The organism is Amantichitinum ursilacus (genome assembly GCF_001294205.1).
Taxonomy (GTDB): Bacteria; Pseudomonadota; Gammaproteobacteria; order Burkholderiales; family Chitinibacteraceae; genus Amantichitinum; species Amantichitinum ursilacus.
Genome location: NZ_LAQT01000002.1, coordinates 1 through 57,671 on the forward strand (window position 1 = coordinate 1; position 57,671 = coordinate 57,671).

Here is a 57,671-nt window from a genome sequence, read left to right on the forward strand (position 1 = left end):
TGGTGCTGCCGCTGGCGCTCTGGCGTTGGCCCACGGTGGTTTCGGCCACGGCCATCAACAGGCCACGGGTGCGGTTGAAAACAAGACGATACAGGCGCTGGTTCATTGTTTTTGTGCTCGGGCAATGCGAATCGGGTCAGATCAAATCAATCGGTACAACGCTTCAGAACGACCAGTTCAGGCTGAAGCCTGCGGTGGTCGGGTCGGTCTCAAAGCCGGTGGGTTTGCTGATGGGCTGGCCGACAAACACGTCGTAGCCAAAGCCGCGATAGCCGCCGCGCAGGCCCAGCACATAACCGGCCAGGCGTTGGCCTAACAGTTGTTGCGCGCTGGGGCCGCTGACCTTGCCCATATCCGCGCCCACATACAGTTCTTGTCCGCTGCCGCCCAGCGCCCAAGCCAGATCGTTGCGCCACAACCAGCCACGCTCGGCCGACAGCGAGTTCTCGCCATCAAAGCCACGCACGGTGTAGCGGCCGGCAATCGAAAAGCGGTCTTGCGGCACCAGCGGCGTGCGGTTCCATTGCGCGCGCCAGCTGGTGTTAAAGCGCAGGTTCTGGCCCAGCCACTGGAACGGCGCATTCAGTTGCGCATCGGCGTTCAGGATGGTGGGGCGCGCGGTGCCTTCGCCAAATGCTTCTTCCGGCGCTTGCAGCGAGCCATGCGCGCCGGTGCCGCGTTTGTAGCTGCCGTTAAAGTCCAGGCTGGCGTTGCCCAGCAGTTCGCGATGGCTGAAGCCAGCCTCCCACCCCGCCATCACGCGGCGTTGCACGCCCACTTCGGTGTCGTCGATATAGTTGTTGGAAGAACGCGTCCAGCCACGCGCATACAGGCTGGTTTTGCGGCTGGCGTCGCGGTACACCAGCCGGCTGAGTTTGATTTCGTTGTTCAGGCTGGTGCCGCTGTAGATGTAGGTCTGGTTGGCGCCGGCCACCGACTGGAAATAGTCGTAGCTGCTGTTGGTGAGCCCCAGCATCCAGTAGCCGTAGGGAATCTCGTAATGCACGGTGTAGCCGTGCGTGCCACGGCCACCCGCACCCACGCCCAGGTCGTGGTTGTAGGTGACGTAAAACAGATCGTTTAGCGTCCACCAGTCGTCGTACGACACGGTGATGCTGCCCTGATATTTGCCGGTGCTTTTGCTACCGGAATCATCGGCCGACAGGTTGACCCGAAACGGAAACGCCTGCTGCCAGCTGATCACCAGATCGCTCTGGCCCGGCTGCGCGTCGGCGCCATCGGCCGGGGTAATCTGAATATCGGCCTCGGCGGTGGGCACGCGTTTGAAGTTCTCCAGCGCTTGTTCGATATCGCGCAGGTTCAGCAGGTCGCCGGGCCGGGCGGGCACGGCGTTGAATTGCGTGGCGCGTGGGTTGCTACCTGCGGCAAAGCGGATGGCGCGGATGCGGCCTGGCATCAAGGTCAGCACCAGCTCGCCGGATTTAAGTTCTTGCGGGCCCGCCAGCACGCGGGTGGTGACATAACCGCGCGCCACAATGGCGTTCTGGATGCGCGTCATCGCCACATTGACGCCCTGGCTGCCCAGGCAACGGCCGTCAAGATCATCCACCGCATGCAAGGCCCACTGAAACTGCTCGGCCGCATCACCGACCAGGCGCACGTGCTGAATGGCAAAGCACGGCGTTTCGTGTTCGGGCCAGGCGTCGGGCGTGGCGGTGGGGGCAGGGCGCGGCAGGCGCACGTCGGGTTGGGTTTCCAGCTGGTCGCGCAGGGCGCGTTCGCGCTCTTGCTGGCGGATCAGCTCATCGGCGGCGGTGTCGGCGCGCACGGGCGCGATCAAACCCACACTCAATGCAGCGGCGAGCAAGCTTGCGCTCGCGCGTAAGGGCAACCCGGAAATACGACAACGCATGCGGCGTCCAGATGTAAGGCAATGGAAGAGCGCGCAGGCTACCGGGCCGTTGAACGGCGCGACAGATGGTTAAATTCACGTTCTGATCAACGTTTGCCAGAACGTTCAGCTTAAAACTTACGGCTTTGAAATGTAGGGTTGGTCGTGGATAAGGATCGCAAAATGACGGTGGTGTCAGATTGGCGGGCCACCCGCGCCAGTCGTCGCGCTATTTAAGAATTTGCTTACATTGTGGCCACGGCCGATGGCGCGCCAGCACGCGATTGCCCTCCGCCAATGCGCTGATCTTGAAAGGTTTTGTCCTACATCTGCGGCGGAATCCGCCGACAAACGGTAAATGGTTTGTATCGCAATGTGGACAGGTGTATCTGCCGCAAGCGCAGCGCAGCAGGCCTCAACGCCCCGGCCAGCGCCGCCACGGCCAGGCGCGTGGCAGATAGGCGGCGCGGGCGGGCAGCGTCACCACAATGCGGGTGCCGCGCGTGGGCATGCTGTCGATCTGCAGCGTGCCGCCGATCTTGTTGGCGCGTTCGGTCATGCCCGGTATGCCCCAGTGCCGGTCTTTGTGGCCGCGTTGCAGGATTTCGGCGTCCAGGCCCCGGCCGTCGTCGCACACGCTCAGCACAAATTCGCGCCGCTTGTAATCCAGGCGCAGTTGAATATGCCGCGCCTGGGCGTGCTGATAGGCGTTGATCATGGCTTCGCGGCCCAACTGAAACAGATTGTCGATCACGCCGGGCGACAACGCGCGGATGCTGCCGCAGCGGCGCGCTTCAAACGGCACGCCGTGTTGCAACATCAGATCGGTGCCCACCTGGCGCAGTGCTTCAAACAGGCCTTGCTGCATCCGGCCTTCGCTGCGCAGGTTCATCACCTGATCGCGGCCTTCTTCCAGCAGTGCTTCGGCGCGTTCCATGGCGTCGTCCATTTGCGGATGCAAGGGGTGGCCGGGCGGCAAGGACAATTGCACAGTCTGAAAACGCAGCGTCAGCGCGTACACCGCTTGCAAAAACGTGTCGTGCAGGGTGCGCGCGATATCCTGGCGTTCTTGCAGCCGCGTGTTCATCTGCGCGTAGATTTGCCGCGTCAGATAGCGCACGCGCCACCGGTACAGCGCCACCAACGCGCCGCCCAGCAGCAACAAGCCCAGCAAGGCAAACCAGCCGGTCTGATCAAATCGCGGCGTAATCCGGATATGCAATTCAGCGGCGTCTTCGGGCCAGGCGCTACCCGGCGTGATGGCTTGCAGGCGAAAGCGATATTCGCCCGGACCCAGGTTGGTGTAGTTGGCATCGCGCCGCGTGCCGACGCTTTTCCAGTCGGGGTCGACGCCTTCCAGTTGATAGCGAAAGCGCACCTGTTCGGGCACGCGGCTGCCCAGCGCGGTATAGGCAATCTGCAACTCGCGCGTGCCGGCGGGCAGCGTAACAGGCTGGTCGGTGGACCAGCGTTGGTCGTTGACTGCCACCTGCAAAAAATCGGCGTGCGTGGGCGCGACGGGCGCCAGTTGCGCGGGGTCGAGCTGCAACAGGCCATCGGACGAGGCAAACCACAGCAAACCATCGGGGCTAAGCGCGGCGCTGGGCAGCGGGAACGGCGCGGTGGCCTCGCCGCGGTACCCTTCGTGCGCGCCCAGCAGGCGGTAATGCAGCGGCGTTGCCGGGTTATCCAGAGCGGCTTGCCACTGGGTCGCGCTGATGCGCAATACGCCGCGGCGGCCGTTAAGCCACACGCTGCCATCGGGCGTCCGCAGCAGTGCGGTAATGCCGTTCAGCACGCCGGGCTCATCGGCGTACAAGGTTTTAAACCGATTGCCCTGCAGCACCTGCAGGCCTTTTTCGCCCGCAATGACCAGCTCGCGCCCGGCGGAAACGAAATTGATATTGAGCACATCAATGCCGTCGGCCGCGCCCCATTGCGTGATCTGGCCGTGGTCATAGCGCAGCAGCCGGTTGTGCGAATAGCCCAGCCAGACGCGTTGCTGCGCGTCGAGCGCCAGCGCCACCGGGCCCGCGCCATCGGGCAGGCCCAGACTGCTGGCGCGCAGCCATGTGCCTTGGGCGGACGGCATGCCCAGCAGCGCCGAATCGCCCGGCCGCCGCCACAATCCGCCATAGGAAAAGCGCGCCCAGATACCGCTGCCATCGTCGAGCAAGGCGCGTGCGCGGCTGGCGCTGTTGGCGGTCTGGATTTCGGGCGGCATGGGCGCGGCGCGGACGCCGCTGGCGTCATAGCGTTGCAGCACTGTGCGTCCGCCCGCCAGCAGCGCACCGTCATGCGCCACTGCGAGCGCATGCACCAGCGGATCAACCCCGGGCACCGCCTGCACGCCCTGGTCGACGCGCCACAAGTGGCCTTCGGGTGAGCTGAGCGTGCTGGCCCAGACCTTGCCGTCGGGCTGCGCGGCGATGCCGATATAGCTGCTGAAGTCGGGCAAGGGCACGCGCACAAAGGCGTTGGGCCGATAGCGATCGAGGCCGAGCCGCGTGGTCACCCACAGATTGGACTGGCGGTCTTCCAGCATCACCAACGGCTCGGCGCTGGCGGGCGCTTGCTGGCCCGCGGTGACGGCCGCCTGGCGCGTGGCGGCATCAATGCGCGTGCGCCCGCGCCAAACGGCCGGGGTAAAGCGGCACACGCCAGGCGGACACAGTGCTTGCCACAAATTGCCTTGGTGGTCGAACAAGGCGCCGTCCGAATTATTGATCGGCGGCCGCGCGGGCACCGGGCCCTCAGCGTGGCCCAACGGGCCGGGTAGCGCGCTGGTGCCGCCCGGGCCCCACAGCCAGATCTGGCCATCGGGCGCTTGCATGACGGTGTGCTGATTGCTGTGCGGCCCGGCGTCGATAAAGCGTTGCTGGGCGCGCTGATACAGATAGACGCGCTGGGCTGTCGTCACCCACAGGCGGCCCTGGCGGTCCAGATTAAGCCCCTCCGGCAGCCCGCTGCCGAAGCCTTGCGCGGGGCCCAGGCGCGTCCAGCGACCCGCGCTAAAGCGCATCAATCCATCCGAGCCCGCCACCCACAGGTTGTTGTCCAGATCGCCGGTGATCCCCAGCGCGCATGCGCCGCCGTGGTAGCCGTTCTGTTCGGTGTAATGCAGCAGATGTCCATTGCGCAGCAGCGACAATGCGTGCCCTTGCGCATAACAAATCCACAGATCGCCATTGGGCAGCGCCGACAGCGCGCCGATTTTTTCACTGAGCAAGGCTTCGCCCGGCGCGGGCTGAAACGGCTGCACGTGGATACCATCAAAGCGATACAAGCCGGCCATGCTGGCAATCCACAACCAGCCCTGATTGTCCTCGGCCAGACTCCAGATATCGGCGGGCATGCCGTCGTTGGCGGTCCACATATCGTGCTGATAATCACGCAACGTGGGCGTATAGGCAGCCGCGTGGCCGGGCGCCGCGCACAGTAGCCACAACAGCGCGATGCCGCGCATGAACCCTCGCACCGCTGCGCTCATTGCAAGGCCAGCGTGGGTGGTTCGTTGCCGCGTTCGCGCAGCAGGCAGGCTTCGATGGCGTGGCCGACGGAATACTGGATCTGATCCAGCATCGCGGCGGCGGCGGCATCGGGCGGATCAATAAACGCCAGCTCCAGCACGCCGGTGGGGCCGCTGGTGCCGCGCAAGGGCAGCGCGATAATGGACGCGGGCGTGTCTTCGCCCAGCATGGCCGCCAGCGGCACATATTCTTGCGTGTCATCGCACAACCAGTTGGGCCGCGCAGCCGTGCGCGCGGCATAACCGGTGGGATAGCTGGAGGTGGCCACCGCGCCTGCTTGCGTGCCAAAGGTGGCCACGCGGCGATAACGCGCATGCTCGGTAGCCACATACAGCGCCCCGGCCAGAGCGCCAGTCCATTGCGCCACCAGATCCAGCAAGGGGTGGGCCACGCCTTTAAAGTTGTCCGAATCGGCAAACAGATGGGCGATGCGGCCCTGCGCCTCGGCGATGCGGTCTTGCAGCGTCAGTTCGCCCGATTGCGCCGCCCGGGTTTCGTCGGCCTGCGCTTTCACCCGCGCCAGATAGCTAATCTGCTGGCGACCACGCAACACAAACAGCACGGCCAGTCCGGCAAAGCCCAGCGTCAGGCTGCCCAGCAAAGCGGCAATGGTGATGCCCATGCGCGAATAGTTATCCGCACGTTGCTCGCGCGCCCGGCTGGCGATGGCGGCCAGATCGCTGGCCAGCGCCACCACCGAGGTCGGGCCACCGCCGCGCTGTAGCATCGGCACCACATCAAAGCCGTTGCGGCGCTGCGCCAGTAGCGGGTCCATCTCGCTGCGCCAGTGCGTCCAGGCGTTCAATACGTTGTTGGCGCGCGCCACCTGATCGGCATCGGCGCGCACCAGATCGCGCAATGCACGCAGCTTGCCGGCGGTGCGCTGTATCTCGCTGGCGTCCTGCAGCGGCGCGGGGCCGCCGGTAATCAGGTAATCGCGTTCAATATTGTCGAGGTGGTACACGTGCACCGAGATATTGGTGGACAGCCGCGCCACCTCGGTGGCCTGGCCCACCACCACCAACGAAAAATACAGATAACCCGCCACCGCCATCACGCAGCACAGCGCCACACTGGCCACCAGCAGCGGCAGCACGATCAGATTGCGAAACGTGGTGTTAACAAAGGTGTAGGCGGCTTTAGTCATCAGTGGCGCAGTAGCGCCGCGCCTGGCTCAGGCTGCGGACGGTGTTGTACGGAAATGTGGCCTAAGTCTACAGCCCGGATATGCCAATGGGTTGCGGGCAATGTAACCGTTTTGAGAAAAGCCTCTGCCAAAAGACCGACACCCCGGAGCGGTCCTGGCTGTGTCCGATGCTTGTCGCTGGCAACATCACGCGGTCAAAGTGGCCTTGTTGCGTAACGCGGGCCACACATCCGGTGCGCATCGCGTGCGATCGCACCGGGCTGGTAAAGAGGAAACGCACGGTGCTGGATCGAATCCGCCGGCTATGGGCCGGGCTGCGCGATGGTGAACGCAGCAATGAAGAAATTATCCTGTTGAGCCTGTGCGCCATCAGCATTCCCAGCATCCTGCCGTTTGGCATCGTGCGCCTGCTCACCGCCAGCTACGCCGCCGCCGTGGTCGATATCGGCATCGTGCTGAGCATGATTGCGGTGATGTCGCATGTGTGGCGCACCGGCCGCACGCGCCTGGCCAGCCTGGCGATTTCGGGCATCTATTCCACCGGCATGGTGGTCATCGTTTATCTGCACGGCATCAGCCTGGTGTACTGGGCTTATCCGACCATGGTGGCGTCGTTTTTTACGCTGCCACCCAAACGCGCACTCACCATCAATCTGACCGCGCTGGCCTGTATGGTGGGTTTGCTCAGCCACGCCCATGCCACGCCGACACTGACGCTGGCCACCTTTAGCGTTACCGTCGCGCTGATCAATCTGTTTTCGTACATCGTGTTTTACCGCACGCACCTGCAAGTCAAAGAACTCAACCTGCGCGCCGAGCGCGATTTTCTCACCGGCGCAGGCAACCGCCGCGCACTGCAACGCACGCTGATGGAATGCGCCAGCAGCAGCGCGCCGTGCAGCTTGCTGCTGCTGGATATCGATCACTTCAAACGCATCAACGACCAGTACGGCCATTCGGTGGGCGATGCGGTGCTGGTCTCGGTCAGCGCGCTCATCCATGCCCGCATCCGCGCCAACGACCGGCTATTCCGCTACGGTGGCGAAGAGTTTCTGATCGTCGCCAAAGGCACGCCCGCCGGCGCCGCCAGTTGCCTGGCCGAAGACCTGCGCGCGCTGGTCGAACGCGCCGCGATGATCCAGCAACAAACGGTGACGGTATCAATCGGCATCGCCACCCTGCGCCCCGGCGAACCCATCAGCGAATGGGTGGCCCGCGCGGATGAACGCCTGTACGCGGCCAAGGCGGCGGGGCGCAATTGTATTCAGACGGGGTAAGGCGCGGCTGGCTGCGTAGCGCGTTGCGACGCAACCTGGCACTTGGCGCGGGCATGCCATATAAACAAAGCCCATCCTGCCCTGGCGGTTGTCATGCATCGCGCTCCTGTTTTTTCGTCCTCCAATCCGCCCACGCCGCACGATCATTGGGGAGAACACGCTGCGCAGTGGCAGCGTATTGGCGCGCCGTTGCGGCCGGGGCCGGAGGATGTGGCGTTGATGCGTGCGGCGCTGGAGCCGCAGGGCAATCGCGGTTTGTTGTTGGGGATGACGCAGGAATTGTGGGGTCTGGGCGATATGACGGGCGTCGATCGCGATCCGGCCATGGTGCAGCGTCGGCGTGCGCAGGCGGGCAGCAATGGCCAGGAAGTGCAGGCTGACTGGCGCGATCTGCCGTTTACCTCGGCGCGTTTTGATTTTGCGGTGGGCGATGGCTCGCTCAACAACGTTGATTACGTTGATGAATATCGCATGGTGTTTGATCAGCTCGACCGCGTGTTGCGCCCGCGCGCGCGCGTGGCGCTGCGTATTTTTGTGCGGCCCGAAGTGGCCGAAACCCCGCGCGCGGTGGTCGATGCGGCGTTGGCGGGCGAAATCGGTTCGTTCCACGCGTTTAAATGGCGGCTGGCCATGGCTTTGTGCAGCGCGCAAAACAACGCCAATATCGCGGTCGCCGATATCCATCATCACTTTGAACAGCTGATCCACCATCGCGATGAACTGGCGCAGCGTGCTGTGTGGCCGCGCTCCGTCATCGAGACCATCGATGTGTATGCGCAATCCACGCTGGTCTACAGCTTTCCCACGCTGGCCGAAGTGCGCGCCAGTCTGAGCGACAGCTGGCAAGAAATCAGCGTGGCATATGGCACGTACGAACTGGCCGGGCGCTGCCCGGTGCTCACTTTGCAAAAGCGCCGCTGAGCATGCAGATGCGTGCGCAACTGGCGGCGCAGATGCAGACGCTGGCGCAGTCCGAACGCTTTGGCGCCGAGGATTTGCAGGCGCTGCAATCGATGCGGCTGCGCGCGTTGCTGCAGCATGCCTTGGCGCAAACCGATGAGTTGCGCGAGCGTCTGCACAGCGCGGGGCTGGCGCTGGCTGATATCGATACGGCGGCCACGCTGGCGCGCTTGCCGCTGCTGCCGCGTCGCACTTTGCAGCAACAATCCGCGCGCTTGACCAGCCACGCGCTGCCACCCGGCCACGGCCCGACCGGCGAGGTTAAAACCTCGGGTTCCACCGGCGAGCCCGTTACCGTAACGCGCACGGCCATCAACCAGTTGATGTGGATGGCGTTTACGCTACGCGAGCATCTTTGGCACCAGCGTGATTTTAGCGGCCGGCTGGCGGCCATCCGCGCCAATCTGGCGGGCAGCGCGCCCATCCAGGCAGCGGATTGGGGGCCGCCGGTCAATCTGTTGTATGCGTCCGGGCCGGGTTTTGCCATGCCCATCAATACCGCCATCAGCACGCAAAAAACATGGCTGGCGCAGGTTAAACCGCACTATCTGCTGACTTATCCCAACAATCTGGCGGCTTTGCTGGACGGGCCGGACGACGGCGGGTTCAGCGCCGTACGCCAGATCCGCACGGTGGGCGAAACCTTGAGCCCGGCATTGCGCCAGCGCGTGCACGACCAGTTGGGCATCGGCGTGGCCGATACCTACAGCTCGCAAGAACTGGGCGTGCTGGCCATACAGTGCCCCGTCAGCGGGCTTTATCACGTGATGGAAGAAGGCTATATCGTCGAGATTCTGCGGCCCGATGGCGCGCCGTGTGCGCAAGGCGAAACCGGTCGCGTGGTGGTGACGGATCTGCATAACTACGCCATACCGTTGTTACGCTACGACATTGGCGATTACGCCAGCGTCGGCCCGGCCTGTCCGTGCGGTCGCGCGCATAAAACGCTGAGCGCCATTGCCGGGCGCGAACGCAATTTATTACGCATCGGCAAGCAACGGTATTGGCCGCTGGTGGGGTTTCATTCGTTTCGCGATATTGCGCCGATTATTCAGTACCAATTGCTGCAGCATAGCGAGCAATTGATCGAAGTCCGGCTGGTTTGCGCCACGCCGTTAAGCCCCGCACAACAGCAGGCATTAACTGCGGTCATCCAGTCCGCTTTGGGCCATCCATTCCAGTTGCAATTCGTGCAATTTGCAGATCGTTTGCCTTTATCAAGTAATGGCAAATTTGAAGAATTTGTCTGTTTGATGCGTCAGCCAGACTAGCGGTAGGCGGCGACTTGGCGAACTTGAAATTTGTCGCTAATACTCCGGTACACAGCCGTACATAAGAAAAAGCCGTTACTGCATTTCCTTGCATTCTGGGCGTCGGAAATCCCTTGTTTTCTACGTAGAGAGAAGCCATGAGAACCCGCACGTCCGCGTTTCGGCTATCGCCGATCAATTCCGTTTTGTCCGCCGCTTTTGTCGGCCTGGTTTCCACCGCCGCCTATGGCGCGCCTTGCCCGGCTCCAGCTTCCAACGATCTGTCGTTAAATAATGTGACCACCGATGCCGGTTGTACGGTTGCGCCCACGGATGTCACTTCGGTTGAAATCACCAATGGCAGCGTGGTGCAGGGTGATCTTAACAACGGGGGCGAAATCTCCAGCGTGGGCCCCGATCTGGCGTTGATTGTCGATTCGTCGCAGATTCAGGGCAGCGTGATCAATAACGGCAATATCACCGAGCGCAGCGGATCTTCCAGTTCGGGCGGTGGGGCGCGCATTACCAATAGCCAGATTGGCGGCAATATCATCAATGGCGGCAGCATCCACACCACATTTCAGGCCATTAACATCAATGACGATCCGGCTGGCCTGCTGATCGACAATTCGGCAGTTACCGGTGATTTTTCCAATAGCGGCTCAATGACGCAGGCCAATAACGCCGATACGCTGCATATTGCCAACGGCAGCACCATCGGCGCAGTGCGCAATGAAAGCGGTGGCGTGATCGATAACGCGTATATCGCCGTGCATGTTGATTCCAATTCCACCGTGCAAAACGGCTTTTATAACAACGGCTCGATACACGGGCAGGAAGCGGTTTATTTTGATAACGCCACCATCAGCGGCGGCGGCTTGATTAATGACCTTAATGGCCAGATCAACGGCGATTCGCACGGGTTTTATCTACTCGGCAGCACGATCACCGGCGACGTGATCAACCACGGCAGCATCGATGGCTCGGAAGGCGCCATCGTGTTGAACAACAACACGGCCTTGCACGGCGGCATTACCAATACCGGATCGCTGCATTCGGACTGGCCAGGTTCGGCGGCGGTGCAGGTGGATAGCTCCACTGTGGATGGCAATATCGCCAACTCGGGCACGATTACGGCGCTGGATGGCGCGGGCATTGCCGTTACCGGCCAGAGCACCACCGGGGTGATCAGCAATGCGGCCAACAGCGCCATCAATGGCAACAGCAACGGCATTTACGTCAACAACAGCACCACCGGCAATATCGATAACAGCGGCAGCGTCGTCTCGGGCAATGGCGCGGGCGTGTATTTGCAAAACAACGGGAACGCCAGCCAGATCCTTAACCGCACGGGCGGCAGCATCACCGGCTCGGATTACGGCATTCAACTGGCGCAAAGCCAGACCGGCTCCATCGAAAACAGCGGCACCATTTCCGGTGGCAATGCCGCCATTCTGTTGAGCGACAATTCCACCGTGGCGGGCGGCATCCTCAACAACGGCACGATCAACGGCGCCGGGCGCGGCATCATGGTGGACACCTCCGCCACCGGGGCCATCGACAACCTGTCCGGCGGCACCATCGCCGTCACCGACTACGGCATTCTGGTGACCGGTACCGGCGCAACGGTCACCGGCAATATCAGCAACGAAGGCCATATCAGCGGCAGCAGCGGCATCTGGCTGGCCGACGGCGCCACCCAGACCGGCGATATCAACAACAGCGGCACCATTGCCATCACCCATACCGGCAATAACAACAACGGTTTCTCGGCCACCGCCATTGAAATCGGCGGGGTCAGCAATCAGGCCGTCACCCTGGACGGCAGCATCAACAACAGCGGCCAGATCACCTCGGACCAGGCCGGCATCTTTGCGGTGGGTGCGGCCACGGTCACCGGTTCGATCACCAATAGCGGCAACATCAACGCCGCCATCGCCGGCATGGGCGCCACCAGCAGCGTGGTGAACAGCGTGGCCAACACCGCCTTGATTCAGGGCGATGTGGTCAACACCAGCACCGGCACCATCCAGGGCACCGGCTACGGCATTGCGCTGGTGCAGGCGGGCGTGGATGGCAACGTGCTGAATCAGGGCACCATCAGCGTCGGCCAGGGCGGCATGTGGCTGGGCGGGCATGTGGGCGGTACGGCGTCCAATAGCGGCAGCATCACTTCCACCAACGGCCCGGGCTTGCTGATCAGCAATAACGCGGTGCTGGACCATAGCTTTAGCAATACCGGTTCCATTACCGGGGCGGAGGGCGCGGAGGTGGGGCCATCCACGCTCAATGGCGATCTGGTGAATAGCGGCAGCATTACCGGCACCGCGGTGGGCCTGGATATCAACGGCGCCACCATCAACGGCCATGTGATCAACAGCGGCACCATTACCGGTACGCAAGCGTTGGTGATCGCCAGCAGCAACACGCCGCTGACGGTGGACAACACCGGCACGCTGGCGGGCGCGGTGGAGCTGGGCAATGCCACGCTGAACCTGAACGCCGGCGCGGTGACGGGGGCGATCACCGGCGTCGGTTCCACGGTCAATATCAATACCGGCTACGCCGCGCAAAACACCATCAGCACCGGCACGCTGAATGTCGCCAGCGGCCAGTCGCTGACCACGGGCTTTGCGCTGGCCGCTACCAATGGCGTCAACAACAACGGCACGCTAAGCAGCAGCGCGCTGATCGATGCGGCGGTCACCAACGCCAGCGGCAGCGCGCTTAATCTGAATGGCGGCAGTGCGCGCGTGACCGGGGCCATCAATGGCGGGCTGGTTAACGTCAACGGCAACTTCAGCACCGAAAACATCATTAACGCCGACGACATCACCGTCGCCAGCGGCGCAACGCTAACGCAAGCCAATGCGATCGCCACACCGACCTTGCATAACAGCGGCAGCGTAACCAGCACCGCCTTGATTGATGGCGCAGTCGCCAACGCGGATGGAGCGAGCCTGAACCTCGGTACCGGCTCTCGCGTAACGGGCGCGGTAACGGGCAGCGGCGCGACGGTAAATGTGCTGGGCGATTTCGCCAGCGAAAACACCCTCGCCGCCAACGCCGTCAATGTAAACAGCGGCGCTACGCTGACGCTGGCCAATGACCTGACCGCAACCAGCGTGAACAACAGCGGTACCATCGCCAACGCCGCCACCATCAATGGCGCGCTGGTGGGGGCGGATGGCAGCACGCTGACGCTGGAAGGGGCCAACAGCCGGGTGACTGGCGCGATTACCGGCGCGGGTTCCAGCGTGCTGGTCAACGGCACGTTCGCCAACGAAAACACCATTAATGTGGGCAACCTGAATGTGGCCGCGGGCGGCGTGTTTAACGCCAACCAGAGCGTGACCACCGCCAATGGCATCAACAACGCGGGCACGCTGAACAATAATTCGGTGCTGAACAGCGCGGTGGCGCTCAATGGCGGCACGCTGAATCTGGCCAGCAACGGCGCGCGCGTAACCGGCGCGGTAACGGGCACGGCGGGTTCGGTCATCAACGTGAACGGCGACTACACCACCGAAAACGCGTTTGGCGCGGACACGCTCAATATCGCCAACGGCGTGTTGTTTAAAGCACGGCACGCCTTGGGCGCAACCACGGCGTTAAACAACAACGGCACGCTGGATGTGCGCGCCGCCACGCCCATCACGCTGACCGGCAACTATGTGCAAAGCGCCACCGGCGTTTACAGCATGGAAGCGCAATCCAACAGCCAGTACGGCAAGCTCAACGTCACCGGCACGGCGGCGCTGCCTGCCAATGCCAATATCTTTGTCGATGTGACCTCCGGCGCAAGCCTGACCGATGGCGTGTTGCCGGGCGTGATTACCTCGAACGGACTGACCGCATCCACGTTCAATGTCACCGATAACAGCGTGCTGTTCGACTTTACCGGCGTGATCAACGGCAACAATGTCGATCTGGATGTGAAGCGTGGCTTGTCGGTGACGCAGGTGGCGCAAAACACCAGCAATAATCCGGCGCTGGGTGCCGCCGGTGCGCTGGACGCCATCATCACGCAAGGCGGCGCCACCGGCGATATGGCGCATGTGATCAACCAGTTGGGCACGCTGACCAGCATGGACCAGATCAGCAAAGCGGTGACGCAAATGCTGCCGCTGGTGGCGGGCGGCACCACCTCGGCCACGGCCATGACGCTTAATCTGACCGACCGCGTGGTGCAGGCGCGCATCGAAAGCCAACGTGGTTTGTCGGCAGGCGATGGCTATGTCACCGAGCGCGAAATGTGGGTCAAGCCGTTTGGATCATGGGCGGACCAGAAAGGTGATTACGACATTGCCGGCTACAACGCCGACAGCGCCGGTTTGATCATCGGGGTGGATGGCGGTGTGAGCGACAAGGACCGCGCGGGCGTGGCGTTTACCTATGCCCACACTCACGTCAGCGGCGACAGCACCGACGCGCCGCAATCGGCCAGCATCAACAATTATCAGTTGATGGGCTACGGCAGCCACAGCATCAAACCGGGCACCGATCTGAGCTGGCAAGTGGACTACGGTCGCAACCATACCAGCGGTAATCGTGGCATTTATTTTGGCGATATCAACCGCACCGCCGACAGCAGCTATGACGGCTGGAACGCCCACGTCGGCGCCGGTATCGGCCAGAACATGCCGTTGAACGCCAACACCAACATCACCCCGTCCGTGCGGCTGGATTACCGCACCGTGCATAACGAGGGTTACACCGAAACCGGGGCCGATGCGCTGAACCTGCATGTGGATGACCAGAGCACCAACGAGCTGCTGCTGTCCACCGACGCCAAGCTGTATCAAACCATCAACGACGAACTGTCGTGGACGGCCAATATTGGCGTGGGCTACGACTTGCTGTCGAAACAAGCGCAGATAACGTCAACGTTTGTGGGCGGCGGCCCGGCGTTTGTCACCTACGGCCTGAACCCGTCGCCATGGCTGTTCCGCGGCGGCGCAGGGCTGGTGCTGCATCGCTCCAACGGGCTGGAAATCACCGCGCGGTATGACGGCGAAGGGCATAAGGACTTCTACAACCAGACGGTATCGCTGAAGCTGCGCAAGGACTTTTAAGCGCAGGGCAGGGCGGTTGCTGCGCCCCGCAGTCAAGGCAGGAAACGGCCCCCGCGGCTCCGGATGATTGGAGCGCGGGGGCCGTGTTTTTGTGGCGTGTTGCGGCGCAGTTGGCTGCGAGGGCGCTGGTTGCGAGGGCGCTGGCTGCGAAGAGGCTGGCTGTTGCATGCTTGCGCGCCACTTTGGTGGGTGGGTCCAGACCCACCTTGGCAGAGCGCAGACATAGGGTGGGTCTAGACCCACCAGCCAAAGTCCTGGGCCCGAACGCATCGGTATCGTCGGCGCAAGCGATCAAGGGTCGTCGCGTAATGCGCTTGCGTACCACAAGCCTGTGAAACTGCGACGGTTTTTTATTGATCCGGCCCGCTGCCCTACTTCTCGTAAATCGGCCATCACGACGAGGACAAAAGTTGCGCCCGGATATTTCTGAACACATCCTGATTCGATGCATCTGACCGCTCTCACGGTGGATCGCACATTGAAAAGCGCGCCCGATCTGCGTGTACAAATCAACGCAACGGAATATATAAAATCTTGTATATTGGCACTCAGCCGCCACTCAGGCGCATCGCATTTGTAGGCAGCGCATTGAAAGACCTGCGCGATTTTCCACAAACGGCACGGCGTGACGCTGGCCAACAACTAGACCAGTTGCAACGCGGGCTGGAGCCGGACGACTGGAAGCCGATCAGTACCGTCGGTAAAGGCGCACGTGAAATCCGTTTACACGACGAGACCGGCGCGTACCGCGTCATCTACGTCGCGCGACTGGCGCATGCCATTTATGTGCTGCATTGCTTTCAGAAAAAGAGCCAGAAGACTAGCCGGCCCGATCTGGAACTCGCTGAAAAACGCTACCGGGAACTTATGAAGGAGCAGGAAAAATGACTGTTCAGCAATTCGACAGCATCTGGGATGCCATTGAAGATTCGCCTGCCGAGGCCGCAAACATGAAGCTGCGTTCCGAGCTGATGATTGCGCTTAAGGCGCACTTGTCCAAGGCCGAATTGAGCCAGAGTGAAGCGGCCAGGTTGCTGGGCGTTACTCAGCCGCGAATTTCCGATTTGATGCGCGGCAAGATCAACCTGTTTGCGCTTGATGCGCTGGTCAATATGGCGGTGGCTGCCGGTTTACGCGTCGAACTCAAGGTAACGTCGGCGGGCTGATTTCCTTCTCGTTTGATATTTTTGAACGCTATGCGGGCGAAGTGCTGCGCCGTGCACTGCCAGCTGAATGCCCCGCTAAAGCCTGATCTGACCAGGCACCGTTCGACGTAATGCGGCGCGTTTTTGTAGGGTGCGTTACCCGTAGGGCAACGCACATTTCGATTATGCCGTGGACGCCGCATGTGCCCCGCATGGGCCGGAGCGTTCGGCCCCCCAAAGTGCGTTGTCCCGCAAGCGAAGACAAGATCCCCACCAGGTCGTGCACCCGACGGCGGCTCTGTCGGCAACGCGCATTGCCTTAGCGGCTAGTCGCCTCATCCCCCTGCGCATCGGCCCCGCCGCCGAACACCTTGTACAGCGTGACGCGGTTGGTGGCTTCGCTTAGTTGCAGCGTAATCAGCGCTTGTTGTGCGCTATACAACGCGCGCTGCGCCGTCAGCGTCAGCAGATAGCTGTCCACGCCGTTCTGGTAGCGCGCCTGCGCCAGGTTGTAGGTGCGGGTTTGCGCGGTGATCAGTGCGGTTTGCGCGTCCAGGCGTTGGTCCAGGCGCGCGCGCACGGCCAGTGCGTTGGCGGTTTCGCTAAACGCGGTCTGGATCGCTTTTTCGTATTGCGCCACCGCGATGTTCTTGCTGATCTCGGCGCTATCCAGCGAGGCCTTCAGCGCTCCGGCGTTAAAGATCGGCACGGTAATGCTGGGGATAAACGACCACGTGCGGGTGCCCGCGCTAAACAGCGTGGACAGCGCGTCGCTGCCCACCCCGGCGGCCCCGGTCAGGCTAATGCCCGGAAAGAACGCTGCACGCGCCGCGCCGATGTCGGCGTTGGCGGCTTGCAGTGTGTGTTCTGCCGAGAGCACATCGGGCCGCTGCAATAACAGGCTCGATGGTGCATTAGCGTTGACGGGGGCCAGCGCAATGGCGGTGTTGCTGTCGTTGGCAGACGGCAGCAATGCCGCAGGGACGGCGGTGCCCACCACCAGATCGAGCGCGTTGCGTGCTTCGTCCAGTTGCGTGGCGTAATTGGCGACGTCGGCGCGCGCGCTTTCGACGGTGGATTGCACGGCGGACAGATCGGTGCCCGAGGCCGAACCCGCTGCGTGCATCTGTTCGGTTAGCGCCAGCGTCTGGCGTTGGCTGGCCAATGTTTGCTGCGCCAGCGCCACTTGTTTCTGGTACGCCGCCACAGTCAGCCAGTCACCTGCCACTTCGGCCAGCAGACTCATCCGCGTGCTGCGCTGGGTTTCTGCGGTGGCCAGCAGCGTTTGCCGGGCTTCGTTGCTCAGGCTGCGGATGCGGCCAAACAGATCGAGTTCCCACGCGCTAAAACCGACCGTGGCCGACGCGCTGCGGCTTACCGTATTGCCATTGCCGCTGGTGGTCTGGCTGGCCCCGGCGCTGACGGCCGGAAACAGATCTGCCTGATCAATGCGGTAGGTAGCGCGCGCCTTTTCGATATTGAGCACGGCCACGCGCAGGTCACGGTTGTTGTGCAGCGCCAGCGCAATCACCTGGCGCAAACGGTCATCCAGAAACACACTGCGCCAATCCAGACTGGCCACGGACGGCGTGGCCGTGGCCGGGGCGCTGGCATCCGTGCCGTTAAATTGCGCGGGCACCGGCGAGGCGGGTTGTTGATATTGCGGGGCCATGCTGGCGCAACCGGCCAGCATGCTGGCGCCAAGCAGGCCCAGCGCCAGGCGCGAAGAAAATGTATTAAGCGTCATGTTGATCATCCGTAGGCGCAGTCAGCGTCTTGCTCTGTTTGCCCGGTGCCACGCTGCGCACGATCAGGTAGAACAGGGGAATAAAAAAGATGCCCAGTGCGGTCGAGGCCAGCGTGCCGCCGAATACGCCGGTCCCCAGCGAATGGCGTCCGCCCGAGCCCGCGCCGGTGCTAATCACCAGCGGCAACACGCCCAGCAAGAAGGCCAGCGAGGTCATCAGAATCGGGCGTAACCGCTGGCGGGCGGCTTCGACCACGGCGTTGAATACGCTCGCGCCTTGTTGCTCCAGTTCGCGCGCAAATTCGACGATCAGAATGCCGTTTTTGGCAGCCAGACCCACCGTGGCGAGCAAGCCCACCTGGAAATACACGTCGTTGTTCAGCCCGCGTGTGGCGGTAAACACCAGCGCACCGACAATCCCGATCGGCACGGCCAACATCACCGAAAACGGAATCGACCAGCTTTCATACAGCGCGGCCAGGCACAGAAACACAAACAGCAACGACACGGCATACAGCAACGGTGCTTGTGCCCCGGCCGCCTGTTCTTCATACGACAAGCCTGACCACGAATAGCCAAAGCCCTGCGGCAACTGGCCCACCAGCTTGACCATCTCGGCCATGGCCGTGCCTGAGCTGACGCCCGCGGCGGGCGAGCCACTGATTTCCATCGATGCCGTGCCGTTGTAGCGCGCCAGCGTGGCCGGGGCGTAGCTCCAGCCGCTGCTGGCAAAGGCCGAGAACGGCACCATGGCGTTGTCGCTGTTGCGCACGGTCCATTGGTTGATGTCTTGCGGCAACATGCGCGCGTCGGCCTGGCCTTGCACGTACACCTTTTTAACGCGGCCCTTGTCGATAAAGTCGTTGACGTAGGTGCCGCCAAACGCGGTGGCCAGCGTGCTGTTGATGTCGCTCTGGGTGAGGTTGAGCGCACCGGCTTTGGCGTCGTCGATCTTCACATCAAAGGTGGGCGCGTCTTCCAGCGCCGAATAGCGCACTGCGCTGAGCAGCGGATCTTTGGCAGCCAGATCCAGCAACTGTTTGCGCGCCGCCACCAGCGCATCGTGGCCCGCGCCGCCAAAGTCCTGCAGTTCCAGCGTAAAGCCGCTGGCCTGGCCCAGACCGGGGATGCCGGACGGGGCGAAGGCAAACACTTGCGCGTCGGCAAAGCGTTTCATCATTGCGCCGGTAATGCGGTTGCCGATGCTGGCGGCGTCGGCCTTGCGGTCTTTCCAGTTCTTGAGCTGGATAAACGCCATGCCCGCGTTCTGGCCCATCGCGCCCATGGCAAAGCCGCTGATCGCCATCACGGTGTTTACTTCGGGCTGGGCGCGCACAAAGTCAGACACCTGGTTCACCACCGTCTGGGTTTTTTCTTTGGTGGTGCCGGGCGGCAGTTTGATCGACACCATCAGCGTGCCCTGGTCTTCATCGGGCAAAAACGAAGTGGGCAGATGCCAGAACAACAGGCCCATGCCGACGACCAGCGCCAGATAAATACCCACGCCCAGGCGACGATGGCCCAGCACGCGCTTTACGCCGCGCTGATAACGCTCGGCACCGCGGTCAAAGCGCTGGTTAAACCCGCCAAAAAAGCGCCCCAGCAAACCGCGTTGGGTAACGTGGCCGCCTTGTGTTACCGGTGTGAGCAAACTGGCGCACAGCGCGGGGGTTAGCGTCATCGCCACCAGCACCGACAGCAACATGGCCGAGGCGATGGTGACTGAAAACTGCCGATAGATGACGCCGGTAGAACCGCCAAAAAACGCCATCGGCAAGAACACGGCGGTGAGCACCAGCGCAATGCCCACCAGCGCACCGGTAATCTGCGCCATCGATTTGCGCGTGGCGTCGCGCGGCGACAAGTCTTCTTCGCTCATCACGCGTTCGACGTTTTCGACCACCACAATGGCATCATCTACCAGCAAACCAATCGCCAGCACCATGCCGAACATGGTTAACGTATTGATCGAATAACCCAGCGCCGCCAGCACACCAAAGGTGCCCATCAGCACGACGGGGACGGCGATGGCCGGGATCAAGGTCACGCGCCAGTTCTGCAAAAACAGATACATGATTGCGATCACCAGCACCACGGCTTCCAGCAGCGTTTTGACCACTTCTTCAATCGAGATTTTTACAAATGGCGTGGTGCTGGAGGCGATCTTGTAGCTCATGCCCGCGGGAAAATACGGCTTCAGTTCATCCAGTCGCGCTTCCACGGCTTTGGATACCGCCATGGCATTGGCGCCACTGGCCAGTTCGATGCCGATGCCGGCGGCGGGCTTGCCGTTAAACAGGCTGGTGATGGTGTAATCCTCGCCGCCCAGTTCGATGCTGGCCACGTCGGACAAATGCACCACCGCGCCGTTGCTGGCGGATTTGACGACGATCTTTTTAAACTGATCCACCGTCTTCAGGCGGCTGCGCGAGGTAATGGTGGCGTTCAGCGCCTGGCCTTTGCTGGCGGGCAACGCGCCCAGCTGGCCCGACGATACATCGGCGTTTTGCGCGGTGATGGCGGCGGTGATATCGGACGGCATCAGCGAATAGGTGCGCAGCTTGTCCGGCGCCAGCCAGATGCGCATCGAATACTGCGAGCCCATCACTTGCACCTTGCCCACACCGCTGACGCGGCTGATCGGGTCTTGCAACGTGGACGCCATAAAGTCGGCGATATCGGTACCGCTCATGCTGCCGTTGTCGGAGGTAAACGCCAGCACTTCAAAAAAACTGCCCGCCGAAGATTTACTGACGGTCAGGCCCGTGCTTTGCACGATCTGCGGCAACATCGCTTCGGCTTGCTGCAGCTTGTTTTCCACCTGCATCTGCGCGACGTCGGCGTTGGTGCCCGCCTTGAAGGTGAGCTGCACGCTGGCGCTACCGGCCGAGGTGCTGCTGGACGACATGTACATCAGGTTATCCAGCCCCGACATCTGCTGTTCGATGACCTGGGTCACCGAGTTTTCCACGGTCTGTGCCGAAGCGCCGGTGTAGGTGGCGCGGATCGACACCGTGGGCGGCGCAATATTGGGGTATTGCTCGACGGCCAGCTGGCTGATCGACAGCGCGCCTGCCAGCGTGATCACGATGGCGATCACCCACGCAAAGATCGGACGATCAATAAAGAAACGAGACATGGCGCCGCCTTAGCTTTGCTGGCCGGCAACTGCCGACGCGGAGTTGGCCTGGGCAGGCGTATCGGTGGCGGCGGGGTGGGTGGCCACGGTCTGGCCCGGCTGCGCCTTGCTGCCGCCTTCTACCACCAACTGGTCGCCGGCTTTCAGGCCCGCGCTGATCACCCATTGGTCTTTGATGGCGTCGCCGGTTTGCACCACGCGGTCGATCACCTTGTGATCCGCGCCCACCAGTTTGACGGTGGCCTCGCCCTTGGTATTGCGGCTGACCGCGCCTTGCGGCACCAGCATGGCGGCGTTATTAACCGCCACCGGCAACACCGCATGCACATACATGCCGGGCAACAACAGCTTGTCCGGGTTGGGCACCAGCGCGCGCAGCGTGACGTTGCCGGTGCTGGTATCAACCGCCGTGCCGACAAATTCCAGCGTGCCTTTTTGCGTGTACAAGCTGCCGTCTTCCAGCTGGATTTGCACCGGCACCTTGCCGTGCAGTGACGCCAACGCGCCGCTGGCCAATTGCTTGCGCAAGGCCAGGAGCTCGCTGCTGGATTGCGTGACGTCCACATAAATCGGATCAAGCTGCTGGATGGTGGTGAGCGCCGTGGTCTGGCTGGCCGTCACCAGTGCGCCGGGCGTGTAGGTGGAGGCGCTGATGCGGCCGGAAATTGGCGCGGTGATGCGTGTGTAATCGAGGTTGATCCGGGCCGTCTGCAATGCAGCTTGCGCGGCCACCACGGCAGCCTGGTTCTGCCGCAGCGTGGCGTTGGCATCATCCAGATCCTGCTGGCTGACGGCGTCCAGTCTGGCCAGATTGGCGTAGCGTTCGGCTTTGGGCTTGGCCGATAACACGGCCGCCTGGGCTTGTTGCAGCGTGCCGTTGGCGTTGTCATAGGCCGCTTGCGCGGTGGCCGGGTCGATCTGATACAACACCTGCCCCGCCTTCACGTCCTGGCCTTCGGTAAATAAACGCTTCTGGATGATGCCGCTGACTTGCGGGCGCACATCGGAGGTCATATAGGCCACGGTGCGGCCGGGTAGTGACTGGTTCATGGCCAGTTGCTGCGCTTGCACGGTCACCACGCCCACATTGGCCTGCATGGGGGGCGGCCCGGGTTGATCATTGCAGGCCGCCAGCGTTAACAACGCCGGGATGGCCAGGAGTCGCAGAGGCGCGAGTGGGGCTGAGAAAAGCATGAGCGAGATCCGCCGGTTGTATAAGAATCAGCGTCTACGCTAAGCACATAATGTGGAGTGAATATGGAGTTTGGCCCGCAAGCCGCCTGGCGCATGGACTTGCAGCCGAATGCGCGGTATTCATTAAAAACACGTCACGACTCACCCCCGGCCCGCCATGAAACTCGGTATTACCGCCAAATTGTTTATCGCCATCCTGGCGTCTTGCGCCGTGGTACTGCTGGTTAACGGCGTGGCCGCGCGCATCAGTTTTCAGCGCGGCTTTCTGGGCTATCTGAACGAGCAGGGTGTGGAGCGCATGCAGGAAGTGATGCCGCATATCCAGGCCGCGTATCGGCAGCATGGCAGTTGGCAATTTCTGCACGGCGATATGGAAGCCTGGTTTCATTTGATGCGGCCCGACCCCGACCCGGGCCGCGCGCTAACCGGGCCGCCGGTATCGGACCAGACTGGCGCGGTGCCGCGCTTTGGCTTGCTGGATACGCAGTACCAACAGGTGGTGGGCAACCCCACCGTCGGGCGCGAATCCATCCTGCGGCCGGTGGTGGTGGAAGGACGCACCGTGGGCTGGCTGGCGATGGTGCCGTTTCAGAAAGCCATCGCCGCCGGGGATGTGCGCTTTTATGAAGCGCAAATGCAGATGTGGTGGCTGATCGGCGTGTTTTCGGTGCTGTTTGCCGCCGCTTTAGCGTATTTGCTGGCGCGTACGCTGCTCTTGCGTCTGCACGGATTGACCGGGGCCACGCACCGTCTGGCCAGTGGCAATTACGGCAGCCGCGTGCCCGAAAACAGTCGCGACGAACTGGGCGCTTTGGCGCGCGACTTTAACCAGCTGGCGCAAACGCTGGAGCATACCGAACGCGCACGGCGCAATTTTATGGCCGATATTTCGCACGAATTGCGCACGCCGCTGGCCGTCATGCGCGCCGAAGTCGAAGCCATCCAGGATGGCATCCGGCCCTTGTCGCAAGCCGCGCTGGAACCGATCGCGCAGCAGATCGGGCAACTGGGCAAGCTGGTCAACGATTTGCACGATTTATCGCTCACCGACGTGGGCGCGCTGACCTATCGCCGCGCGTCGCTGGATCTGGCGCTGCTGCTGCAAGCCTTGCTGGGCAGCATGCAGGCGCGTTTTGCCGCGGCCGGTTTGCAGCTGAACTGGACGCTGGATAACGCGCCAATCCGGGTGGATGGCGACGAACGCCGCTTGCAGCAGCTGTTTGCCAATCTGCTGGAAAACGCCGTGCGCTACACCGATGCGGGCGGCGAAGTGCGCGTGACGTGTGAACGCACGGCGGGGCAGATCAAAGTGCGGTTTGACGATAGCCCGCCCGGCGTCGACCCCGACAAATTGCCGCGCTTGTTTGAACGCTTTTATCGCACCGAAGGCTCGCGCAACCGCAATAGCGGGGGCAGCGGCCTGGGCCTGGCTATCTGCCGCAATATCGCCGAGGCGCACGACGGCCAGATCGAGGCGGCTGCGTCACCGTTGGGTGGCGTGCGCATTGTGGTGACCTTGCCGGAGGCTTTATGACCGATCAGCCCAACGCACACGTCCTGATTGTTGAAGACGAGCCCAGCTTGTCCGCCATCGTGCGCGATTATCTGCACGCCAGCGGCTATCGCTGCACGCAAGTGCTGGATGGGGCCGCGGCGCTGCCCGCGTTTCGCACGCACGCGCCCGATCTGGTGATCCTGGATTTGATGCTGCCCAACGTGGATGGCATCAGCATCTGCCGGGATATCCGTGCGTTTTCCGACGCGCCGATTATCATGCTGACCGCGCGCGTGGAAGAGGTGGACCGCTTGCTGGGGCTGGAGGTGGGTGCGGACGATTACATCTGCAAACCGTTCAGCCCGCGCGAAGTGGTGGCGCGCGTCAAAGCCGTCTTGCGGCGGCATCAGCGCGCGCCCGGTGACAGCGTGGCCAGCGGCCTCTTCATCGACGACGCGGCCGCGCGCGCCAGCCTGTTTGGCCGCGATCTGGCGCTGACGCAAGTCGAATACCGGCTGCTGAAAACGCTGGCGGCCGAGCCGGGGCGTATTTTTTCGCGCGACCAGTTGATGGACCATTTGTATCTGGATCGCCGCATCGTGACCGATCGCACCGTCGATAGTCACGTCAAAAACCTGCGGCGCAAGCTGGGGGAAGTGGGCGAGGAATGGATCAAATCTGTGTATGGGGCAGGGTATCGATTTGAGAACTGAAGATGATCTGACCAACCCGGCGGAGCAAGACCCGTCACTGTGCCTGGCAGTGGATGCAAGTCAGGACAACCCGGTGTACGTGCTGCAACACCCGCTGGCGGCGCAACTGGCGGCGGCCGCGTTGGAATGGCCGTGGTCGGGCGGCGATCGCAGCGGGATGACGGCCGCTGCGCTGACGCGCTTGCAGCAACGGCGGGCGGCCTGTGAGTGTGCGGGCGCGTACTGGCTGCTCATCGGGCATCGCGCGTGGCAACCGGATAACCGGATCTTCCGGCATCGCTTCAAGGATGTCGCAGCCGGTCTGGCCGAGCGCGGGGTGGTGGTGGCGAGCAGCGTAGCGACGGCGAGCGCGGTATTTGCCTGCGCGAATGGCGTAAAAGCGGCGGCGCTGCTACGGCTGGACAATCTCGATGCCGCCACGGCGATGACGGTTGCGTCCTTGCTGCGCGGCGACTGGGCCTGCGAATTGATCGTCGGCCCCGAAACCGCCGCGCGCGCTTTGTTTGACGTATTCGCATCGCCCGACTGGCACCAGCAAGGCCGCGCACCCGCCGCTGCGCTGATCGAGTTATTGGTACGGCATCCCATGCTGGCGTTGTTGCCGCTGGGGTGGTTCGACGACGCCGAGGTCGGCTGCGCATCGCTAGGACAGCGGGCGCTGCTGGGGCGGGTGTTTCCACAATTACTTGCGTCGGCTTGACCTGCACGCCCGCTTAACGCGAGCCGGGCTTGGTAGAGAACGCCGAATCCTGATCAACATAAGGGTTGGCTTTTGCGCGCTTGGGCTTGGCATCCGACAGTTTGTGTTCGGCCAGTATTTGTTGTCTGGTCGCCCGGCCCATGCGCTTGCCGCCGGCGATGGCCGCTTTGCCCTCCGCCCACGCGACAAGCATGCGCTTGCCGGTTTCACGGAAGGTATCGGGATAGCGCGCAATCATCGCCTCCAACTGGGGCACGGTCGCGTCGATGGCGTTTTGCACGCGCGCGATAGCAGCGGCCAGATCGGTGGGCGCCAGAGCCAGTCGCTGCGCCAACCGTTCCATGCCCTTGCCAGGCCACCAGGTTTTGCGACCTTCCAACGTGAGCGCTGGCGCATCGGTCGTAATATGCGCTGTCGTGGTGACGATGTCATACGCGGGCGCCAGCCTCGCATCTTCCTGGCAGGTATAGACCAGCGCAAAGTTCTTCAGATGCGCATCGCCATTCTGAAGCGCGTAATTGACCAGGCACAGCGTCAACAAACGAAGCGAGCTGGCGTACAGGTGGGCTTCGCCGACGTATTCCTTGTGCAGATTGGCGATGTGTTCGAGCGAGGAATCGTATTTTTCCAACGGACTGAAACCTGCCAACGCGCAGAAGTCTTCAAAGCCCAGGCGCAAGCCGTTGGCGGCCTTATCAAAGCGCGCGACGGCAAGCACCTGGCCGTCCTCCGACAAGCTGGCCGCCGGCACATCCAGCCCTGCGGCGCGCGCTACCTGCAGGCACAGATATTCGTTGATGGCCAGACCGCTATAGTCGTGTGAACCCGTCTTGAGGATGAAGTCATCAAACGGCATCGCCGCTTTATCGCCTTCGCCCAGCGCTTTGGGCATGACGCCGGAAATACCTTTTAGCGGGTGAGTGGCAATTTGCGCCAGCAGTGCATTTTGCGAATCGGGGCTGGCCAACAGGCGCGCCAGATCAATTGGCAGATGCGGGGCGTGTGGGTCCAGCTCGGCGGGCACCACGCGATTGCGCCCGATCTGTGCGTTGCCGGTGATCTCGAGCAAACCCCAATCAGTGAGCCGGGCCAGGCCGCCCAAGCGTTGCTGCAGCACCGTCTTTTGATAACCTTCGGGCAAATTCATCTGGAAAATCGGGGCCAGATCCCGTGGGCTGACGTAGGGGGTCGGGCGTACCGGCATCAGCAATGAAATCAGATTGGCCGGATGGGTGTCGCGCAGATAGCTGAAGGCAAAACCCTGGGCTGAATCCGCCAGCCAGCCCACCAGGGTGTCATTGACATACACATCCAGTCTGTCGCTCATTCGGCCGCGTCCTTCTTGCTTTTACGTACGCGCTGGCGCGGGTTGGCGCTGCCGCGCTGATACAGCGTGCCGGGCTCTTGCAGCGTGCCGCCGTTGGCCATGCGCAGTCGTCGTTCTTCGTACGCGTCGTCCAACGTACGGCGCTGGCCGCGCGGCTTGACGGTCAATTCCATATTGGTGGCGCGAAACAGCTGGCCGAGTTTGCTGGCGCCGATTTCGCCCAGGCTGCCGCGTTCCAGCGCCGAGATGGTCGACAGGCTGACGCCGGTACGGGCAGCCAGTTCGGCTTGTGTGATTTCCGTTGCGATGCGCGCGGCTTTCAGCGCCGCACCCAGTTCGAAGATGTCCATAAAAATTGAAATACCACGGGTTATGGGGCTAATGCACTATAACACGCAGTAAATTACCAGTTACGGGTATTTGCTCTGCAGCGCTCAATAAAACCGCCATTCCTGCTCGCCCAATGCACCGCGCTCCACCAGATAGCCTTCGATATGGTCGTAAAACACCAGGATGCCCACCACGCGTTCGCTGGCTGATTTGGGCAGATGGCCTTTTACCGGTGCGCGTGCGCTGTGTTTAACACCATCGGGCGTTTGCCAGCTGATGCTGAATTCGTCCGGAATCCGCATCGGTGCAAAGTGGTTTTCAAAGTTGTTGATATCGCGCGCACTGGCGATATAACCCGCGGGCACATCGGGGCCGTAGCTCCAGTGGATGTCGCTGGCTTCTTTCAGGCTTTTATCCAGCCGGATTTCGAGCTTGTGATAGACCTTGGGGTCGGCGTTGCCGGAATCGGCACAACCGGCCAGCGCAAGGGCGGCCAACAGGGTGAGGCTGGTGACGAAAGTGCGGCGTGAGTACATGGCAAATCTTCGGTCGTCGGGGAAACGTGATTTGACCTGTTTTAACGTCGAGATGCCACAAACCCTGCAAATGCGTGGTGCGTATTAAAGGTTTCTAGCAGAAAGCTTTAATGAGCCACCTCGTTATCAACGTTTTCTGGTCCGCCCATTCTCCACGTTACAGCGCCTTGGCATGCCTGGCGGCCCGATTTGCCGCCTGAGCGGCATTGGGATTACAGAATCTGCAAGCTAGTATCCAGCCACGGGATACAAAAGACGCCCCGCAGCCCCCTAGAGCCGCAAAGGCCGATTCGGCGCGCCATCGCCCGTGGGCTTAACCCAACCTGAGGATGTGGACAGATGCAACACAGCAAACTATGGATGGTCAGCGCTGCGCTGGCCGTAACCGCCGCGTATGCCAGCGCGGCCACTTATCCGGCATGGCAAGAAGGCACCACGTATGCCGTGGGCACCATCGTCAGCTACAACGGCCATGATTATCAGGCGCTGATTGCGCATACGGCTTATGTGGGTGCGGGCTGGAATCCGGCAGTGACGGCGGGCTCGCTCTGGAAAGATCTGGGCGTGGATACCGGTAGCGCCACGCCGACGCCAGCCCCCACGCCAGCGCCGACCCCCAAGCCGACGCCTGCGCCCACCCCCGCGCCGACCCCGGCGCCGACGCCCAAGCCGACGCCCGCGCCCACGCCAGCACCCACGCCCAGCGCGTCGTGCAACTACGTGGTGTGGACTGCGGGCGTTAACTATCCGCTGGGCACCATCGTCAAATACACGCCCAACGGCCTCTACTATCTGGAAAAAGCCGTCGGCACCAATGGCAGCGACGCCACCAATCCCACCATCAGCACCTATTACTGGGCGCAAACCACTTGTGGCAGCGCGACGCCCACCCCGACGCCTTCCGGCGGCTTGCCCGCGCATGTGGTGGGCGGCTACTGGCCGCGTTGGCTAAGCGATCAGGTGCGCGTTGCCAACGTGAACACCAACTACAACGTGATCTATCTGTTTGCCGCCACGCCGGTGGGGGGCCAGCCCGGCAGTACGGGCGCAGTGGAATGGATTGCGCCTGAGAACGCCACCGCCGCCGCCAATCTGGTGGCCGATATCGCCACGGTGCGCGCACAAGGGCGCAAGGTGATCCTCAGCATTGGCGGGGCTAACGAGAACGTCACCTTTGAAACCCGCGCGCGCTCGCAGGCGTTTGTAAACAGCATCATCAGCATCTACAGCCAGTTGGGCGGTTTTGACGGGATTGATTGGGACAATTACGAGGCGTCCGACAACCCCAATACCAGCGAAATGGTGTGGATCGGCCAGCAACTGAAGGCGCGTTGGCCGGGCTTTATCATCACGTCCGCACCCGCGCCGTGGAGTGCGGTGGACCAGACCTTCTGCCAGCAACTGCTGCAGGGCAACGCGCTGGATTATTGCGCGCCGCAGTACTACGACGGCCCCAACCTGGCGGACCCGAGCTATGTCCAGAGCAATATCGCAACCTGGATGACGTTGCTGGGCCCCAGCCATGTGGTGGTTGGCTTTGGTGTTAACCCGGGCGTGACCAACTATATGAGCATCGGCCAGGCCACCAGCACGTGGAATGCCATCAAGGCGGCGTATCCGGCCACCCTGGGTGTGTTCGATTGGCAGATTGATACCGATTACGCGCAAGGCTGGCCGTTTGCCAATCAGATGAAGCCGTTGGTTAATCCGTAATCGACCCGGCGTTCAGATCGGTCGCTGTAATGCAAAACACCCGGCTTTGGCCGGGTGATTTATTTGCGCCTATAACTATCGAAATCCCACTATTTAAGCGCGGTTACTCGCATAAATAGCAGGAAAAAGCGTTTTAAGCGGTCTGCAGCGTGCGCCGTTCCAGTCCAAACGACCACAGCACCACAACGATCCCCAGCACTGCCAGGATCGCGCCCACCCAGCCCGTCGAGGTCCAGCCCAGACCCGCCGCAATCGCCATGCCGCCCAGCCACGCGCCCAGCGCATTGGCGATATTGAATGCGCTGTGGTTCAGCGCCGCCGCCAGCGATTGCGCGTCGCCTGCCACATCCATCAGCCGGGACTGGAACGCCGGGTTACATGCCGACGCCACGCCGATGCCAAACAGCACTGGCAGCACCGCCCACAAATGCGGCGCAGCCACCACGAATACCAGCAGCATCACCACCGTAAAGCCGTACCAGCCCAGCATCGTGCGTTCCAGCCAGCGGTCGGCAAACCAGCCGCAAGCGATGTTGCCGACGATCATGCCGACGCCCAATAAACCCAGCGCAAACGGCACGTGTTGCGCGCTCATGCCGGTGACCTGGGTCAGTGTGGAGGCCACATAGCTGTACACCGAAAAGATGCCACCAAAGCCGATGGCGCAGGCCAGCAGCGTCAACAACACTTGCGGACGTTTGAACGCGCCCAGTTCGGTTAGCGGACTGGCTTTGCGCGCCATCGGCAACGGCGGCACGGTGTACGCGATCATGCCTGCGGTGAACAAGGCAATCAGCGCCACGCCGGCAAAGCACGCCTGCCAACCCAGCGCCTGGCCCAACCAGGTGGCAGCGGGCACGCCGATGACGTTAGCGACGCTCAAGCCCAGCATCACTTTGCCGATGGCCGCGCCGCGTTTATGCGGCGGCACCAGCGCGGCGGCGGCCAGGGCGGCCAGGCCAAAGTACGCGCCATGCGGCAAGCCAGCCACAAAGCGGCTGACCAGCATCAGGCCATAGTGGTGCAACAACGCGGTGGCGCCGTTGCCCACGGCGTAGAGCAACATCAGCACGATCAGCAAAGCGCGGCGCGGCATGCGCGCCAGCAGGATGGTGATCAGCGGCGCGCCCACCACCACGCCCAACGCATAGGCGCTGATCATGTGGCCGGCTTCGGGGATGGTTACGTGCAGGTCGCTGGCGACTTCGGGGAGGATGCCCATGGCGGCAAATTCGGCTGTGCCAATGGCAAAGCCGCCCACCGCCAGTGCCAGCTCGGCAAGCGCCAGACCATGCGGTGGCTGGACCAGAGCGGTCGTGGTGTGGGCGGGGTGGGCGGCAAGCTCATGATCAAGGGGGTCAATCTTCGATTCCATCAAATGTCTCGTGGATTTGCTGACGGGAAACGGCGTTGCGCAAGTGTTATGGCGCTCGGGTGAAACCGGGCGCAAGCCTTGGCTAACGCGTCATCAGCGGCGGGGTCAGTGGATAGGCCGACGGTATCATGCGAAACCGCATTTTGCGCAGCGCAGCACGCGTTTTTTTGCCACGGGGACGATTGGTTCAGGGCGGGGGATCACCCAGTCTGGCGCGCTGGGATTGCAACAGTGCGATGGCGGCGTGGGCGGCGGGCGTATCGATGCGCCCCAGGGTTTCGAGCAAGGGCGCAATCCAGCGCACGGTGCGCGGCTTGATGCACAGGTCGATCAATTGCGCGACGGCGCTGGTATGGGCCAGTTGTTCGGGCCGCAGAAATTGCAGATCAGCCCATTGCGGCAACCATGCCGAGGCGTTGCCGCCATGCATGCGATGGCGCAGCAGCGGCGGATCGATAAACGCGCGTTGTTGCAGCGCCGTGCCCAGAAAGGCAAACCAGAAATCATGCGGCATTTGTGCCGCCGGGTCGGGCCAGCCATGTTGCGCGATGAATTCGGCGCGCACCGCCAGCGCGCAGCCTTTCAGGCACACCGCGCGGTCCAGCCCAAGTTGGTTGAGATAAGCAAAATAGGATGGAATGGCGGCGGGGCGCTCGGCGCTAAACCAGCTCAGATCATGCGTAAACACCTGCGCGGACGACGTCGCCGCCTGTGCCTCGATCTGCGCAATCTTGTGCGGCAACCACACATCATCCTGATCGCAAAACAAGATCAGATCACCGCGCGCCTGGCCCGCCGCAGCGGCAAAGTTATGTGCGTAGCCCACACGTTGCGCCTGGCGAAAGTAATGCACGGTAAACGGCAGCGCCACGCTTTTGGCGATGTCGAGACTGCCGTCGCTGGACGCGTCATCCGCAATGATCAATTCATCGGGCAGCCGCGTTTGTTGCGCCAGACTAACCAGTTGCTGGGGCAGGAAGGCGGTGCCTTGATAAGTGGCCATCACTACGGAAATGCGCGTCATGCTGCGCCGCCAGCCGCTATGCTGTTGCCATTAGCCCGCCCAATCCGCCGTGTGTGATAAGCCCGATGACTGTGCCGCAACCCCCTTTGCCCGATCAGCGCGCCGGTGGCGTGTTTTTTTCGCATATCGATACCCCGCGCGTGCGCGGGCATTTTGCGCGGCTGGCCGCCGAGAGCGCGCCGTGGGTGCAATGGCGGCTGGTGTTTAACCGCAGCCGCTTTGTCGATCTGGACAGCGATCTGGCCATCGCCGACCCGGCCACGGTATTGCCACAGCGCCATGCGCAAATGCTGCGCAACGACGGCGTGCAGCGCGGTTTGCTGGATGCCGCCATGCTGCCTTGTTTGCTGGCGCTGCCGCAGCCGCAGGTGTGGTTTATGGAATACGACGTCGATTTCGCCGGCAACTGGGCCGATCTGTTCAGCCAGTACCATGCCGAGCCGGCTGATTTGCTGAGCTCGTCCTTGCGCCCGCGGGATCGTGATATCGAGTGGTTTCATTGGCAGCAAGTCAGCGCGCCCGCAGCGGTGGACCCGCATTTGTTTTGCCGCGGTTTTCATCCACTGATTCGCGTTTCCAGAACCCTGGCGCTGGCCTACCAGCACGCTGTGGCCGACCCGGCCTGGGCGGGGCATTACGAATTCATCCTGCCCACCGTGGCCGCCGTGTGCGGCTTGCGTACGCTGGATCTGGCGCGGCGGCCCGGACAGCGGCTGGCGCGCAATTATCTGAATACGCCCAGCGCGCCCTTTCTCGCGCCCGGCACTTATGTGTGGCGGCCAGCGCGGCCCGCGTATTTTCATGAAGACCCGGCCAGTTTTGAATTGCCCAATCTGCTGTATCACCCGATCAAAACCGACAACGAAGCGTGGGGACGGCGCGACGACGCCTGACGCGAATGAAGCGGTCATTCACGCCGCCTCGGCGCACGCCGTGTTGAGCACCGCCAACATCTGTTGCAGCGCAAATTCATCGCGCCATTCGGCGTAACGCGCGGCCACTTGTTGCGCAGCGGCGCGATATTGCGGCGACATCAGCAGCGTAAACAGCACGTGTTCAAAGCTGCTTTCGATGTGAGTGGGAAACACGCCCAGCCCCGCGCCAGCGACGGCCACACGTTCGGTCACCAGCAGTTGTTCCATATGCTGCGGCAACATCAGCAGCGGCACGCCGGCGCGCAAGGCATTCAGCGCGGTGCCGTGGCCGCCGTGGCTGATGATCAGATCGCAGCGCGGCAACAAGGGCTCCAGCTGCACCGGCTGCGTGTAGATGCGCAATTCCGGAAACTGCGCCGCCTGCGCCAACGCAATACCGGGGACGACGGCGATGACCTCGGCTTCGCTATTGACCAGGCCTTCCAGCACCGTGCCCAGCCAGTCCCCGTTCTGCAAATAAACCAGGATGTGGGTTTTGTCGGTATGCCATTGCACCGCCTGGCCTGCGGGCGGCTGCGGCATGCCACCGAGAAACAGCGCGCCAGCGGGGCGCACCGTGGCGTAATGGTCGAGTTCGGGTAGCGATAACAAGCGGGTATGGTCGGCTTGCAAGGCGGTGGACAAGGGCATTTCGCAGACGCTGGCCACAGCGTGCTCCACCGCCGCCTGAGTGTGTTGCCGCGCCTCGATATCGCTGTCCCAGGCGCGGTAGCACGGTGCGGGCATCAGGCTGGGCGGGATGGCAAAGCCGGTGCCGATCTGCACGCTGCGTATGCCCGCCACGCGGCTGGCCATCAAGGCCGTCGGCGCATGGTCGATGACCACCACGTCGGGCTTGACCAGCTGATATAACTGCCGCCAGCCGCGCACCATGCCGCCGAGCAAATCCACATCGGTGGCGCCGTTCAGCGCCAGCACGTCAGCATAGGTGGACGGGTCGCGCCCCAGCGCGGGCACGTCATACGGATTGGGGCAGGCCATAAACGGCACGCTACGCGGCGTTAGATAACGTTGCGCGCTGCGCATGGCGCGCAGGGCAAAGCTGATGTCATGGCCTTGCGCGCGCGCCGCCAAGGCAATCGGCAACAAGCGCCACAGATGGCCGTGGTTGTCGCCCAGTTCCCACGCAAACAGGATGCGGCTCATGGTGTTTGCCGAGCTGTGAGGTTGTAGACCAGGCTGCGCTGCAGGCTGAAGCCCCCAAAGGCGGGAAATTCGGGTTGTTCGCCCAGCTTGATCGACAGCGGCGCGTTAGCCGCCAGCGCTTGCTGCGCCAGGCCAAATATCGTGCGCAGTTCGTCGGCGCTGAGCATGCGTTTATGCAGATCGATCAGATCCAGCTTGATGGTCCGGTACAGCAGAAACAATCGTCGATGTTGTTCCAGATCCTTGTCTTGGTAGAAGCGCAGGCGCGCTTCGGTATCGTGGCGTATCGGCGCCAGCCACGCGCCGTTAAACGCGCGCCGCGGCACGCCGATACGCAACAGGCGCGCGTACAGATCGGTGTCTTCGCCGCCATAACCGCGGATCAATTCGTCGTAGCCGCCGGCGCGTTGCACGTCTTGCACGCGACACAGCACGGTACCGCCGGTATCAAAATCAAAGGGATCGGGCCGGTAAAAGCCGGCCGGGTTGGGCTGTTCGGCAAACCAGCCCGCCAGATCGCCGGTGACACGGATATCGGCATCGATAAAGCACACCCAATCGGTGCGGATATGGGGCAGCGCGGCATTGCGTGCGCGCGCCAGACAAAAGCTGGCGTCGTCGTTAACGCGCACCACCGCTACCTGCGGATGGTGCGCCGCCACCCAGTCGCCCGCGCCATCGGGGCAGCCGTAATCCACCACGATGACGGCGCAGTCGCGTTGCGCCAGCCACGTCGGCAGCGTGAGTTGCAAATGGCTGAGACGGCCTTTGCACGTGGTTACAAAAGTCAGCAAAGCGGGGCCCGCCACAGGATTTTGCGATGCTCCCAGCATAGTGGAGGGTGCCTGGTTTGCCGCGTCAGCCACGGCAGGGTAAGCGCGTCGGCATTGACCTACAGCCGTGTCAGTTCCCGACAAACGTGGCGGTGGCGCGGTTTCCGACCTCTATATTGGGTGAGCAGAACAATTATCAGATCGTAACGATCATTGCGGTCCGACCCCGCCTGGCGCGCGGCCGAGCTGCTTGTTATGGGCGCAAATCTTCCCGCTTAGTCCGAAAGAGGCGCTTACTCATGTCTACAAAAATCCGCCAGCCAAGGCCTTCTCAACTTGCCCTTGCCCTTTCCGCCGCATGCTTTGGTTTGGCGGGCGCACAGGCATTGGCCACCTGCACCACCGCCGTTAATTCCGGCACCGGTTGCGAAGTCGACAGCGGCGAGGCCGTGGTCATCAGCCAGGGGGGCGGATGGTATAGCGCGTCTCCGCTGGTGCATTTGTCCAACGGCGTAACCGCCACCAGCATCGACAATAACGGCGCATTGCTTAATGCGCTGACCAATGCTGTGGTCATTAATGGCGTTCTCACCGGCCATGTTTCCAGTAGCAGCACCGGGCAGATTACGGCGTTTGGCGATGGCATCTTGCTGGATGGCGGCCAGGCCAGCAGCGTTAACAACGCCGGCTCGATCAGTGTGGGCGGCGTCGGTATCCGCGTGATTAACGGTGGCGCAGTGACCACCGAGGGCATCAGCAATACCGGCACCATCGGCACCACGGGCCTGGGCATCGAGGTGACCGGCACCAACATTACCGGCGGCATTTACAACAACGGCACGATGGTTAACAGCTACGGCGGCCAGACTTCGGATGGCGGCGGCATCAGCGTCACCAGCGGCGTGATTACCGGCAGCATCGTTAACGGCGCGCAGGGCAGCATTACGCGCGGCCAGGGTGTGGCGGTCAGCGTGGCCAACAACAGCACGGTGACGGGCACCATTACCAACTCGGGCCATATCGTGGCCAGCGGGGCGACGCAGCCCAATACCTCCAGCGGCATCGGGCTGGATGGCAGCACATCGGGCGGTGGCATCGTTAATAACGGCACCATCGATGCCGCAGGGGACGGCATCCTGGTGACCAATGGCGCCACGATCCAGAACGGCGGCATTACCGCCGGCCCCACCTCCATCATCAACGCCAACGGCCTGGGCATTAACGTCGCCGGATCTGCGGTCACGGGCGACGTCAAGAATGGCGGGCAAATCAATGTCGGCCCGGCCAACTATGGCGGCGGCATCGGCATCAGCACGTCGATTATCAGCGGCAACCTGATCAACACCGGCACCATCAACGCCACGCCCGGCGGCGGCAATGCAGCCGTCGGCAATGCCATTGCCGTGGTGAACAGCACGGTGACGGGCGCGGTGCGCAATGACCTCGGCGGCACGCTGAACAGCGATAGCGATTCGGGCATCAGCATTACCGGCAGCAGCCAGGTGGGCAGCATCAGCAACGCGGGCACCATCAACGCACTGGGCGCGAATACCTATACCGCCGCCTATGGCATCCAGGTGGACAACAGCACCGTGGCGTCGGGGATCAGCAACAGTGGCGCGATGACTTCGGCCATGGCCGGTATCGAACTGAATCACGCCACGGTCACCACGGGCGGCATTACCGTGGCCCAAGGCGCGGATATCGCAGCGTCGGGCGCGGCAATTGATGTGGTGGGCAATTCCGTCGTGACCGGCGACATTACCAATGCCGGCACGCTGCACAACAACAACGGCGAGTACGGCGGCAATATCAATATCGATACGTCTAACGTGCATGGTTCGGTGCTGAACACCGGCGGCAGCGTGTCTACGCCGGATTCGGGCCAGTACGCCAACGCCATCAATATCGCCACGGCCACGGTGGATGGCCAGGTGGGTTCTACGGGCGGCACGCTGACCTCATTGGTGGGCACCGGCATCAACGTCAACAACAGCACTGTCGGCAATGGCGTGGTCAATAACGGCGTGATCAATACCGGCGGCAATAGCGGCGTCGTTATCGCCAACAACAGCCACATTCTGGCGGGCGGCATCAACCTGGGCAGCGGCAGCGCCATCAATGCCAACGGCTACGGTTTGCAGTTGACCGGCAGCACGGTGGTCGGCGATGTCATCAACGCGGGCCATATCAACCGCGTTAACGGCGACGTGGATGGCGGCGGGTTCAGCATCGATACCAACTCAACCGTAACGGGCAATGTGCTGAACAGCGGCACCATCAACGCCGCGGGCGACGCGCTGGCGCTGAACCATTCCACCGTCAACGGCAATGTCACCAACAGCGGCACGCTGGATGCCATCAATAACAGCGGCATCAATCTGGACCAGGCCACGCTGACCGGCGCGCTGGTGAACAGCGGCACCGTCAATGCGCACGGCGCGGGCAACGCCCAGGTGGCATATGGCATTTATGTGCATGACGGCAGCAGCATCGCCCAAGGCATCAGCAACAGCGGCACGCTTAACACCGGCTCGGAAGGCATTTATCTGGATGGCGGCGTGATCGGTGCGGGCGGTATCCACAACACCGCCAGCGGCCAGATCAAGGCGGATTCGCTGGGTATCGACGTCAACAGCAATGCCAATGTGACGGGCGATATCAACAACGAAGGCTTGGTGACCTTTGGCTCGGCCGGGTATGGCGGCGGTATCTTTGTGGGCGGCGGCAGTACTGTCACTGGCAATCTGATCAACAGCGGGCAGGTGGTGGCCACGCAAGCGTCGGCCATCGAAGTGAGCAGTTCCAGCGTGACTGGCCAGATCAGCAACTCGGGATCGCTGCAAGGCGGCGGGGAAGGCGGCCGTGGCATTGATCTGCATGGCGGCAGCACGGCGGCAGCGATTATCAACAGCAGCACCGGCCATATCGCCGGGGACGCGGGCGGCATCGACATCAACGACGCCACGCTGGCAGGCGGCGTGCAGAATGCGGGCAGCGTGAGCGGCCCGACCGCATTGTCGGTCAACGGCGCGGCCACCATCGGCACCGGCATCAGCAACACCGGCAGCCTGGCGGGCGATGATACGGGCGTGTATTTCCGCAACTCCACGCTGAATGGCGATCTGAGCAGCACCGGCAACAGCGCCAGCATCAGCGGGGACAGCTACGGCGTGCGCTTGATCGACGCCACCATCAACGGCAATGTGATCAGCTCCGGCCAGATCACGTCCGTTAACGGCACCGGCATCAGCATCGATCCGACCACTATCAGCGGCACGCTGACCAACAACGGCACCATCACGGCCGGGCAGACCGGCATTGCGGTGGATGCCTCCACCATCAGCGGCGGCATCATCAACACCGGCACCATCAACGCGCCGCAAGCCATCCTGATCAGCAACCCGACTACGCCGACCACGGTGACCAACAGCGGCGTGCTGAACGGCGCGGTGGAGCTGGCCAACAGCACGCTGAACCTGAACGGCCCCAGCGGGCGCGTAACGGGCGCGATAACCGGCACCGGTTCCACCGTTAACGTCAACGGCACTTTCGCCACTGAAAACACCATCGACACCGGCACGCTTAACGTGAACAGCGGTGGTGCGCTGATGGTAAACAACGCCGTTACTACCACCGGCACCATCAGCAACGCCGGTACCTTAACCAACAACAACGCGGTGTTTGCCGCTGGCCCGATTGCTAACGCGGGCACCATCAACAATAGCGGCACGCTGGGCGTGGGCGTGGTGGGTGCGGCGGGCAGCGTGCTTAATCTGGATGGCAACAATGCCGTGGTCGAAGGCGACATTACCGGCGCGGGCTCCACCGTTAACGTGAATGGCAGCTATATCAACACGGGCCTGATCAACGTGGGCGCAGTCAATGTCGGCTCGGGCGGCACGCTGGAAGTGGTGGATACCATCACCGCGCCCACCGTGGGCAACAACGGCACGCTGAACCTGGACGCTGATGCGCGCGTTACCGGCAATATCACCGGCGGCGGCGTAGTTAACGTCAATGGCAATTTCGCCTCGGAAGGCACCATCACGGCGGGCACCGTTAACGTGGCCGCACCGGCCACGCTGACGCTGGATGATGATCTGACCGGCGCGCTGGTTAACGCGGGCAATGTGCAGAACACGGCGGTGATCAATGGCGCGGTGACGGCGCAAAGCGGCAGCGTGCTGGCGCTGAATGGCCTGGGCAGCCGCGTAACCGGCGCCATCAGCGGCCCCGGCACCGTGCAGATCAACGGAACGTTCGGCACTGAAAACACCATCAACGTGGGCAATCTGGACGTGGCCAGCGGGGGTGTTTTCAACGTCAAGAACACCGTGGCGGGCAGCGTGTTTAACGTGGCGGGCACGGTCAACAACTCGGCGCTGATCGACAGCGGCCTGACGCTGAATGGCGGCGTGCTGAATCTGGTTAACGGTTCGCGCGTGACCGGCGCGGTGGCGGATGGCGGTGGCGCTTCGGCCATCAACGTCAACGGCACTTACACCACCGAGAACACGCTGGCCGCCAACGCCATCAATATCAGCAGCGATGGCTTGCTGAACGCACGCCACAACCTGACCGGCACGCTGACCAACAGCGGCACGCTGGATGTGCGCTCGGCCACGCCGATTACGCTGACCGGCAATTACGTGCAGCAAGCGGGTGGTGTCTACAGCATGGAAGCCACGTCGCCCACGCAATACGGCCAGTTGCATGTGACGGGCACTGCCAGCTTGCCGGCCAACGCCAATATCGCGGTGGATGTGACGCAAGGCGCGACACTGGTTAAAGGCGGCGTATTGCCGGGCGTGATTACTTCAAGCGGGCTGACTGCCTCCACATTTAACGTGACCGACAACAGCGTGCTGTTCGACTTTGAAGGCGTTATCGACGGCAATAACGTGGATCTGAACGTGAAGCGCGGCGTGCAAGTGCAAACCGTGGTCAACAACAGCCCCAACAGCGGCGCGGCGGGCGGGGTGGCGGGTGCGCTGGATGCCATCATCAGCAACGGTGGCGGCAGCGATGACATGAACCACGTGATCAGCCAGTTGGGCCAACTGACCAACGATGCCGACATCAACAAAGCCGTGCATCAAATGGTGCCGCTGGTGGCGGGTGGGACGTCCAGCGCCACCGCCATGACGCTGAACCTGACCGACCGCGTGATCCAGGCGCGTGAGGAAAGCAACCGCGGTTTGTCGGCAGGTGATGGCTATGTCACCGACCGGCAAATGTGGGTGAAACCGTTTGGATCGTGGGCCAAGCAAGACCAGGAAGACGCCGTGGCCGGTTATGACGCCGACAGCGCGGGTGTGATTGTGGGTGTGGATGGCGGCATCACCGCCAAAGACCGCGCCGGTATCGCGTTTACCTATGCGCACACGCACGTCAGCGGCGCCAGCACCGACGCGCCGCAATCGGCCAGCATCAACAACTATCAATTAATGGGATACGGCAGCCACAGCCTGGCCCCGGCCACGGACCTGAGCTGGCAAATTGACTACGGCCGCAATCACACCAGCGGCAATCGCGGCATTGATTTTGGTGACGTGATCCGCACCGCCGACAGCAGCTACAACGGCTGGAACGCGCATGCGGGCGTGGGCCTGGGCAAGACGTTTGCATACAACGCCAACACCAATCTCACCCCGTCGATCCGCGCCGATTACCGCAGCGTGCACAACGATAGCTATAGCGAAACCGGCGCAGACAGCCTGAACCTGAACGTGGCGGAACAAAGCACGCAAGAGTTCATCGTGTCGGCCGACGCCAAACTGTTCCAGACCATCAATGACGATTTGTCATGGACGGCCAACTTTGGCGCGGGCTATGACTTGATGGCGCGCCAGGCGCAAGTGACGTCGGCGTTTGTGGGCGGCGGCCCGGCCTTTGTGACGTATGGGCTGAACCCGTCGCCATGGTTGTTCCGCGGCGGCGCGGGTCTGGTGCTGCATCGCAGTAACGGCCTGGAAATTACCGCGCGTTATGACGGCGAAGGGCATAAGGACTTTTACAACCAGACCGTGTCGGTCAAGCTGCGCAAATCGTTCTGATGCGGCTGGCTGACGCTTAATCGTCTAACTTGATAGACAGCACGAGGGGCTTGCCATTGAGGCAGGCCCCTCGTTTTATCTGCACGACTTGCGGGCCCACTGATGATGCGGGGAGATATGGACGGCGGTTTTGCTTCGATCACGCTAAATGGCCACGCGCTGTACGTTAATGCGCACGATCAACGCGGCCAGCGGCTGCTGCAAAACGGCGCGCCATTCAGTCCGGTGGCACAAGCGCTGTGGCGCGATGTGCTGGCGCTGGCGGACTGGGATCTGATCGTCGATATCGGCGCCAATTACGGCGAAATGCTGCTGGAAATTGCTGACGACTTTCGTGGCCAGATCGTCGCCTTCGAAGCCAACCCGGCGCTGCTGCCGTATTTGCGCGCCACGTTGGCGTACCGCAACAACGTGACGATCGAGGCGATGGCGGTGTGCGAGAAGGTGGGCACCGCGCAACTGAATATCGATGCCGATTGGTCCGGCGCATCGTCCCTGGCGCTGCCACGCACGGCGGGCAGCGGCAACCGCATTACGGCGCTGCAGGTGCCGACGACGATGCTCGATGCGTACTTTGCCGGTTCTGCGGCCAGGCGCGCGTGCATCAAGATTGATGTGGAAGGGGTGGAACCATTTGTGCTGCTGGGCGCGCAACGCTTTCTGGCCGGGCTGGACAACTACGCAATCATGACCGAAATCCGCCACGCCACCCCCGCAGTGCTGCAAGGGCTGGCGCGCAACTGGCGGGTGTTTTTGCGGGAACTGGCGACGGGGCGGTGGGTGGCGGTGGATGAGACGAGCATCGTGGCGCGGCCGGACGGGGTGCATGGGGACGATGCAGTGCTGCTGCCTTTGGGCGGCCCCTGAGTTTGGCGGTGTGAGGGACTGCCGCAGGCTTAGGTCTTTTCAGGCCCACCGCTTGGGCGAACGCGGCGAGATATCAAAATATTGATAAAAAGCGGTCGGAAATATCAACCTATTGCTCATTTCGAACGTGAGACGACGGTATTCGTCTTCCGCATCACAACGGCCTGGTTCCGCCAGAGCGCCCCAAAACAAAAATCCCCCGAAAGCAAAGCCTGGCGGGGGATTCTGGACTGCGGTGTGCTGCGTTGTATTTGACCTGGTGCCCGGGATCGGACTTGAACCGACAAGGCGTAAGCCGGCGGATTTTAAGTCCGCTGTGTTTACCAATTTCACCACCCGGGCGGGGAGGTCGCGCATTGTAACAGGGGTCGGTGTGGCTGGGCGAGGGGTTCTTGCTCGCTTGTTCTCGCCCGGCGCTGTTACATCGAAAACGTCGACAGCAATTCTTTGTGCACCACCTTGATTTCTTCCATCTGGCCGGTAAACAGCGGGTTGCTCAGTTCCGGGCGGCCTTTGACTTCGCCCAGGTCCAGCCTTTCCATTTCAATCAGCCCGCCTGCCAGCAGATTGGCCACAAACAACACGTCGGTCAGATTGCGCACTTCGGTCACTTCGTCGCGCGGGTTGTCGTTTTCGCGCGTGGCTTCGATGATGTGCTCGGGGATGTCCAGCGCGTACATCAGCGATTCGCCGATGCTGCCGTGCCATTGCGCGATCAGGTACTCCACAGTGGTTGGGCGGGCTACCAGTTCGGGGTATTTAGCGGCGCGGTACAGCATGTAAAACGCGCCCAGATCATGGATCAGGCCTGCCAGCAGCGCGTCGTCCGGATTAACGCGGGTCAGCTTTTGCGCCAGCACGCGCGCGGCGGCGGCGGTGAGCAGCGAGTGATTCCACAGGTTGCGCGCCAGGTTGGAAAACACCACCAGCTCGCGCGAGCGCAGCAACTGGTCCATCGCCGTGGCCAATGCGACCGAGCGCGCCGAATCGATGCCCAGGCGGCCAATGGCGCTTTCCACATCGGTGATCTTGCGGTTGTTGCCTTGTGCGGCGGAATTGGCGGCGCGCAGCAATTTGGCCACCACCAGCGGTTCGGTTTTGATGACGCCGGCAATTTTGGGCAGCGACGCATTGGGGTCGCGCATGGCGTTACGCACGCGGATGGCGATATCAAAACACGTTGGAAAAACCACTTCGCCCGAGAGTTCTGCGGCGATGCTTTCCAGCATTTCAAAGCGTTGCGACTTTAGCTGGTCGTTGTTTTTATCAGCGGTGTCGGTGGTCAGGTCGTCGGTCATGTGCGGTGGCCAATTCAATAAAAAACGGGTGATGCCATTTGCATCACCCGCCAGTGTACTGCCCCTTACATTTCAAGCAAATATTAAAGCCGGAATTGCTCAACCAAAGCGTGCAAAGCACGGGCGCGTTGGTTCAGCGCGGCTACCGTGCCGGAGGCGTGCTGCACCACCGCGTCGGTCTCGGTGGACAGGCGATTAACCTGTTCCGCTGCCTTGGCCATATCAGTGGTGGCAATCGATTGTTCGCGCGTGGCATCGGCGATATCGCGAATGCTGCTGACCACTTCATCCATCTTCTCGTGGATGCGGCCAATCTGGTTGGCCACGTCGTGCGATTTCTGCACGCCACCCGCGACGGACGAGCGCGTGTTGTCCATATCGGCCAGCGCGGTCTGGATCTGGTCATCGGTCTGGCCAATCAGCGTGCCGATCTCGACGGTGGCTTTGCCGGTACGTTCGGCCAGCTTGCGCACTTCATCGGCCACCACGGCAAAACCGCGGCCTTGTTCGCCCGCGCGGGCGGCTTCGATCGCGGCGTTGAGCGCCAGCAAGTTGGTCTGATCGGCAATCTCTTTGATCACGCCGATGATGTTGGTGATCTGGCTGGAACGTTCGCCCAGCGCCGCCAGCGTGACGGCCAGGTGATCAACCGAAGTGGCGATCGAATCGATATCGGTGGCCAGTTGTTGCACTTCGCCCGCCGATTTAAGGCTGACTGCGCCGGTTTCGCTGGCAGTGGCTTCGCTTTGCGATGCGCCGTCGGCGATGTGGCTGATGCTGACCGTGATTTCTTCGATGGTGGCCGCAGTGGCGCTGGATACGTCGGCCTGGCGTTGCGATTCGCTGCTCAGGCGCTCGGTGACGTTATGCAGATCTTGCACGCCGCCCGACAGCTCGACGGCATTGTCGCGCACCTGAATAAACATGCCGCGCAGCTTGCTCACAAACTGGTTGAACGCTTCAGCGGTCAGGCCGATTTCGTCGCGATGGGTGACCGGGATGGTGCGGGTCAGATCGCCATGGCCGGACGAGATTTCAGTGAGGGCATCACGCAGACGCACCAGGCCGCCCAGCAAGCTGGTCAGCGCGATGGCAGCCAGGATGACGGCGATAATGCCCAGGGCAATGCCGCTGACCAGCAACATGGTCAGCATGCTGTTTAGCGGCGCCAGCATCACTGATTTGTCGGTGACGGTGCCCATGATCCAGTCGGTGCCGGGTACAGCGGTGGCGGTCACGTATTTGTCGTCGCCGCCAATCTTGATTTCAACCAGATCATGCTGCGCCACCGCTTTGGTCAGCGCGTCCATGGTCAGGCCGGGCATCACGTCACCCACCGGTTTGAGCGTGGATTCCGCCGCCGGATGCACCACAATCTTGCCGTCTTGCGTTACCAGAAATGCATAGCCATTGCCGCGCAGTTCGATGCCGCCCACCACTTTGATCACGCCTTCGAGCGCCACATCGCCGCCGACCACGGCCACCATCTGGCCGTTTTCCTGCACCGGCGCGGCAAAGGTCACGCCCAGCGCTTTGGTCGAGGCAAACACATACGGATCGGACACGATGGGCGCATTGGCCGCAGCGGCTTTTTTGTACCAGGTGCGCGAAGTGGGGTCGTAGCCTTCGGGCGCGTGTTTTTCTACCTTGTGATAAATCATGCGTTTATCGGCATAGCCAATAAACAGCTGATCAAACCCGGCGGCTTGCTGGCCGGTTTGCAAAAACGGAATCGGCTCGGCCACGCCGCCCAGATGGGCCGCCACGGCGGTGACGGAATCCTGGTGCTGGCTAAACCAGCGCGTCAGCGCCTGGCTGTTGCCACGCACCGAGGCCTGGATTTCATTACGCGCGCCAGCCACGATCTCGCTCTTCATACGGAAGTAAGCAACAGACGACAGCACAGCGATAACCACCGCCACCAGCAAGGCAACGGCGAACAGCAATCGGGTTTTAAGGGACATTTTTGTAGGCTTCGGATGTATAAGGCGTGGAGGCTGTATTAGACATCACTAACGCTGGGATATGCTATTCGGGTATTCCGTAAGAATGGCCGTTCGTCGAATGAAATCAACAGGTTGCAGCAGGCGTCAGACTACACGGTTAGTTAAAGGTCGCGTAATCGCTCAAACATGTCAGGAAACTTGTCCACCAGTTTGATCAGCAATGCAGCTTGGGCATTGGGCCGGGCTTTGCCTTGTTCCCAGCCTTCCAGCGTGCGCTCGTTAGTGCGCAAGTGCAGCGCCATCACCGCGCGCGACATGTTTAACCGCTGGCGCAATGCCACCAACTCGGCGGCCGTCACTTCGGGCGCTTTCGGCATGATGGTGGCTTTATGTTGCCGTAGCGTGATCTTGCCTTCGCGCGCCTGTTGCAGGGCGTCGAAGCCTTCGCTCAGTTCGGCGAACAGATTGCGTTTGCGGGTCATGCGTTGCTCCATGCGATAACTGCACAACTATACGTTAATTGCGTAGGGTTTTGATTCGCCGCCCCGGCAGCGCGCAAAAAAAACGCCGAGCCCAAGGCCCGGCGTTTGCTATGTCACTACCTTCCGCGTCACCACAGATTGCGTGACCCGAACATCCCTTGCAGGCTTTGGTAGCCGTCGCCGCCGTTCTGGAAGCCGACGTTAAACCACCAGCTCCAGTCCGGGTTTTGTTGGCGTTCAAGACCAAACTTGATCTCGTAGCGGTTGGATGGCACGCCGTTGTCGATGCGGGCGCCGTCCATGCTGATCGCACCCACTTTAGACGCGTGCAGCCAGTTGGCTTCCACAAACGGTTGGGTTTGCGTTTTGCTGTTGTCGTGCATGTTGCCGTACACGCGCACGCCCAGCCGCGATTGCAGACCGGTCAGATCGCTGCTATCAACCACGGTGCCGTTTTGTTCCACATGCGTCGATTGGCTAAACGCGGTGTAGATTAACTGGGCTTGTGGCTTGAGGAAGAACGAACCGCTTTCGCCATAGACCAGGGGCACGTCATAACCGGCTTCCACCGACGCGGTCCAGTTATGGCTGCGGTATTTTTCTTCCGGTAGGGCGTTGCCTTGTACCGAGTTGTCAAACCACGCGTATTGCAGCCAGCTATCCACGTACGGCCCAGTGCGGCGTGCGTTGCCTTGGCCATTGCCCAGCCACGTGGCATACACGCCCACGCTGTAACCGCTGGTTTCCGACTCGGCCTTGGCGTCGACCTTATAAGCCTTGCTGCTGCTCCTGGCCTTGGCGTAACCGGTCATGACACCGGCCACCAGGCGCTGCCCGTCGCGCTGGCCATCAAACAGGTCAACCCCCAATTGCACCAGCGAAGTGTCAGTGTCGGTGCTGATGCGATTGTGGGCGGCGTGGCTATCAAACTCGCCCCCCGCAATGCGCGCCCAGCCTGAGGATTGCGACGCGAACGGGCTGCCCGTTTCGTTAAAGCGGGTCTGGCCGGCGCGATCATGCAGCGTGGTGTTGAACAGCGTGCTGGCAAAGTACTGGTTGGCCAGATAGCCGCCCACTTCCGGGCGCACTTTTTCGGGGGCGGGTGGGACGGGTGGAGCGGGTGGTGCAGGCGGCACCGGATCGATATCCGGGTTCGGGCCGGTGTATTGCGAACGCAGATACCAGTTGCCATCGTTCTGCGTCGGCGTGCCCTGGTACAGATCGTATTCATACGCCCCAGCCACCGCGCGCCCGGCCAACTTGAACTGGCCTGCGCTATCGCCCTTCACCGCAATCACTTCGATGCCATTGACGGTTTGCGCGCCCGCGCCCTTGGCGTTGAGCACTTCCACGTTGGTGTTGCCGCTGCTGTTGCCGGTGATGATCAGCTTGTCGGTGGCCGAATCATCGCCGCCCAGCACGGTGTTCACCCGCAGCAGGCCGCCATTGCCGACGTAATCGCCGTTAACGGTTAGCGTGTTGCCCACTTGCTGGCCGGTCAGATCGATAACGCCGTTGTTGGTCAGCTTGCCCACGCTGAGGTTGCCCGCCGCGTTGCCGCCGTTGTGGGCCGCCAGCAATGCGCCATTCAGCGCCGCGATGGTGCCATCGTTGATGACCGCGCCCGCGATGACGCCATGGCCGCTCAGCGTCGCGCCACTGGCAACCTGCACGGTGCCGGTGCTGTCCAGACGGCCATTGGCATGGCTGGCGTCGCCCACGATCAGTACGCCGCTGTTGAGTTGCGTATCGCCGCTGTAGCTCAGGCCTTCGTTGACGATCAGCGCGCCCCCGCCAGTCTTGACCAGCGTGCCGCTGCCCGCGATGGCATTGCTTAGCGTCCAGTCCGCGCTGGTGTTCAGTTCCAGCTTGCCGTCGTTGCTGATGTGGCTGCTGCCCAGATTTTGCGCTGCTGCCGCGGTCATCTGCGCGTTCGGGTCAATCTTGATCTCGCCGCTAAAGCCGCTGTTGTCGGCGGTCAGATTGATGGCGGTGGTGGCTTCGCCGTGGATGACGCCCGCACCGCTGATGCGGTTGGCCAGATCACCTTGCGCCGCCGCACCATTGGCGGCAATCAGGCTGAGCGTGTCGGTGGCGCCGCTGAGCACGATGTCGCCGCTGCCCAGACCTTGCACATGTGCCATGCGCACTTCGGAACCATCGGCCAGCGTGGTCGTCGCGGTCAGGCCGCTGTTGGCGTCGGTAATGGTGACGACGCTCGGGTCGATATACAGATTGCCCGCACCGGTGAGCGTGCCTGCAATCAGGCCGCCATTGTTGCCGCCTGCCAGCCGCAGCGTATCGATGATCGACAGCGTGCCGCCGTTCAGATCCAGCACCGAACCCGCGACGCTGTTCAGCGCGCCCACTTGCTGCGTATTACCCGCCAGATCCACCTTGCTGCCGCTTTGCGACAAGGTCAGCGCCTGGGTGTTGCCCAGTGCGTTGTTGCTGCCGACCACCAGGTTGCCTTGGGTCAGCACCGTGTTGCCGGTGTAGTCGCTTTGCGCATTGGCCAGCACCACATCGCCGGTGGCATTCACGTGCAGATCGCCACTGCCGGTGATGCGCGCGCCCAGTTTGTTGTCTTGCGCATTGGCGTTATCCAGCACCAGCGCCTGGCCGCTTTGCAGATCAATCTGCGCCAGGTTGTAGCCCAGCGTAATGCCCGCATCCGCACCGTCACGCACGCTGGCGGTGTAGTTGTAGGTGCCGACGGCCACTTTCTGGCCGTCATTGAGTAGATCAACCTGCTGGCCTGCCAATGTCGAACCATCACGGCGGGTCAGCGCCAGTTGCGCGCCGGCGCCGGTCACCGCGCCGGTGGCTTTAACCACTTGTTGTTCGACCTGGTCGTCCTGATCAAACAACGATTTGTTGGTGGCCGCCGCTTGCGGGGCATATGACGTCGGCACATCAATCGCCAGCGTGCCGCCTGCGCTGGCTTGCAGATTGCCCACCGTCAGCACGCCAACCGGCACAAAGTCTTTGCTGGCGGTTTGCAGCGTGCCGCCGTTCAGGGTCAGATTGCCGATGCTGCGGTTGGTATCAAAGCTGGCGTTGCTGTCTGCATCCAGTTGCAGAGTGGCCTTGCTGAGCGCCGCCGCTGCATTGGTGCCCAGTGCCACGGTGCCGCGTGCGACGGCCAGCGTGCCGGCAAACTGATCGCCGACGTTGCTGCCCAGCACCAATGCATCGGTCTTGTTGGCCAGTTGCGTGGTCAGCGTGCCGTTGCCGCTTAGCGCATGGTTAAACGTCAGTGCGCCGGCGGTTGGCGCGATCGTCAACGCGCTGTTGGCGCCATCCAGTTGAATGGCGGCGCTGCCCAGATTGCTGTCGCTGCTGGCGCTGGCGCTGCCCAATACATGCAGCGTGCCGGTCAGATTGCTGTTGTTGCCGGCCAGTTGCAGTGCGTTACCGCTGACCTGCACGGTGCCCGTGCCTGACAACACGTTGTTATACGTTGCGTTGCCAAAGCCCAGATCCAGCGTAGCGCCGCGTTCGATATTGACGTTGCCTGCTGCGGGGGATGCAGCCAGCACGCGCAAAGTGCCGCTGTCCACTTGCGTTGCGCCGCTATAGCTGTTGGCGCCTCCCAGTTCCAGCACGCCGGTGCCGGACTTGATCAGCCCGCCGCTGCCCGACATCGCGCCATCAAAACGCGTATCCCACGCGCTGACCACTTTCAGCGTGGCGCTGCCCAGTTCAACCTTGCCCGCGCCGCTGAGGTTGGCGGCGGTCTGATCGAAATTGTTCAGCATCAAAGTGCCGCCGCTGGCGATGTCCAGCCCGTTGCTGCTGCTAAACGCCTGAGCAATGGCGGTTTTCAGCACCCCGCCTTCGATGCGCGTTGCGCCGCTGTAGCGGTTGGCTGCGCTTAGCGTCAGCGTGCCTGCGCCGGCTTTGGTCAGGCTGTGGCCGTCCCATGTGCTGCCGTTGGCGGCCTGGTTGTCGAGCGCGACGTCCACATTGAATGCATCGCTGGCATTGGCCAGGGTAAAGCGGCCATTGGCTTGCGCATCGCCCGCCAGCCATGCCAGGCCGTAGCTCAGGTTGTAATCTTTTTGATCGGCCGATTTGCCCAGTCGCGCGTTCAGATAATCGGGGCCATCCGCCATGGTGACGCTGGCATTGGCAAAGTCGCCGCTGATGCCGCTGGTGGTGTGGATCAGTGTGGTGTTCAGTGCGGACAAAGCGGTGGCGCTGGTGGGTTGCACTTTGGCGCTTTGGCTCAGCGTAACGCTGCCGCCCAGCCTGGCGCTGGCGGCGGTGATCACGGGCGTACCCGCGACTTTGTCGATGCTCATGGCCAGCGCGCTGTCGGCGTCCTGGCTAAACGCGCCGCCTACTTTGAGGGTGGAGCCCAGCGCCAGCGTGGTCTTGCCCTTGGCGTGCGTGGTATAGGCGGCTTGGGTGGTAAAGTCGCCTGCCTGGGTCAGATTGGCCTCGCCATCGACCACAGCATTGCGCACCTGGCTGCCTTTGCCACTGAGCGTCCACGCACTTTTGACTTCCAGATCGGCCTGGCCGCCAAAGCTGCCTGCGTACTGGCCCGCCGCCAGTGGGTCATCGCCCAGCTGCACCACGTTGCCGCTGCCGGTGGCGCTGATATTGCCGGTAATGTTGCTGCCGCCCACCAGCGTGGCGCGATTGTTTTTGCCCGCCATGCTGATGGCGTCGCCGGCTGAACCGGTCAGCTTGCCCGAGTTGATCAGCTGGCTACCGTCACCTTCCAGCATGACGCCAGTCGCGCCGCTGATTTCGCCGCTGTTGCGCAGCGTGGCCGTGCTGGTGCCATCGACCCTTACGCCAGCGGCTTGTACCGCGCTGATGCTGCCCGCGTTGTTCAGCGCCAGATCGCCCCCATTGATGACTTCGATGGCGTCACCGGAGCCGGTGGCCTTGATCACGCCGCTCTGGCGGTTGGTGACCGTGGAAACCGTGTTGGCGCGCACCGATAACGCATTGGCATTGGTGCCAACCAGCGTGCCCGCATTGTCAAGCATAAACGCGCCCTCACTGGCGCTGGCGTTGACGCTGACAGCATAAAAGCCGCTGGTGCTGGCGCCTGCTGCCTGGGTGAATGTGCCGCCCCGGTTGAAATGCACCCCCGACTGGTTGCTGCCGACAATGGCGCCCTCGTTGACGATGGCGGTGTCTGCGCTATCGGAATGAATACCATCCGACCCGCCAATGATGCTTGCGCCGGCCTGGTTGTGAACCATGCCGCCATTCAGCAAGACGACCCCGCCGCCGGCACCGGCAGCGCCAAAGCCTTTGCCTTCAATCGTGCCCGCATTGTCCAGGCGAGAGCCGCCCGCGCTTTTACCGCTGAGCGAAACGCCGATCGTGCTGCCGGTAATCTTGCCCGCGTTGGTAATCGTCCAGTCCCTGGATTTGTCCCCGCTCAGACCAGCGCCCGAGGCGCTGATGACCGTGTCGGCGGCAGCCGCAAAACTGGTGCTGCTGGCATCGAGATCAGTCAGTTTGACCGTGGTGGTGGCGCTGGGGATGGGCGTGGCGGCCTGTGCGGCGCCGGCCAGCATCATGCTGCTGGCCAGCGCCGCGCTACCCAGCACCGCGCACAACGGTTGCGCCGTGGTCGGGCCGCAGCCGCGCGCGAGTTCAGACGCAACTTGCCAGGCGTTATGGGCCTGGCTCCATACACATTTGTGAATCCGGTTCATTTGATGGCTTTCCTCTGGTGAAGCTAGTCGGGGCCACAAAACCGGAAATCGTTGGCAGGGATGCCATGACATGTCGGCGCAGTGCTACCCCGTGGGGTCACTGATGGGAGGGCATGACAAAGCGGGTGGAACATCCAGACCGGGCTGCCGCATCCGGTGACCGCCGTCAGCGTGGGGCGGATTTTGGTGGATGGCCCTGAAGCAGGGCCGTAGGAGGCTTCTGAGCTTGCGGGAATATCGCTGGCTATGAGCTCACACCAGGGGGAGGAGGCCGCGCCACTGTGAAGCAGGCAACAAAAAAGGCTGCCCGATTGGTGGCAGCCCTTGCTCGTGCGGGGGAATTCGGCGTCAGCGCGCCGGGCCGGTTCAGCCGTGCGTATGGCCCTGATTGCACGCCGCGCCATCGCCGGTCGGGCCGACGTTATATTCCGCGTCGGTCACCTTCTCCAGCCACACCACATTCACACCATCGAGCGCTTCGGTAATCGCCAGATGGGTCATCGCCGTAGTGGCTGATGCACCGTGCCAGTGTTTGTGGCCGGGCGGGCACCAGATCACGTCGCCAGCGCGGATTTCCACGATGGGTTCGCCTTCGCATTGCGTCCAGCCACAACCGGCGGTCACCAGCAAAGTCTGGCCCAACGGATGGGTGTGCCAGGCCGAGCGCGCGCCCGGCTCAAACGTAACCGCTGCAACCGAAGTGCGGGCCGGGGCGGGCGGGTTGTTGAGCGGATCGATGCGCACCGTGCCGGTAAACCAGGCTTCCGGGCCTTTGATGGAGGCTTGCGAGCCTACGCGTTTGAGTTCCATGGAGCGATTTTCCTTGCAGAGCGTCATAGGGGACGGCGGCATGGATCAATCGATCCTGCTGTCGTCAGCTTGTGGCTACTGTATCGTCGTGCCGCGCGCGCGATAAGATGGCGAAATCGGGATGCACTTATGCCATGGAGCATGAATCTATGATTCGCGAGAACCTCAACGATTTGCTGGCGTTTATGACGGTGGCGCGCGAACGCAATTTCACCCGCGCAGCGGCTCAACTGGGCATGTCGCAATCGGCGCTCAGCCGCACGGTTAAAGCACTGGAAGCGCGGATGGGCCTGGCGTTGCTCACACGGACTACCCGCAGCGTGGCGCTCACCGAGGCGGGGCGGCGTCTGCTGTCCGCCATCGCGCCGCGCTTTGAAGAAATTGATCTTGAACTTGAATCGCTCAGTGAATTACGCGATCAGCCCGGCGGCACAGTACGCATCACCGCCACCGATTACGCCGCCAATGCGTATGTCTGGCCGCGATTGCGCCCCCTGCTGCGGCAATTTCCCGATCTACGCGTAGAGCTGATCAATGATTACGGCCTGACCAATATCGTTGAGCAGCGCTACGACATCGGCGTGCGGCTGGGGGATCAGGTGGAAAAAGACATGATCGCTGCCCGCATCGGCCCCGACCTGACCATGGCCATTGTCGGTGCGCCGTCCTATCTGGCCACGCATGCTGCACCGACCACGCCGCAAGAATTGATGCAGCACAATTGCATCAATCTGCGCCTCCCCACGCACGAGTCATTAATGCCGTGGGAATTAAGCAAAGACGGGCGCGATGTGCTGGTGCGGGTGGATGGGCAACTGGTGCTCAATACCACGTATCAGATGCTGGATGCTGCCCTGGAAGGGATGGGGCTGGCGTGGCTGCCGCAAGAACTGGTGCAAGCCGAGGTGGCGGCGGGGCGGCTGGCGTGGGTGCTGCCGGGCTGGTTTCCCACCTATACGGGCCACCATCTGTATTACACCAGTCGCCGCCAGGCCTCACGCGCAGTCACGCTGGTGATCGAGGCGCTCAAGCGGTACTGAACCGCCGCCGCGCAAGCGCCCCGCATCGCCATTAATCGATTTCAGTGACAAACGCTTCGCGGGCGCGGCGCACTTTGGGCAGGTTAACCAGCCAGTCGCCTTCGGCATCGCGATAGCCCAGCGGCAGCAGCGCCACGCTGCGCAGCCCGCGTTGTTGCAGGCCCAGGATTTCATCCAGCGCGGTGGGGTCGAAGCCTTCCATTGGCGTGCTGTCGACTTCTTCATACGCCGCCGCCACCAGTGCCACCGACATGCCGATATACGCCTGGCGCGCGGCATGCTGGAAATTGACCTCGGCATCGCGTTGCGGATAGCTGGTCAGCAGTTTCTGCCGGTAGGCTTCCCAACCTTCATTGGTAAAACCGCGCACTTCGTTCACCAGATCAAACATATGGTTGATGCGTTCTGCGGTGTAGTTGTCCCAGGCGGCAAACACCAGCAGCTTGGTGCAATCGGTAATCTGGCTTTGATTCCATGCAATGGCCTGGATCTTCTGGCGGACTTCTTTGTTGCTGATCGCAAAAATCTCGAACGGTTGCAAGCCGCTGGAGGTCGGCGCCAGGCGCGCGGCTTCGATGATGCGCTCGATCTTGTCGGCCGGCACAACGCGCGACGGGTCCATTTTTTTTGCGGCATAGCGCCAGTCAAGACGGCCTTTAAGGCTGGAGGAATCGGACATGAATGTATTTCCTGGTAGGGTGGAATCGGGCTGATCGGCGCGGTCGCGTGTTTTATTGCCACCGCCGGGCTGCCGGGGGCAGGCCGTGCGGCGGGCGCACAGACCTCAATATTGCGGAGCACTGGCCAATTTCAATGGCTTGATGCATGGTGGCGGTTTTCATTCGTGCGGAATCGATCATGACCCAAGCCGCTGTATGGCTAGCCGGTGCCGGGCTGGCGCTGGCGTGCGCCACAGGCGTGGCCCAGGCACGCGATATCGAATTCTCCGGCTACACGTGGACGGTGCGCACGGGCAGCGGCGGCCCCGGACCCAATCTGTGGGATGAGCGCAATGTGTGGGTAGACCATGACGGTCTGCATTTGCGCATTGTGTATGCCGACGGCGCGTGGCGTTGCGCCGAGGTCACCTCAAAGCAGGCGCTGGGCTTTGGCCATTACCAGGTGGAACTGGGCGGCCGCCCCGATCTGTTTGATCGCAATATCATCCTCGGCTTTTTTAATTATGCCGGCCCCGATGGCACCAACGAGATCGACATCGAGTTCTCACAATGGGGCAAAGCTGATAACGCCAACCGGCTTAACTGGACCGTTTACCCCGCGCGCGGCGGCGCCAAAGCGGCGCACATCGGGCTGCCGCTGTTGCTGGAAAGCAATGCCAGCACGCACCAGTGGACGTGGACGCCCAAAGCGGTCGAATACGCCAGTTTTCAGGGCTGGCAATCGATCAACACCGCGCAAGCACCCATCGGCCGCTGGCACTACGCGCCGGGCAATCTGACCGGCGTGCCGCAGACACCGATGCCGGTGAAGCTCAACCTGTGGCTGGACCACGGCGACGCGCCCACCGACCACCAGCCGGTGGAGGTGGTGCTGCGCTCGTTTTCGTTTGAGCCATTGCAATAACGAGCCACGTATTCGCGCACGGCTGAGCATGGGCCGCATGCCCAGCCGGCGTCGTCATCAGCCTTTACGCGCTGGCGTCGGCATCCGCCGAATACGCCACATCACGCAATGCCTGCAGGGCGGCCAGCCTTTTGGCCAGTTCACGCGTGATGTTGTCATAGGCGGAGGAGCCCAGTGGCAAGCGCAGCGCGGGTTTGGCGGCATCGGTGGCGGCGATGATGGCGGCTACGGTGCGCTGCGCATCGCCCTTGATGGGAAACTGACGCGCCGAAATCATATTGGCGACCACGTCGGCGGGCGTGCCCGCATACGCCGCAATCGGCTCCGCCTGGTCCAGGTTGTTGCCAAAGCGCGTAGCGGTCGGGCCCGGTTCGGCAATCACAAAGTCGATGCCAAACGCCGCCACTTCTTGCGCCACCGCTTCGATAAAGCCTTCGATGCCCCACTTGGTGGCGTGGTACAGACTGAACGCGGGATAAGCAATCTGCCCGCCCTCGGACGAAATCTGCACAATGCGGCCGCCGCCTTGCTGGCGCAGATGCGGCAACACCGCGCGGATTAACTGGATGGAACCGGTGAGGTTGGTGGCGATCTGGCGTTCGATCTGCGCATCGCTCAACGCTTCGCCCGCGCCCAGCAAACCATAGGCGGCATTGCTGACCACCACATCGATACGGACCGCTTGCGCAAATGCGCTGGCCACCGTGTGGCGTATGGCGCGAGTGTCGGTCAGGTCCAGCGCCAATACGTGCAGGCGCTCGGCATATTGCGCAGCCAGGTCGTTCAGCGCGTCGACATTGCGCACCGTGGCCAGTACCGTATCGCCACGTTGCAATAGTTGTTCGGTCAGCTCGCGGCCCAGGCCGCTGGAGGTGCCGGTAATCAGCCAGGTTTTGCTCATGAGATAGCTCCGGTCAGTGATCAGAAAAAGGTTTCCGCAGACCATGCTAGGCCCGTAGCATAGTTGCGATAAGCCCCTATAAATCGCATGTTTCGGTGAAATAAAACCACCAATGGCCAAACCCACCCTCGCAGACCTGCGCGCCTTTATGGCGGTGGCAGAACACCGCAGCTTTCGGCGCGCCGCCGATTTGATGGGCATGACGCGCTCATCGCTTAGCCACGCCGTCCGCGGGCTGGAAGACGATCTGGGCGCACGGTTGTTACATCGCACCACGCGCAGTGTGGCGCTGACGGAGGCCGGCGAACGCCTGCTGCGGCGGCTTGATCCGCTGCTGCACGATCTGGATCAGGCACTGGAAGCGGTGGCGGGTGAGCACGGCCAGGTGCAAGGCCAGTTGCGTATCAACGGCAACGAAAGCGCCATCCGCCTGCTGCTGCACACCGTGGTGCCCGCCTATAGGGCGCGTTATCCGCGCGTGGAGCTGGACCTGAGTGCGGAAGGCCGCCTGGTGGATATCGTCGAGCAAGGTTTTGATGCGGGCATCCGCCTGGGCGAAGCGGTACCGAAAGATATGGTGGCGGTGCCACTGGGCCCGGAGGTGCGCTTTCTGGCGGTGGCCGCGCCCGCTTATCTGGCCATCCACCCCGCGCCGACGCTACCAGATGGCCTGGCAGAGCATCAATGCATTCGTCAACGCTTGCCCAGTGGCAAACGCTACCGCTGGGAATTCAGCAAGCGGGGGCAAGTAATGGAAATCGATGTGCCCGGCGCGCTGACGCTGGATCACAGCGGCCTGATGGTCGAAGCCGCCCTGCAAGGCCTGGGCATCACCTTTGTGCCCGAAGCCTACGCACGCCAGGCGCTGGACGACGGCCGCCTGGTCAGCGTGCTGGAAGACTGGTGCCCACCGATCCCCGGGCTGATGCTGTATTTTCCGGCCAACCGGCATATGCCGGGCAGCCTGCGCGCGTTGATTGATTTGATACGCGAGACGGCGGCCGGCGGCGCGCCATAGCATCCGCCAGCAAAGTGCGCGCCGGGATAAAGGCGGCTTAAACCTTCAGCACGCCCTTGGCCACCATGCTGCTGGCCGCTGCGGCCACGGCGATTTGCGCCCGTCGCGGTGCCCAGCCCAGCACGTTGCGGGCCTTCTCGTTAGACGTTTGTTTGATGTAGCCCAGGTCGTGCACGATATGACGCAGCTCGGGTTTAAACGGCGCGGCCAGACGGATAAACCAGCTGGGCAGCTTGCGCGTGGGCACCTTGCTGGCCGCTGCGCCGCACTCAGCCTTGATGATGTCGCCAATGGCCTGCATAGACAGCGGCGCGCCATTCGAGATCAGAAAACGCTGGTTGGCTGCGGCCGGTGTGGTCATGGCCAGAATGTGCGCGCTGGCCACATCGCGTACGTCCACCACCGGAATATACAAGTCGGGAAAGCCGGGCATGTCGCCATTGAGCATGCGCTGCACGATATGGTTGGCCCCGGAAATCGCGTGGCCGATCAGCGGCCCCATCACCGCCACCGGCAGCAGGGTGACCAGTTCCAGTCCCAGACCTGCGTCGGCGACGTAATCCCATGCGGCGCGTTCGGCTAGGGTTTTGCTTTTGCCATAGGCATCCACGCCCGGCCCGTCGATATTGGTCCAGTCGTTTTCAGTAAAGGTCTGGCCGCGCTGCGGGTGGCCCCAACTGACCGCATGGAAGGCTGAAGTGAGCACCACGCGGCGGATGCCCGCAGCCTGGGCGGCACGCAGCACGCGCAAGGTGCCTTCGCGCGCGGGGATGATCAGATCGTCTTCGTTTTCGATATGGCCGGGTTGTACCGGCGAGGCCACGTGCAGGATGGCATCGATCTCCGTGGTGGCGGCGTCCCAACCGGCATCGTCGAGCAAATCGGCCGTCACAAAACTGAGCTGATCGCCGTTGACCATGCCCGCATCCTGCAACGCTTTGCGGGCGGCCGGTTCTTTGCTGAGCGAGCGCAAGGTGGCGCGTACCTGATAGCCCTGTTCCAGCAATTGCAGAATGCAGTGGCCCGCGATAAAACCGCTGCCGCCAGTAACCAGAATGCGCTTGTTATTCATGATGTTGTCCAGAGGGTGCAGGAGGGGCAAGGCGCTGCGCCGCGTGTTGTTCGCGCCAGCGCTGCGGCGTGGTGTGTTCCCAATGGCGGAACACACGGGCAAACGAATTGGGCTCGGTGTAGCCCAGCAATAGCGCGACGGCGATGGGGTCGAAGGGGGTGTTGGCCAGCAGGCGGCACGCGGTGATGCGGCGCACGGCGTCCAGTTGCTGCTGGAAACTGGTGGCGCTGTCGCGCAAGCGGCGCTGCAACGTGCGGCTGCTGAGCCCCAGGCGGCGCGCGATGGCCGCCACCGTGCTGGGGCGGCCTTCGCTAAGTTGCCGCGCAATCGCCACGCGGATCTGGCCCAGCAACGCGGCATAACCTTCGCCGCTGTCCAGGCGGGATTCAAGACCCTGCAGCACATGCGCAAATGCGCCGCCATCGGCAGTCACAAACGGCGTTGCCAGTGCGGCTTGCGCAAACACCATCTGATCATGTGCGGCTTCAAAAACAATCGGGCAGCCAAAATGCTGGTGCAGCATT

39 protein-coding genes and 1 tRNA gene (1 of these 40 running past the window's edge) are annotated in these 57,671 nt (G+C 62.3%); 16 read left to right on the forward strand and 24 right to left on the reverse strand.

Annotation, left to right across the window (positions count from 1 at the left end; all coding sequences use genetic code 11):
* From WG78_RS23340 to WG78_RS02380, 4 genes are all read right to left on the reverse strand, one after another.
* On the reverse strand, positions 1 to 106 hold a 106-nt coding region (locus tag WG78_RS23340), incomplete at its 3' end, for an ESPR-type extended signal peptide-containing protein (protein WP_201782346.1).
* Between the two features lie 57 nt (positions 107 to 163).
* Entirely contained in the window at positions 164 to 1,873 is a 1,710-nt protein-coding gene (locus WG78_RS02370; RefSeq protein WP_083458723.1) for a ShlB/FhaC/HecB family hemolysin secretion/activation protein, read from the reverse strand.
* 394 nt (positions 1,874 to 2,267) lie between these two features.
* Positions 2,268 to 5,318: a sensor histidine kinase gene (locus tag WG78_RS02375; RefSeq protein ID WP_053936202.1), complete on the reverse strand. Its 3,051-nt coding sequence runs from the start codon at positions 5,316 to 5,318 to the stop codon at positions 2,268 to 2,270.
* Between the two features lie 20 nt (positions 5,319 to 5,338).
* Positions 5,339 to 6,529, reverse strand: coding sequence for a CHASE3 domain-containing protein (locus tag WG78_RS02380; RefSeq protein ID WP_053936203.1), 1,191 nt, complete (start codon positions 6,527 to 6,529; stop codon positions 5,339 to 5,341).
* Positions 6,530 to 6,810: 281 nt separating this feature from the next.
* Between WG78_RS02380 and WG78_RS02385 the strand changes: the two genes are divergently transcribed.
* From WG78_RS02385 to WG78_RS02410, 6 genes are all read left to right on the forward strand, one after another.
* Complete coding sequence (locus tag WG78_RS02385) at positions 6,811 to 7,806, forward strand: GGDEF domain-containing protein (protein WP_053936628.1); 996 nt, start codon at positions 6,811 to 6,813, stop codon at positions 7,804 to 7,806.
* A gap of 93 nt (positions 7,807 to 7,899) precedes the next feature.
* The gene (locus WG78_RS02390) at positions 7,900 to 8,727 is read left to right on the forward strand and encodes a class I SAM-dependent methyltransferase (RefSeq protein ID WP_053936204.1); all 828 of its coding nucleotides are present in this window, start codon (positions 7,900 to 7,902) and stop codon (positions 8,725 to 8,727) included.
* Positions 8,728 to 8,735: 8 nt separating this feature from the next.
* Positions 8,736 to 10,037, forward strand: a complete 1,302-nt coding sequence (locus tag WG78_RS02395) for a phenylacetate--CoA ligase family protein (RefSeq protein WP_161805057.1) — start codon at positions 8,736 to 8,738, stop codon at positions 10,035 to 10,037.
* A gap of 137 nt (positions 10,038 to 10,174) precedes the next feature.
* Positions 10,175 to 15,091, forward strand: a complete 4,917-nt coding sequence (locus WG78_RS02400) for an autotransporter domain-containing protein (RefSeq protein WP_083458726.1) — start codon at positions 10,175 to 10,177, stop codon at positions 15,089 to 15,091.
* Positions 15,092 to 15,625: 534 nt separating this feature from the next.
* Positions 15,626 to 15,979, forward strand: coding sequence for a type II toxin-antitoxin system RelE/ParE family toxin (locus tag WG78_RS02405; RefSeq protein ID WP_236691964.1), 354 nt, complete (start codon positions 15,626 to 15,628; stop codon positions 15,977 to 15,979).
* Positions 15,976 to 16,257: a helix-turn-helix domain-containing protein gene (locus WG78_RS02410; protein ID WP_053936207.1), complete on the forward strand. Its 282-nt coding sequence runs from the start codon at positions 15,976 to 15,978 to the stop codon at positions 16,255 to 16,257. The genes WG78_RS02405 and WG78_RS02410 overlap by 4 nt, the downstream gene beginning before the upstream one ends.
* 298 nt (positions 16,258 to 16,555) lie before the next feature.
* Here WG78_RS02410 and WG78_RS02415 read toward each other — a convergent pair whose 3' ends face one another.
* Genes WG78_RS02415 through WG78_RS02425 form a run of 3 tightly spaced genes read right to left on the reverse strand, consistent with a single transcriptional unit; the run spans position 16,556 to position 22,316 of the window.
* Positions 16,556 to 17,983 carry an efflux transporter outer membrane subunit gene (locus WG78_RS02415; protein WP_053936630.1) on the reverse strand — a complete coding sequence of 476 codons (1,428 nt, stop codon included), beginning with the start codon at positions 17,981 to 17,983 and terminating at the stop codon, positions 16,556 to 16,558.
* Entirely contained in the window at positions 17,973 to 21,122 is a 3,150-nt protein-coding gene (locus WG78_RS02420) for an efflux RND transporter permease subunit (RefSeq protein WP_053936208.1), read from the reverse strand. Before WG78_RS02420 ends, WG78_RS02415 begins: the two co-directional genes overlap by 11 nt.
* A 9-nt stretch (positions 21,123 to 21,131) precedes the next feature.
* Positions 21,132 to 22,316 carry an efflux RND transporter periplasmic adaptor subunit gene (locus tag WG78_RS02425; RefSeq protein ID WP_083458727.1) on the reverse strand — a complete coding sequence of 395 codons (1,185 nt, stop codon included), beginning with the start codon at positions 22,314 to 22,316 and terminating at the stop codon, positions 21,132 to 21,134.
* Between the two features lie 157 nt (positions 22,317 to 22,473).
* Between WG78_RS02425 and baeS the strand changes: the two genes are divergently transcribed.
* From baeS to WG78_RS02440, 3 genes are read left to right on the forward strand one after another with little or no spacing between them, the layout of a single operon-like run.
* Positions 22,474 to 23,850: a sensor histidine kinase efflux regulator BaeS gene (baeS, locus tag WG78_RS02430; protein WP_053936210.1), complete on the forward strand. Its 1,377-nt coding sequence runs from the start codon at positions 22,474 to 22,476 to the stop codon at positions 23,848 to 23,850.
* Positions 23,847 to 24,524 (forward strand): response regulator, encoded by a 678-nt coding sequence (locus tag WG78_RS02435; RefSeq protein WP_053936211.1) that lies wholly within the window; start codon positions 23,847 to 23,849, stop codon positions 24,522 to 24,524. The genes baeS and WG78_RS02435 overlap by 4 nt, the downstream gene beginning before the upstream one ends.
* Positions 24,514 to 25,224 carry a hypothetical protein gene (locus WG78_RS02440; RefSeq protein ID WP_152969035.1) on the forward strand — a complete coding sequence of 237 codons (711 nt, stop codon included), beginning with the start codon at positions 24,514 to 24,516 and terminating at the stop codon, positions 25,222 to 25,224. The genes WG78_RS02435 and WG78_RS02440 overlap by 11 nt, the downstream gene beginning before the upstream one ends.
* Before the next feature lie 13 nt (positions 25,225 to 25,237).
* Here the strand turns inward: WG78_RS02440 and WG78_RS02445 are convergent, their stop codons facing one another.
* From WG78_RS02445 to WG78_RS02455, 3 genes are all read right to left on the reverse strand, one after another.
* Positions 25,238 to 26,551: a type II toxin-antitoxin system HipA family toxin gene (locus WG78_RS02445; protein ID WP_053936213.1), complete on the reverse strand. Its 1,314-nt coding sequence runs from the start codon at positions 26,549 to 26,551 to the stop codon at positions 25,238 to 25,240.
* Positions 26,548 to 26,901, reverse strand: coding sequence for a helix-turn-helix transcriptional regulator (locus WG78_RS02450; RefSeq protein WP_053936214.1), 354 nt, complete (start codon positions 26,899 to 26,901; stop codon positions 26,548 to 26,550). Before WG78_RS02450 ends, WG78_RS02445 begins: the two co-directional genes overlap by 4 nt.
* Positions 26,902 to 26,985: 84 nt before the next feature.
* Positions 26,986 to 27,417, reverse strand: coding sequence for a hypothetical protein (locus WG78_RS02455; protein ID WP_053936215.1), 432 nt, complete (start codon positions 27,415 to 27,417; stop codon positions 26,986 to 26,988).
* 339 nt (positions 27,418 to 27,756) lie between these two features.
* On the opposite strand from WG78_RS02455, the gene WG78_RS22290 reads away from it, so the two are divergent.
* Positions 27,757 to 29,130, forward strand: coding sequence for a carbohydrate-binding protein (locus WG78_RS22290; protein ID WP_053936216.1), 1,374 nt, complete (start codon positions 27,757 to 27,759; stop codon positions 29,128 to 29,130).
* 133 nt (positions 29,131 to 29,263) lie between these two features.
* Here WG78_RS22290 and WG78_RS02465 read toward each other — a convergent pair whose 3' ends face one another.
* On the reverse strand, positions 29,264 to 30,505 hold the full coding sequence (locus WG78_RS02465; protein WP_053936217.1) for an MFS transporter: 1,242 nt from the start codon (positions 30,503 to 30,505) through the stop codon (positions 29,264 to 29,266).
* Positions 30,506 to 30,692: 187 nt separating this feature from the next.
* Positions 30,693 to 31,529 carry a glycosyltransferase gene (locus WG78_RS02470; protein WP_083458728.1) on the reverse strand — a complete coding sequence of 279 codons (837 nt, stop codon included), beginning with the start codon at positions 31,527 to 31,529 and terminating at the stop codon, positions 30,693 to 30,695.
* Between the two features lie 65 nt (positions 31,530 to 31,594).
* On the opposite strand from WG78_RS02470, the gene WG78_RS02475 reads away from it, so the two are divergent.
* Positions 31,595 to 32,422: a hypothetical protein gene (locus tag WG78_RS02475; protein ID WP_053936219.1), complete on the forward strand. Its 828-nt coding sequence runs from the start codon at positions 31,595 to 31,597 to the stop codon at positions 32,420 to 32,422.
* Positions 32,423 to 32,440: 18 nt separating this feature from the next.
* On the opposite strand, the gene WG78_RS02480 is transcribed toward WG78_RS02475, so the two are convergent.
* On the reverse strand, positions 32,441 to 33,610 hold the full coding sequence (locus WG78_RS02480) for a glycosyltransferase (RefSeq protein WP_053936220.1): 1,170 nt from the start codon (positions 33,608 to 33,610) through the stop codon (positions 32,441 to 32,443).
* Positions 33,607 to 34,404, reverse strand: coding sequence for a glycosyltransferase family 2 protein (locus tag WG78_RS02485; RefSeq protein WP_161805058.1), 798 nt, complete (start codon positions 34,402 to 34,404; stop codon positions 33,607 to 33,609). The genes WG78_RS02480 and WG78_RS02485 overlap by 4 nt, the downstream gene beginning before the upstream one ends.
* Before the next feature lie 347 nt (positions 34,405 to 34,751).
* Between WG78_RS02485 and WG78_RS02490 the strand changes: the two genes are divergently transcribed.
* Positions 34,752 to 40,442, forward strand: coding sequence for an autotransporter domain-containing protein (locus WG78_RS02490; RefSeq protein ID WP_053936222.1), 5,691 nt, complete (start codon positions 34,752 to 34,754; stop codon positions 40,440 to 40,442).
* 102 nt (positions 40,443 to 40,544) lie between these two features.
* Positions 40,545 to 41,309 carry an FkbM family methyltransferase gene (locus WG78_RS02495; RefSeq protein WP_083458729.1) on the forward strand — a complete coding sequence of 255 codons (765 nt, stop codon included), beginning with the start codon at positions 40,545 to 40,547 and terminating at the stop codon, positions 41,307 to 41,309.
* Between the two features lie 257 nt (positions 41,310 to 41,566).
* Here WG78_RS02495 and WG78_RS02500 read toward each other — a convergent pair.
* The 6 genes from WG78_RS02500 to WG78_RS02525 all read right to left on the reverse strand — a co-directional run bounded on the left by WG78_RS02500 (position 41,567) and on the right by WG78_RS02525 (position 51,532).
* A tRNA-Leu gene (locus WG78_RS02500) sits at positions 41,567 to 41,651 on the reverse strand.
* 77 nt (positions 41,652 to 41,728) lie between these two features.
* The gene (locus tag WG78_RS02505) at positions 41,729 to 42,607 is read right to left on the reverse strand and encodes an HDOD domain-containing protein (protein ID WP_053936224.1); all 879 of its coding nucleotides are present in this window, start codon (positions 42,605 to 42,607) and stop codon (positions 41,729 to 41,731) included.
* 83 nt (positions 42,608 to 42,690) lie between these two features.
* On the reverse strand, positions 42,691 to 44,571 hold the full coding sequence (locus WG78_RS02510; protein ID WP_053936225.1) for a methyl-accepting chemotaxis protein: 1,881 nt from the start codon (positions 44,569 to 44,571) through the stop codon (positions 42,691 to 42,693).
* 143 nt (positions 44,572 to 44,714) lie between these two features.
* Complete coding sequence (locus WG78_RS02515) at positions 44,715 to 45,035, reverse strand: helix-turn-helix domain-containing protein (protein WP_053936631.1); 321 nt, start codon at positions 45,033 to 45,035, stop codon at positions 44,715 to 44,717.
* A 128-nt stretch (positions 45,036 to 45,163) separates the two neighbouring features.
* Complete coding sequence (locus WG78_RS02520) at positions 45,164 to 50,722, reverse strand: autotransporter outer membrane beta-barrel domain-containing protein (protein ID WP_053936226.1); 5,559 nt, start codon at positions 50,720 to 50,722, stop codon at positions 45,164 to 45,166.
* Positions 50,723 to 51,088: 366 nt separating this feature from the next.
* Positions 51,089 to 51,532 carry a (R)-mandelonitrile lyase gene (locus tag WG78_RS02525; RefSeq protein WP_053936632.1) on the reverse strand — a complete coding sequence of 148 codons (444 nt, stop codon included), beginning with the start codon at positions 51,530 to 51,532 and terminating at the stop codon, positions 51,089 to 51,091.
* A 149-nt stretch (positions 51,533 to 51,681) separates the two neighbouring features.
* On the opposite strand from WG78_RS02525, the gene WG78_RS02530 reads away from it, so the two are divergent.
* Entirely contained in the window at positions 51,682 to 52,572 is an 891-nt protein-coding gene (locus WG78_RS02530; RefSeq protein WP_053936227.1) for a LysR family transcriptional regulator, read from the forward strand.
* 31 nt (positions 52,573 to 52,603) lie between these two features.
* Here WG78_RS02530 and WG78_RS02535 read toward each other — a convergent pair whose 3' ends face one another.
* A complete protein-coding gene (locus tag WG78_RS02535) occupies positions 52,604 to 53,251 on the reverse strand; it encodes an NAD(P)H-dependent oxidoreductase (RefSeq protein ID WP_053936228.1) in 648 nt (215 codons plus the stop codon).
* A 179-nt stretch (positions 53,252 to 53,430) separates the two neighbouring features.
* On the opposite strand from WG78_RS02535, the gene WG78_RS02540 reads away from it, so the two are divergent.
* Positions 53,431 to 54,156: a glycoside hydrolase family 16 protein gene (locus WG78_RS02540; RefSeq protein ID WP_236691965.1), complete on the forward strand. Its 726-nt coding sequence runs from the start codon at positions 53,431 to 53,433 to the stop codon at positions 54,154 to 54,156.
* Positions 54,157 to 54,220: 64 nt separating this feature from the next.
* On the opposite strand, the gene WG78_RS02545 is transcribed toward WG78_RS02540, so the two are convergent.
* Complete coding sequence (locus WG78_RS02545) at positions 54,221 to 55,057, reverse strand: SDR family oxidoreductase (RefSeq protein ID WP_053936230.1); 837 nt, start codon at positions 55,055 to 55,057, stop codon at positions 54,221 to 54,223.
* A gap of 112 nt (positions 55,058 to 55,169) precedes the next feature.
* Between WG78_RS02545 and WG78_RS02550 the strand changes: the two genes are divergently transcribed.
* Positions 55,170 to 56,075: a LysR family transcriptional regulator gene (locus WG78_RS02550; RefSeq protein ID WP_053936231.1), complete on the forward strand. Its 906-nt coding sequence runs from the start codon at positions 55,170 to 55,172 to the stop codon at positions 56,073 to 56,075.
* A 37-nt stretch (positions 56,076 to 56,112) separates the two neighbouring features.
* Here the strand turns inward: WG78_RS02550 and WG78_RS02555 are convergent, their stop codons facing one another.
* The gene (locus WG78_RS02555) at positions 56,113 to 57,147 is read right to left on the reverse strand and encodes an SDR family oxidoreductase (protein ID WP_053936232.1); all 1,035 of its coding nucleotides are present in this window, start codon (positions 57,145 to 57,147) and stop codon (positions 56,113 to 56,115) included.
* Positions 57,140 to 57,671, reverse strand: partial view of an AraC family transcriptional regulator gene (locus WG78_RS02560; RefSeq protein ID WP_053936233.1) — the 3' portion only. Its footprint extends 494 nt past the window's final position; the window shows 532 of its 1,026 coding nt (coding positions 495-1,026); its start codon lies beyond the right edge, outside the window; the stop codon is at positions 57,140 to 57,142. The genes WG78_RS02555 and WG78_RS02560 overlap by 8 nt, the downstream gene beginning before the upstream one ends.

Coding starts and splice junctions, on each gene's coding strand:
- WG78_RS02370 (WP_083458723.1), bottom strand. CDS start 1,873: ATGCGTTGTCGTATTTCCGGGTTGCCCTTACGCGCGAGCGCAAGCTTG.
- WG78_RS02375 (WP_053936202.1), bottom strand. CDS start 5,318: ATGCGCGGCATCGCGCTGTTGTGGCTACTGTGCGCGGCGCCCGGCCAC.
- WG78_RS02380 (WP_053936203.1), bottom strand. CDS start 6,529: ATGACTAAAGCCGCCTACACCTTTGTTAACACCACGTTTCGCAATCTG.
- WG78_RS02390 (WP_053936204.1), top strand. CDS start 7,900: ATGCATCGCGCTCCTGTTTTTTCGTCCTCCAATCCGCCCACGCCGCAC.
- WG78_RS02395 (WP_161805057.1), top strand. CDS start 8,736: ATGCGTGCGCAACTGGCGGCGCAGATGCAGACGCTGGCGCAGTCCGAA.
- WG78_RS02400 (WP_083458726.1), top strand. CDS start 10,175: ATGAGAACCCGCACGTCCGCGTTTCGGCTATCGCCGATCAATTCCGTT.
- WG78_RS02410 (WP_053936207.1), top strand. CDS start 15,976: ATGACTGTTCAGCAATTCGACAGCATCTGGGATGCCATTGAAGATTCG.
- WG78_RS02415 (WP_053936630.1), bottom strand. CDS start 17,983: ATGACGCTTAATACATTTTCTTCGCGCCTGGCGCTGGGCCTGCTTGGC.
- WG78_RS02420 (WP_053936208.1), bottom strand. CDS start 21,122: ATGTCTCGTTTCTTTATTGATCGTCCGATCTTTGCGTGGGTGATCGCC.
- WG78_RS02425 (WP_083458727.1), bottom strand. CDS start 22,316: ATGCTTTTCTCAGCCCCACTCGCGCCTCTGCGACTCCTGGCCATCCCG.
- baeS (WP_053936210.1), top strand. CDS start 22,474: ATGAAACTCGGTATTACCGCCAAATTGTTTATCGCCATCCTGGCGTCT.
- WG78_RS02435 (WP_053936211.1), top strand. CDS start 23,847: ATGACCGATCAGCCCAACGCACACGTCCTGATTGTTGAAGACGAGCCC.
- WG78_RS02445 (WP_053936213.1), bottom strand. CDS start 26,551: ATGAGCGACAGACTGGATGTGTATGTCAATGACACCCTGGTGGGCTGG.
- WG78_RS02450 (WP_053936214.1), bottom strand. CDS start 26,901: ATGGACATCTTCGAACTGGGTGCGGCGCTGAAAGCCGCGCGCATCGCA.
- WG78_RS02455 (WP_053936215.1), bottom strand. CDS start 27,417: ATGTACTCACGCCGCACTTTCGTCACCAGCCTCACCCTGTTGGCCGCC.
- WG78_RS22290 (WP_053936216.1), top strand. CDS start 27,757: ATGCAACACAGCAAACTATGGATGGTCAGCGCTGCGCTGGCCGTAACC.
- WG78_RS02465 (WP_053936217.1), bottom strand. CDS start 30,505: ATGGAATCGAAGATTGACCCCCTTGATCATGAGCTTGCCGCCCACCCC.
- WG78_RS02470 (WP_083458728.1), bottom strand. CDS start 31,529: ATGACGCGCATTTCCGTAGTGATGGCCACTTATCAAGGCACCGCCTTC.
- WG78_RS02475 (WP_053936219.1), top strand. CDS start 31,595: ATGACTGTGCCGCAACCCCCTTTGCCCGATCAGCGCGCCGGTGGCGTG.
- WG78_RS02480 (WP_053936220.1), bottom strand. CDS start 33,610: ATGAGCCGCATCCTGTTTGCGTGGGAACTGGGCGACAACCACGGCCAT.
- WG78_RS02495 (WP_083458729.1), top strand. CDS start 40,545: ATGATGCGGGGAGATATGGACGGCGGTTTTGCTTCGATCACGCTAAAT.
- WG78_RS02505 (WP_053936224.1), bottom strand. CDS start 42,607: ATGACCGACGACCTGACCACCGACACCGCTGATAAAAACAACGACCAG.
- WG78_RS02510 (WP_053936225.1), bottom strand. CDS start 44,571: ATGTCCCTTAAAACCCGATTGCTGTTCGCCGTTGCCTTGCTGGTGGCG.
- WG78_RS02515 (WP_053936631.1), bottom strand. CDS start 45,035: ATGACCCGCAAACGCAATCTGTTCGCCGAACTGAGCGAAGGCTTCGAC.
- WG78_RS02520 (WP_053936226.1), bottom strand. CDS start 50,722: ATGAACCGGATTCACAAATGTGTATGGAGCCAGGCCCATAACGCCTGG.
- WG78_RS02525 (WP_053936632.1), bottom strand. CDS start 51,532: ATGGAACTCAAACGCGTAGGCTCGCAAGCCTCCATCAAAGGCCCGGAA.
- WG78_RS02530 (WP_053936227.1), top strand. CDS start 51,682: ATGATTCGCGAGAACCTCAACGATTTGCTGGCGTTTATGACGGTGGCG.
- WG78_RS02535 (WP_053936228.1), bottom strand. CDS start 53,251: ATGTCCGATTCCTCCAGCCTTAAAGGCCGTCTTGACTGGCGCTATGCC.
- WG78_RS02540 (WP_236691965.1), top strand. CDS start 53,431: ATGACCCAAGCCGCTGTATGGCTAGCCGGTGCCGGGCTGGCGCTGGCG.
- WG78_RS02545 (WP_053936230.1), bottom strand. CDS start 55,057: ATGAGCAAAACCTGGCTGATTACCGGCACCTCCAGCGGCCTGGGCCGC.
- WG78_RS02550 (WP_053936231.1), top strand. CDS start 55,170: ATGGCCAAACCCACCCTCGCAGACCTGCGCGCCTTTATGGCGGTGGCA.
- WG78_RS02555 (WP_053936232.1), bottom strand. CDS start 57,147: ATGAATAACAAGCGCATTCTGGTTACTGGCGGCAGCGGTTTTATCGCG.